Source organism: Flavobacterium anhuiense (genome assembly GCF_004151235.1).
Lineage (GTDB): Bacteria > Bacteroidota > Bacteroidia > Flavobacteriales > Flavobacteriaceae > Flavobacterium > Flavobacterium anhuiense_A.
Window position 1 is genome coordinate 461372 of sequence record NZ_JUIV01000001.1, and the last position, 57671, is coordinate 519042.

Annotated in this window: 56 protein-coding genes (2 of these 56 running past the window's edge); 7 read left to right on the plus strand and 49 right to left on the minus strand. The window is 33.6% G+C overall.

What is annotated here, in order from left to right; all coding sequences use genetic code 11:
* From NU08_RS01930 to NU08_RS01960, 7 genes are all read right to left on the minus strand, one after another.
* On the minus strand, window positions 1-1957 hold the 5' end (the start) of the coding sequence (locus NU08_RS01930; protein ID WP_129745606.1) for a PAS domain S-box protein. 2102 nt of this gene lie to the left of the window's left edge; only the first 1957 of its 4059 coding nucleotides appear in the window; its start codon is at window positions 1955-1957; the stop codon falls past the left edge of the window.
* 90 nt (window positions 1958-2047) lie between these two features.
* Complete coding sequence (locus NU08_RS01935) at window positions 2048-2845, minus strand: hypothetical protein (RefSeq protein WP_129745607.1); 798 nt, start codon at window positions 2843-2845, stop codon at window positions 2048-2050.
* Between the two features lie 121 nt (window positions 2846-2966).
* The gene (locus tag NU08_RS01940) at window positions 2967-4295 is read right to left on the minus strand and encodes an aldehyde dehydrogenase (protein ID WP_129745608.1); all 1329 of its coding nucleotides are present in this window, start codon (window positions 4293-4295) and stop codon (window positions 2967-2969) included.
* A gap of 75 nt (window positions 4296-4370) precedes the next feature.
* Complete coding sequence (locus tag NU08_RS01945) at window positions 4371-5060, minus strand: RluA family pseudouridine synthase (protein ID WP_129745609.1); 690 nt, start codon at window positions 5058-5060, stop codon at window positions 4371-4373.
* A 187-nt stretch (window positions 5061-5247) separates the two neighbouring features.
* On the minus strand, window positions 5248-6066 hold the full coding sequence (gene panB, locus NU08_RS01950; RefSeq protein WP_066033997.1) for a 3-methyl-2-oxobutanoate hydroxymethyltransferase: 819 nt from the start codon (window positions 6064-6066) through the stop codon (window positions 5248-5250).
* Between the two features lie 50 nt (window positions 6067-6116).
* Window positions 6117-7310, minus strand: coding sequence for an SH3 domain-containing protein (locus NU08_RS01955; protein ID WP_129745610.1), 1194 nt, complete (start codon window positions 7308-7310; stop codon window positions 6117-6119).
* A 176-nt stretch (window positions 7311-7486) separates the two neighbouring features.
* On the minus strand, window positions 7487-8914 hold the full coding sequence (locus NU08_RS01960; protein WP_091133206.1) for an L-serine ammonia-lyase: 1428 nt from the start codon (window positions 8912-8914) through the stop codon (window positions 7487-7489).
* A gap of 296 nt (window positions 8915-9210) precedes the next feature.
* On the opposite strand from NU08_RS01960, the gene NU08_RS01965 reads away from it, so the two are divergent.
* Genes NU08_RS01965 through NU08_RS01975 form a run of 3 tightly spaced genes read left to right on the plus strand, consistent with a single transcriptional unit; the run spans window position 9211 to window position 12179 of the window.
* A complete protein-coding gene (locus NU08_RS01965; protein ID WP_129745611.1) occupies window positions 9211-11358 on the plus strand; it encodes a cation:proton antiporter in 2148 nt (715 codons plus the stop codon).
* 15 nt (window positions 11359-11373) lie between these two features.
* On the plus strand, window positions 11374-11805 hold the full coding sequence (locus NU08_RS01970; protein WP_129745612.1) for an SMI1/KNR4 family protein: 432 nt from the start codon (window positions 11374-11376) through the stop codon (window positions 11803-11805).
* A gap of 11 nt (window positions 11806-11816) precedes the next feature.
* Window positions 11817-12179: a glyoxalase gene (locus NU08_RS01975; RefSeq protein WP_129745613.1), complete on the plus strand. Its 363-nt coding sequence runs from the start codon at window positions 11817-11819 to the stop codon at window positions 12177-12179.
* 107 nt (window positions 12180-12286) lie between these two features.
* Here the strand turns inward: NU08_RS01975 and NU08_RS01980 are convergent, their stop codons facing one another.
* The 33 genes from NU08_RS01980 to truA all read right to left on the minus strand — a co-directional run bounded on the left by NU08_RS01980 (window position 12287) and on the right by truA (window position 43218).
* Entirely contained in the window at window positions 12287-12970 is a 684-nt protein-coding gene (locus NU08_RS01980; protein WP_129745614.1) for a 2'-5' RNA ligase family protein, read from the minus strand.
* A gap of 9 nt (window positions 12971-12979) precedes the next feature.
* Window positions 12980-13879 carry a TlpA family protein disulfide reductase gene (locus tag NU08_RS01985; RefSeq protein WP_129745615.1) on the minus strand — a complete coding sequence of 300 codons (900 nt, stop codon included), beginning with the start codon at window positions 13877-13879 and terminating at the stop codon, window positions 12980-12982.
* 42 nt (window positions 13880-13921) lie between these two features.
* Window positions 13922-14290 (minus strand): iron chaperone, encoded by a 369-nt coding sequence (locus NU08_RS01990; protein ID WP_129745616.1) that lies wholly within the window; start codon window positions 14288-14290, stop codon window positions 13922-13924.
* Window positions 14291-14554: 264 nt separating this feature from the next.
* A complete protein-coding gene (locus NU08_RS01995) occupies window positions 14555-15022 on the minus strand; it encodes an SRPBCC family protein (protein ID WP_091133198.1) in 468 nt (155 codons plus the stop codon).
* Window positions 15023-15146: 124 nt separating this feature from the next.
* A complete protein-coding gene (locus tag NU08_RS02000) occupies window positions 15147-15728 on the minus strand; it encodes a TIGR00730 family Rossman fold protein (RefSeq protein WP_129745617.1) in 582 nt (193 codons plus the stop codon).
* Window positions 15729-15817: 89 nt separating this feature from the next.
* Window positions 15818-16345: a GNAT family N-acetyltransferase gene (locus NU08_RS02005; protein WP_129745618.1), complete on the minus strand. Its 528-nt coding sequence runs from the start codon at window positions 16343-16345 to the stop codon at window positions 15818-15820.
* A 105-nt stretch (window positions 16346-16450) separates the two neighbouring features.
* On the minus strand, window positions 16451-17575 hold the full coding sequence (locus NU08_RS02010) for a lactonase family protein (protein ID WP_129745619.1): 1125 nt from the start codon (window positions 17573-17575) through the stop codon (window positions 16451-16453).
* A 148-nt stretch (window positions 17576-17723) separates the two neighbouring features.
* Window positions 17724-18827, minus strand: coding sequence for an MBL fold metallo-hydrolase (locus tag NU08_RS02015; RefSeq protein ID WP_129745620.1), 1104 nt, complete (start codon window positions 18825-18827; stop codon window positions 17724-17726).
* A 1-nt stretch (window position 18828) separates the two neighbouring features.
* Complete coding sequence (locus tag NU08_RS02020; protein WP_129745621.1) at window positions 18829-19251, minus strand: DUF1801 domain-containing protein; 423 nt, start codon at window positions 19249-19251, stop codon at window positions 18829-18831.
* Window positions 19238-20290: a serine hydrolase domain-containing protein gene (locus tag NU08_RS02025; RefSeq protein WP_129745622.1), complete on the minus strand. Its 1053-nt coding sequence runs from the start codon at window positions 20288-20290 to the stop codon at window positions 19238-19240. The genes NU08_RS02020 and NU08_RS02025 overlap by 14 nt, the downstream gene beginning before the upstream one ends.
* Window positions 20291-20406: 116 nt before the next feature.
* Window positions 20407-20775 (minus strand): nuclear transport factor 2 family protein, encoded by a 369-nt coding sequence (locus NU08_RS02030; protein WP_129745623.1) that lies wholly within the window; start codon window positions 20773-20775, stop codon window positions 20407-20409.
* A gap of 79 nt (window positions 20776-20854) precedes the next feature.
* Window positions 20855-21067 (minus strand): ArsR family transcriptional regulator, encoded by a 213-nt coding sequence (locus NU08_RS02035; protein WP_129745624.1) that lies wholly within the window; start codon window positions 21065-21067, stop codon window positions 20855-20857.
* Between the two features lie 7 nt (window positions 21068-21074).
* Complete coding sequence (locus tag NU08_RS02040) at window positions 21075-21491, minus strand: hypothetical protein (RefSeq protein WP_129745625.1); 417 nt, start codon at window positions 21489-21491, stop codon at window positions 21075-21077.
* 35 nt (window positions 21492-21526) lie between these two features.
* Entirely contained in the window at window positions 21527-22015 is a 489-nt protein-coding gene (locus NU08_RS02045) for an SRPBCC family protein (RefSeq protein ID WP_129745626.1), read from the minus strand.
* Between the two features lie 101 nt (window positions 22016-22116).
* Window positions 22117-22560, minus strand: coding sequence for a hypothetical protein (locus NU08_RS02050; protein ID WP_129745627.1), 444 nt, complete (start codon window positions 22558-22560; stop codon window positions 22117-22119).
* 23 nt (window positions 22561-22583) lie between these two features.
* Window positions 22584-23177 (minus strand): NAD(P)H-dependent oxidoreductase, encoded by a 594-nt coding sequence (locus NU08_RS02055; RefSeq protein ID WP_129745628.1) that lies wholly within the window; start codon window positions 23175-23177, stop codon window positions 22584-22586.
* 78 nt (window positions 23178-23255) lie between these two features.
* Entirely contained in the window at window positions 23256-23462 is a 207-nt protein-coding gene (locus NU08_RS02060) for a helix-turn-helix domain-containing protein (RefSeq protein WP_008468622.1), read from the minus strand.
* Between the two features lie 10 nt (window positions 23463-23472).
* Window positions 23473-24015, minus strand: coding sequence for a DUF2975 domain-containing protein (locus NU08_RS02065; protein WP_129745629.1), 543 nt, complete (start codon window positions 24013-24015; stop codon window positions 23473-23475).
* A 204-nt stretch (window positions 24016-24219) separates the two neighbouring features.
* Window positions 24220-24603 (minus strand): YdeI/OmpD-associated family protein, encoded by a 384-nt coding sequence (locus tag NU08_RS02070; protein WP_129745630.1) that lies wholly within the window; start codon window positions 24601-24603, stop codon window positions 24220-24222.
* A gap of 109 nt (window positions 24604-24712) precedes the next feature.
* Window positions 24713-25444 (minus strand): DUF2625 domain-containing protein, encoded by a 732-nt coding sequence (locus NU08_RS02075; RefSeq protein WP_207214053.1) that lies wholly within the window; start codon window positions 25442-25444, stop codon window positions 24713-24715.
* Between the two features lie 12 nt (window positions 25445-25456).
* The gene (locus NU08_RS02080) at window positions 25457-25855 is read right to left on the minus strand and encodes a DUF1801 domain-containing protein (RefSeq protein WP_129745632.1); all 399 of its coding nucleotides are present in this window, start codon (window positions 25853-25855) and stop codon (window positions 25457-25459) included.
* A gap of 17 nt (window positions 25856-25872) precedes the next feature.
* Window positions 25873-26307 carry a GNAT family N-acetyltransferase gene (locus NU08_RS02085; RefSeq protein ID WP_129745633.1) on the minus strand — a complete coding sequence of 145 codons (435 nt, stop codon included), beginning with the start codon at window positions 26305-26307 and terminating at the stop codon, window positions 25873-25875.
* 94 nt (window positions 26308-26401) lie between these two features.
* Window positions 26402-26908, minus strand: coding sequence for a TPM domain-containing protein (locus tag NU08_RS02090; RefSeq protein WP_129745634.1), 507 nt, complete (start codon window positions 26906-26908; stop codon window positions 26402-26404).
* Between the two features lie 152 nt (window positions 26909-27060).
* Window positions 27061-27810 carry a DUF2314 domain-containing protein gene (locus NU08_RS02095; protein ID WP_129745635.1) on the minus strand — a complete coding sequence of 250 codons (750 nt, stop codon included), beginning with the start codon at window positions 27808-27810 and terminating at the stop codon, window positions 27061-27063.
* A gap of 164 nt (window positions 27811-27974) precedes the next feature.
* Window positions 27975-29363: a dihydrolipoyl dehydrogenase gene (gene lpdA, locus NU08_RS02100; RefSeq protein WP_129745636.1), complete on the minus strand. Its 1389-nt coding sequence runs from the start codon at window positions 29361-29363 to the stop codon at window positions 27975-27977.
* 536 nt (window positions 29364-29899) lie between these two features.
* Entirely contained in the window at window positions 29900-30484 is a 585-nt protein-coding gene (locus NU08_RS02105) for an NUMOD4 domain-containing protein (RefSeq protein ID WP_129745637.1), read from the minus strand.
* 225 nt (window positions 30485-30709) lie between these two features.
* Window positions 30710-31474: a LytR/AlgR family response regulator transcription factor gene (locus NU08_RS02110; RefSeq protein WP_129745638.1), complete on the minus strand. Its 765-nt coding sequence runs from the start codon at window positions 31472-31474 to the stop codon at window positions 30710-30712.
* Between the two features lie 138 nt (window positions 31475-31612).
* Window positions 31613-32932 carry a RagB/SusD family nutrient uptake outer membrane protein gene (locus NU08_RS02115; protein ID WP_129745639.1) on the minus strand — a complete coding sequence of 440 codons (1320 nt, stop codon included), beginning with the start codon at window positions 32930-32932 and terminating at the stop codon, window positions 31613-31615.
* Window positions 32933-32943: 11 nt separating this feature from the next.
* Window positions 32944-36282, minus strand: a complete 3339-nt coding sequence (locus NU08_RS02120; RefSeq protein WP_129745640.1) for a SusC/RagA family TonB-linked outer membrane protein — start codon at window positions 36280-36282, stop codon at window positions 32944-32946.
* A gap of 16 nt (window positions 36283-36298) precedes the next feature.
* Window positions 36299-38896: a zinc-dependent metalloprotease gene (locus tag NU08_RS02125; protein WP_129745641.1), complete on the minus strand. Its 2598-nt coding sequence runs from the start codon at window positions 38894-38896 to the stop codon at window positions 36299-36301.
* Between the two features lie 86 nt (window positions 38897-38982).
* Window positions 38983-40560, minus strand: coding sequence for a histidine kinase (locus NU08_RS02130; RefSeq protein WP_129745642.1), 1578 nt, complete (start codon window positions 40558-40560; stop codon window positions 38983-38985).
* A gap of 16 nt (window positions 40561-40576) precedes the next feature.
* On the minus strand, window positions 40577-42331 hold the full coding sequence (locus NU08_RS02135) for an ABC transporter ATP-binding protein (protein ID WP_129745643.1): 1755 nt from the start codon (window positions 42329-42331) through the stop codon (window positions 40577-40579).
* A gap of 152 nt (window positions 42332-42483) precedes the next feature.
* Window positions 42484-43218, minus strand: coding sequence for a tRNA pseudouridine(38-40) synthase TruA (gene truA / locus NU08_RS02140; RefSeq protein WP_129745644.1), 735 nt, complete (start codon window positions 43216-43218; stop codon window positions 42484-42486).
* A 502-nt stretch (window positions 43219-43720) separates the two neighbouring features.
* Between truA and NU08_RS02145 the strand changes: the two genes are divergently transcribed.
* Both NU08_RS02145 and NU08_RS02150 read left to right on the plus strand, forming a co-directional pair.
* A complete protein-coding gene (locus tag NU08_RS02145; protein ID WP_129745645.1) occupies window positions 43721-45640 on the plus strand; it encodes an SPFH domain-containing protein in 1920 nt (639 codons plus the stop codon).
* 254 nt (window positions 45641-45894) lie between these two features.
* Window positions 45895-46389, plus strand: a complete 495-nt coding sequence (locus tag NU08_RS02150) for a metallophosphoesterase family protein (RefSeq protein ID WP_129745646.1) — start codon at window positions 45895-45897, stop codon at window positions 46387-46389.
* Here NU08_RS02150 and NU08_RS02155 read toward each other — a convergent pair whose 3' ends face one another.
* The 3 genes from NU08_RS02155 to NU08_RS02165 all read right to left on the minus strand — a co-directional run bounded on the left by NU08_RS02155 (window position 46390) and on the right by NU08_RS02165 (window position 48537).
* A complete protein-coding gene (locus tag NU08_RS02155; RefSeq protein ID WP_129745647.1) occupies window positions 46390-47304 on the minus strand; it encodes a sensor histidine kinase in 915 nt (304 codons plus the stop codon).
* An 11-nt stretch (window positions 47305-47315) separates the two neighbouring features.
* Window positions 47316-47975 carry a response regulator transcription factor gene (locus tag NU08_RS02160; protein WP_129745648.1) on the minus strand — a complete coding sequence of 220 codons (660 nt, stop codon included), beginning with the start codon at window positions 47973-47975 and terminating at the stop codon, window positions 47316-47318.
* A gap of 151 nt (window positions 47976-48126) precedes the next feature.
* Window positions 48127-48537 carry a DUF4293 domain-containing protein gene (locus tag NU08_RS02165; protein WP_129745649.1) on the minus strand — a complete coding sequence of 137 codons (411 nt, stop codon included), beginning with the start codon at window positions 48535-48537 and terminating at the stop codon, window positions 48127-48129.
* 181 nt (window positions 48538-48718) lie between these two features.
* On the opposite strand from NU08_RS02165, the gene rho reads away from it, so the two are divergent.
* Entirely contained in the window at window positions 48719-50560 is a 1842-nt protein-coding gene (rho, locus tag NU08_RS02170) for a transcription termination factor Rho (RefSeq protein ID WP_129745650.1), read from the plus strand.
* A gap of 172 nt (window positions 50561-50732) precedes the next feature.
* Here rho and NU08_RS02175 read toward each other — a convergent pair whose 3' ends face one another.
* The 4 genes from NU08_RS02175 to NU08_RS02190 form a co-directional block, all read right to left on the minus strand.
* Window positions 50733-51749, minus strand: a complete 1017-nt coding sequence (locus NU08_RS02175) for a M28 family peptidase (protein WP_129745651.1) — start codon at window positions 51747-51749, stop codon at window positions 50733-50735.
* A gap of 9 nt (window positions 51750-51758) precedes the next feature.
* Window positions 51759-52733, minus strand: a complete 975-nt coding sequence (locus NU08_RS02180; protein WP_129745652.1) for a DUF3667 domain-containing protein — start codon at window positions 52731-52733, stop codon at window positions 51759-51761.
* Between the two features lie 49 nt (window positions 52734-52782).
* Window positions 52783-53556 (minus strand): dienelactone hydrolase family protein, encoded by a 774-nt coding sequence (locus NU08_RS02185; protein WP_129745653.1) that lies wholly within the window; start codon window positions 53554-53556, stop codon window positions 52783-52785.
* A 109-nt stretch (window positions 53557-53665) separates the two neighbouring features.
* The gene (locus NU08_RS02190) at window positions 53666-54118 is read right to left on the minus strand and encodes an Lrp/AsnC family transcriptional regulator (protein ID WP_129745654.1); all 453 of its coding nucleotides are present in this window, start codon (window positions 54116-54118) and stop codon (window positions 53666-53668) included.
* Window positions 54119-54343: 225 nt separating this feature from the next.
* On the opposite strand from NU08_RS02190, the gene rocD reads away from it, so the two are divergent.
* Window positions 54344-55594, plus strand: a complete 1251-nt coding sequence (gene rocD / locus NU08_RS02195) for an ornithine--oxo-acid transaminase (RefSeq protein ID WP_129745655.1) — start codon at window positions 54344-54346, stop codon at window positions 55592-55594.
* 190 nt (window positions 55595-55784) lie between these two features.
* Here the strand turns inward: rocD and NU08_RS02200 are convergent, their stop codons facing one another.
* Both NU08_RS02200 and NU08_RS02205 read right to left on the minus strand, forming a co-directional pair.
* The gene (locus tag NU08_RS02200) at window positions 55785-57044 is read right to left on the minus strand and encodes a YeiH family protein (protein ID WP_129745656.1); all 1260 of its coding nucleotides are present in this window, start codon (window positions 57042-57044) and stop codon (window positions 55785-55787) included.
* A 209-nt stretch (window positions 57045-57253) separates the two neighbouring features.
* Window positions 57254-57671: the 3' end of a sulfatase-like hydrolase/transferase gene (locus NU08_RS02205; protein WP_129745657.1), read on the minus strand. The gene runs 1202 nt beyond the window's last position; only the last 418 of its 1620 coding nucleotides appear in the window; its start codon lies beyond the right edge, outside the window — the gene reads right to left on this strand; its stop codon occupies window positions 57254-57256.

Genomic DNA, 57671 nt, shown 5'->3' on the forward strand with positions numbered 1-57671 from the left:
CGGCCTCTAAACGCATTTGAGATGAAATGGCAAGCGAAATGACATCTGAAATCGTTCTTGCATAATTAATGTCTTCATTATCCCATTCTCGTTTCTGTTCGGTGCTTTCAAAACAAGCTACACCTTCTAATTGCCCTGTTAAAAAAATAGGCACATCTAGCATTGACTTAATGTTGTTTTTTGTAAAGTAGATCTTTTGAAATTCAGATGTTTCCAGTTTATTGAATACGTCTGGAGCATTAATAATTGCTTTGTTGTTTAATGTTTCAAAATAGATAGGATACGACTCTTTGTTTAAAATGTTTTTATCGTTTAAGCTTTGATTGTCAAGACTATAAAGGTTTTTGCAGGTGATTAAATCATTGTCGTATTTCCAAAAACTTACTCTATTTACTTCGCTTATAGAAGCCGCTTCTTTTAGTATTAAATCAATAACTGTATTTAAATCGTCATATTTGCTAAAGTCTGTCGTAGATAATTTTTTGGTTGAGGTATTATAGGCTTCAATTTTTTTAAGACGTCTTTTTTTCTCGTTTTCGATGTTCTTTTTTTCGGTAATATCTCTTGCAATTCCAGAAAAACCAATTGTTAAACCTGAATCATTTTTGCGAACGATAATTTTTTGCGAAATCCATATTTCATCGCCATTTTTCTTTAGAATTGGAATTTCGATAATTGGATAATTGTTTTCATTAATCACTAGATTTTCGTAGAAATCTACGGCACTAGTGATGTAATGTTCATGAATGAAATTGGAATAATGTTTTTTAATGATTTCATTTTCGGTATAGCCAAGAGTAGCAAATCCAAATTCATTTATAAAAGTAAAATAACCTTCGGCATCAATTTCAAAAATGATGTCGGTTGCAGTCTGAATTAAGTTTTTGTATTGATCCTGAACGATAACCTGTTCTGTAACATCCTGCCCGATACTGATGATTAAATTGTCTGAGAACTTTTTATCTTTCCATTGAATGTATTTATATTCACCATTTCCGGCTTTTAATTTTCTAATGTAAAGCTTGTTATCTGGATTTTCAGCAGGATTTAATTTTCTAAAAAAATCGGAATCTTCAGTTAGTTCCCAAAATTTTAATCCCATTACCTCGTCAGGCAGATATCCTAAAATAGGGGTTATGGTTTCGCTGCAAAAAAGAATTTCTCCTTTTTGATTGGATGCGATCGTAAGGGAATTTCCCTTATGTACAATTTCATTTGCAAATCTAAAATTGTCTCGATTGTTTAATAAAACAGCATATTTTACTTGATTAATAATGAAAATCAAAATGCAGAAATTAAGCAGTAAAATAGAAGATTTTATTGGAATAAGATGAAATGCTAAGGTGGCAATTAAGAAGCTAAATGTTAAACCAACAAAAAGCCAGTAGATTTTTATGGGTTTAAGGATGTTGTAAGAAAAGAAAAAAGAAATCAGGAAGACAATGATTGGTACAACATCATTTGTTAAAGTGACAATATTGTAAGCGACATAACTGATATAAATGAAAAAACAAGAAATAAAAATCTGCTGGATTTTATCTCTCATCCATTTGATTTTGTCTATTATCATGTAAATAACTAGAACAAAAACACCAATTAGGACATTTACAAGCAATAGGCTTTTTGGCCTAATCTTGAATATTTCATTTATGATTTCGATAAGAATTACTGCAATACCAAAAAATAGAATATAAAGCTGGTACTCTTTACTAACCGTATCTTGCTCTTTCTTCTTTTCGATGAAATATCCAATTTTTGCTTTGATTCTGAAAAACTGATAAATGAGAAGCGAAAGAAAGGCAAAAAGCGATAATCCTAAAACAGCAAGTTTATGATTATTGTAGTAAATGATATCGGAATTGAATACATACCATCCAGTCATAATTGATTCGAAGGCGCTTCCGGTAGCGGAAATTCCTGAAATAACCGAATTGAAAAAACTACAGTTTGCGGCCATAGAATTTGGGGTATGTTGGTTAAGTAAATAGCGTTTTGAAAATTCTTAAAAAGAAGTGGTTAGGTTCTCTGCAATTAAGAATTTTCTATTTTAATCTACATTGTATTTTCCAATTGAATCAATTGAATCATCTTCTTCAGATTGTGTTCCAAAAATCGCAAAATAGGTTGCATAAATCATAGAGCTGTTAAAAACAACTGTAAAAATGATTCCGACACAACAGCCGATAAAACCAACCATTGAACCAATAAAACCTATGATAAAAAAGGCAAATATGTTTAGCGGATTTTTAGTAACGATAATAATGCTAGATTTTATAGCGTCAATTGCACTAAGATTTCCAAAAACAATTAATGGAATTGATAAGTACATGAAGTAGGAAACGGTAAATGAAATTATGTTTCCAACAAATAAAACTCCTGAACTTTCCACTAAATTAGCAAGAGCTGTTCCTAGCAAGGCAGGAATAAAAGCAGCCACAAAAATTTGTCCAAAGTACGGGGTTTTATAATAAGTAAAAATAGTTGAAACATTAAATTCTACATCTTTATCTGCTGAATCTGCCATTTTAAGAAAACCTGCGCCAAAAGGAGCTGTAATTCCTGCAACTACAGAGACAGCAACGGTTTGTATAACAAGTTCGATAGCAGTGAATTGTTGATTTTCTAGGTTCTCGATGAAATCTCTTGATATGGCTTGTGCTCCAAAATAAGCAATCATTATACCCATAAAAGCCATAGCGGCAATAATCGAAAATACTAAGATGATAAGCCCTGAGTACAGTGCTATTTTTTTATAGTTTTCGAAAGCGTGATTAAAAACTGTAGCAAAATCAAGGGAATAGCCATTTTTCTTAATGTCCTCAATTTGGTTAAGTGTAGATTTCATTTTTATGTAAAATTGTTTTATAGACTTGTAATATTTGAAAGGTATCTTGACGTAAATATAATATTTTTAATCAATTCCGTATAAAAATCTACAAAACATTCCGAAATGTTTTTAACTGAATTTATAGCCAGTCTAAAATACGTTTTATGGAAGCCAATTTATCTTTGTAAGGCGCGTAGCGCATAGGAAGATCGAGCCAATTTCCTTTTTTGACAATTGCTTTATGATGAGAGAATGTATCGAAGCTTCGTTTACCATGATAAGCGCCGATCCCGCTATGGCCAACACCGCCAAAAGGCAGTCTGTTATTAGAAAAATGAACAACAGTATCGTTGATGCATCCGCCTCCAAAGGAGTATTTCGAAATTAATTTCTTTGTAAACGAATTATTTTCGCTAAAAATATAAAATGAAAGAGGTTTCTCATAACGGCTAACGATCTTATGAATGTCGCTTTCATTTTCGTAAACCAAAATAGGCAAAATAGGACCAAAAATTTCTTCTTTCATAACTGGGCTGTCCAAATCCGGTTCTTCAAGAAGTGTTGGTGAAATATAGAGTTTGTTGGCGTCACTTTCTCCTCCAAACAAAACATGCTCATCCTGAATCATACTGGTTAATCTGTACCAGTTTTTTGTGTTTATAATTCGAGCAAAGTCAGGAGATTTATCAATTTTCTTTCCGTAAGCTTTAATGATTTCTTCAATTAAATAAGAAATAAAATTGACCTTCATGTTTTTCTGAATCAGAATGTAATCGGGCGCAATGCAAGTCTGCCCAGCATTAATAAATTTTCCCCAGACTATTCGTTTTGCAGCTAGTTTTAAATTGGCAGTTTCATCAACAATGCAAGGATTTTTTCCTCCCAATTCGAGAGTCACGGGAGTTAAATTTTCCGCAGCAGCTTTCGCAACAATTTTTCCGACAGCAACACTTCCTGTAAAAAAGATATAATCCCAGCGTTGTGCCAGCAGTTTGTTAGAAACTTCAATACCGCCTTCGTAAACTTCAACATGATTCACATGAAATGTTTTTTCTATAATTTTAGCAATTATAGCTGAGGTGTGTGGTGTAAGTTCCGATGGTTTTAAAACCACCCTGTTTCCGGCAGCAACTGCAGCAATAAGAGGGCATAAAGCAAGCTGAAAAGGATAATTCCAAGGAGCAATGATCAATACCTCTCCATATGGTTCTTTATAAATGTAATCGCTAGAAGGGAAGTTGAGAAGTGATGGAAAAACGCGTTCAGGTTTTGCCCATTTATTAATGTTTTTGATAACATCTTTCAGTTCTGAAATGACATAATTGGTTTCGGTCAAAACAGCCTCGAACTCTGGTTTTTTAAAGTCGTCGTATAAAGATTTTACGATTAAATCTTCACTTTTCTGAATATTATACAATAACTTTTTTAGAGTTTCCTTTCGATATCCGATGTTACTTTTATAATCCATTTTCCGATTAACTTGAATTTTCTCTCTGCAAGTTAATTTATAAAATTTAAAATTTTAACAAATAAATCATAAAAATCATACAGCGTTCCAAATAGGATCGTCAGGAGTAGGGGCGATAATGGTAATATTTTCTTTAGAAACAGGATGTACAAAAGTTAGTTTTCTAGCATGAAGATGAATTCCTCCATCAGGATTGCTTCGGTCTGCGCCATATTTTAAATCTCCTTTTATGGGCGAACCAATGGCACTCAACTGAGCACGAATCTGATGATGACGACCTGTATGCAAATTGATTTCCAGCGCCGTATAATTTTGAAGTTCTTTAATTATGGTATAATCTAAACTAGCTAATTTGCTATCAGGAACTTCTTTTGAATGCGCTTTTGAAGTGTTATTTTTTTCGTTTCTTTTTAAATAATGAACCAATTTTGCTTTCGCTTCTTTTGGTTTATTTTTGACAACCGCCCAATATGTTTTTTTAGTCTCTCGATTGCTAAACAATTCATTCATTCGAGACAAAGCTTTGCTAGTTCGAGCAAAAACCACAATTCCGGTTGTAGGACGGTCCAAACGGTGAATTACACCCAAGAAAACATCTCCAGGTTTGTTGTATTTTTCTTTAATATATTCCCTCACAACATCAGACAAAGGTTTGTCGCCCGTTTTATCGCCTTGCACAATATCGCCTACACGCTTATTAACCACAATGATGTGATTGTCTTCGTGTAAAATTTGCAAATTGTCTTTGGTAGAAATAATTTTCATTTTGACCTACAATTTAAATTGAAAAAAGTTTGGCTAAAGCCTAATGGGACTTTAAAAATAAACCTCCAGTTAAAACTGGAGGCTATTTAGTTTTATTTTTTTGAAAACCCTTGAACCTTTGTCACTTTGCTTCTTTGCACCTAAAAACTCAGTTTCTTAGAATCTTAGCAACTTAGAACCTCAAAAATTAATATTGTTCACTAGCATTCGGAAAATCACTAGACTTAACATCTGCAGCATATTGGCTGATTGCTTTTGTCATTTCTTCGTAAAGATTTAAGTAACGACGCAAGAAACGCGGACTGAATTCATTATTCATTCCTAACATATCATGAATTACCAAAACTTGACCGTCGACACCGCCTCCAGCACCAATCCCGATAACAGGAATAGAAATACTGTCTGCTACTTTTTTAGCAAGAGCTGCTGGGATTTTTTCCAAAACGACAGCAAAACATCCTACTTTTTCAAGCATTTGAGCATCTTCAATTAATTTCTCAGCTTCTTCTTCTTCTTTAGCGCGAACAGTATAAGTCCCGAATTTATAGATAGATTGAGGAGTTAATCCCAAATGTCCCATAACTGGAATTCCGGCATTTAATATTTTTTTGATAGACTCTTTAATTTCTTTTCCGCCTTCCAATTTCACAGCATGCGCACCACTTTCTTTCATGATTCTGATAGAAGAACGTAAAGCTTCTTTTGAATCTGACTGATAACTTCCGAAAGGCAAGTCAACTACAACCAAACCTCTTTCTACAGCGCGAACTACAGAAGAAGCATGATAAATCATCTGATCTAAAGTAATAGGCAGAGTAGTTTCGTGACCAGCCATTACGTTTGATGCCGAATCACCAACTAAAATTACGTCGACACCAGCGGTATCAACAATTTTCGCCATTGTATAATCATACGCAGTCAGCATAGAGATTTTTTCTCCATTGCTTTTCATTTCAATTAATGACTTTGTTGTGATTCTTTTATAATCTTTTTTTGCTACTGACATTTTATTGTTTTTTGATAATGTAAAAGTATTGAATAATTGTAAAATGGGAATCAGCAATAATAGAATATTTCGACAGAAAGTAGTTTTCCGTCTTTAAATTCTAATCGGAATTGACTGTCTTCCATTATGATACTGTAAATATGTGGCGATTTTAGAGAAGCTTCAATATAAGTTCCATATTTTTCAATGAAAGCTTTTTCAGACAGCGTATGATCTAAAATAGCGTTTTGATTTATAATAAATTTGTTGTTTTCGTTGATAAAAACTTTAATGATTTCTCCTTGATTTTGTTTTTCATCAACAGAAACTTCCAAATCTGGATAGTAATAGAATAAGTCACTTAAGTAAATGCCACATTCGTCTGAAATCTGAGCTTTTTTAGTTGGATTTCCCATGGTTTTAATCAAATCAGTTTTAGAAATAGTAACCGATTTTGTTTTAAAACCTTTTAAAGAATAATGAGATTTTTGAGTAAATGCGATAATCTGTTCTGATAATTTATGATTCGCTAGGGCTTTGGCTAAAGCCATATTTAATTCCGTTTCTGCTAATAATTTTGGGTCGTTGATTTGCTTTACAACTTCGTAATATCGCTGATATGCCGGAATTAATTTATCGTAGTCGCTGTTCCAAGCCAGTTCGACAATTCTTTCACTAAGAGTTTTACGATCGTTCAGAGCATTTACGTCCAGTTTATCTAAATCTTTCAATAAAGCATCAAAGTTTGGTCTAGGGCCAAGAAATTTTCTCAGTGTATATTTAGAATATTCTTCGTTAAAGCTTCCGCTGATATTTACCCATTCATCAGGATTTACCGGAAGATAATTTACTGCAACAGGATCTCCTGTAAATAAAATTTCTCTGATTTTTGAACTTTTATCGGGCAAAGCTCTTGCTTTCAGTCCAGCGGCAAGAACAAAAAGATGATTGCCACCGTAGTAAGCATCACCTCCTTCCAAAATAGGGTTTTTAGGATCTTTAATTTTTACATCTTTTGCATTCAGGCTTTTTGCTATATATTTTTCTTGCATATAACCTTCGTTCAAATTATCGGCTTGTATTCTGTACCAGCCATTTTGATTTTCAGATAATAAGCGAACTTCAGCTCCATATTTAAAATACCCTAAAAAATCGGCAGATGCATTCGGAGAAATAAATAATCTTGTATCAGAATTTAAAAAATAACGTTCTTGCGAATGAAGTAAAATAGAACAGAAAAAAAGTAAGAAGTAAAGTTTTTTCATAAAGTTGATTTTGTTTTTTGCCACAGATTAAAAGGATTAAAATGATTTTTTCACGCAGATTTAGCAGATTCTAGCAGATTGAAATAAAAAATCTGCGAATATCTGCTTAAATCTTTTTAAATCTGCGTGAAATAATAAATCTGTGCGAATCCTTTAATCTGTGGCAAACAAATATTTTAGCAATCAGCCATATTTACGGCAACTGCAAGACCTCCTTCAGAAGTTTCTTTGTATTTTGAATTCATATCTTTTGCTGTTTCCCACATCGTGTTAATCACTTTGTCTAATGGAACTTTAGCATTTTTTGAATCCGTTTCCAAGGCCAATTCAGCAGCATTTATCGCTTTAATTGCACCCATTGTATTTCTTTCGATGCAAGGAATCTGAACCAAACCGCCAATAGGATCGCAGGTTAAACCTAAATGATGTTCCATTGCGATTTCGGCTGCCATAAGAACCTGAGCAGGAGTTCCGCCCATCAATTCGCATAAAGCTCCCGCTGCCATTGCAGAAGAAACGCCAATTTCAGCCTGGCATCCGCCCATTGCAGCAGAAATAGTAGATCCTTTTTTGAAGATACTTCCGATTTCGCCAGCAACCATCAAAAATTGTTTGATTTCTTTTTCGCCAGCACTATGGTTTTCGATCACCATATAATACATTAAAACGGCCGGAATTACTCCAGAACTTCCGTTGGTAGGCGCTGTAACAACACGTCCAAGAGAAGCGTTTACTTCATTCACGGCAAGTGCAAAACAGCTAACCCATTTTAAAATCTGGCGAAATTTAACCTCAGTTTTTCTAATTTCTTCCAACCAGCTTTGCGGGTCGGTATAATTAGACAATCCGATTAGGTTTTGGTGCATGTCAAAAGCTCTCCTGCGCACATGAAGTCCGCCAGGAAGAATACCTTCTGAGTGGCAGCCAATGTACATGCATTCCAGCATTGTATTCCAGATACGCATTAATTCAGAATGCACTTCTGCTTCTGGACGCATCGAAATTTCATTTTGATATACAATTTCAGAAATTGATTTATTTTCAGTAATCGTATAATTCAACAATTCAGCTGCGTTTTGAATCGGGTAAGGAAACGCACATTTTATAGCTTTTTTTTCTTTAGCATTGGTACGTTCTTCTTTTACAACGAATCCGCCTCCGATAGAATAAAAAGTAGATTCATATTCAGAATCATCAGATTTGTAAGCTGTAAATTTCAAACCATTGGCATGAAACGGAAGAAAATCTTTGTTGAAAACAATGTCTTGAAGAAAAAAGAACGGAATCACTTTTTGGTTGCCCAAATTGATTTCGTTTGTAGTTTCGATTTTTTTAATAATTCCCGCAATATCTTCAACAGGAATATATTCAGGATCTTGTCCGCTCAATCCGAGCATTACAGCAAGATCTGTTGCGTGGCCTTTTCCAGTTAAAGAAAGAGAGCCATATAAGTCGACTTTTACTCTTGTAATGTCGTCTAAAATTGCTTCGTCTTTGAGCTCTTCAAGAAAACGTTCGGCAGCGCGCCAAGGACCTAAAGTATGTGAGCTTGAAGGGCCAACGCCAATTTTAAGCATATCAAAAACAGAGATACATTCTTCCATTGTTCAATTTTTGTTAAGACAAAGATAATCGAATAATGCAATGATGATTAATTTTTGATTGTTAATCTTGCGTATTTGTTAAAAAAAATATTAAAATTTAATAATTCGGCAACGAAATAAATTTAAAACCTTAATATGCGCTTTAAGTAAAAAGTTCACTATTTTTAGGTATTTTTGTAAAAGAACGAGTGCTAAAAAATACTCGATTCTTCAATATTAATACTTCATGGATTTTGTTTGAATTCTGAAAATGTCTTTTTACAAATTATAATGCCACAAGAAGATAAAGTTACCATATGATAGAATTTTTCAGACATCTATTACAAGAATTCGAATTACCTTTAAGCAACCCCGTATTGATCTTTTCGTTAATACTTTTTATTATTCTGCTTTCGCCGATTTTGCTTAAAAAGATTAATATTCCGGGAATTATTGGACTAATTATTTCTGGAGTTATTATCGGTCCGCACGGTTTAAATATTCTGGCAAAAAGCTCTGCAGTCGATCTATTTTCGACGATTGGACTTCTTTACATTATGTTTATCGCAGGATTAGAATTGGATATGAATGAGTTTAAAGCCAATCGAAATAAGAGTTTGCTCTTTGGTTTTTTTACCTTCATTCTGCCGCTTTCAATTGGTTTTCCAGTTTGTTTTTATTTGCTTCAATACGATTTTAATGCCAGTTTTTTAACTGCGAGCATGTTTGCGACACATACTTTGGTTGCGTATCCGATTGTGAGTAAATTGGGAATTGCCAAAAATCAAGCAGTTGCCATTACTGTGGGAGGAACAATTTTGACTGATACAGCTGTTTTGATTATTTTGGCCGTAATTATGGGAAGTGCTCAAGGAAGCTTAAATCAGGCTTTCTGGATCAAATTGACTATTTCGCTGGCTATTTTTTCAGCCATAATGTTTTTGCTTATTCCAAGAATTGCTAAATGGTTTTTCAAAAAATTAGAGAGTGAAAAACATGCGCATTACATCTTTGTGCTTTCTGTGGTTTTCTTTGCAGCCTTTTTGGCCGAAGTAGCAGGAGTAGAGCCGATTATTGGAGCGTTCGTGGCTGGTTTGGCATTAAATCCTTTAATTCCGCATTCTTCGGCATTAATGAATAGAATTGAGTTTATTGGAAATTCATTATTCATTCCGTTTTTTCTGATTTCGGTTGGAATGTTGGTTGATGTAAGCGTTATCTTAAGTGGACCAACAGCTTTAATCGTAGCTGGAACTTTGAGTGTTGTGGCGATATTTGGAAAATGGATTGCTGCATTTTTTACTCAAATTGTCTTTAAATATACCAGAACTGAAAGACAGCTTATTTTTGGGTTGAGCAGTGCGCACGCGGCAGCAACTTTAGCCGTGATTTTGGTGGGTTATAAAGCTAAAATTTTAGACGAAAATATCTTAAACGGAACCATTATTCTAATCCTGATTACTTGTATTGTGGCTTCGTTTGCAACTGAAAAAGCCGCTAAGAAAATTGCAATCTGCGAAGAAGAGTTTTCTCATGAAGATGCTGGAAGGGATCAAATTTTAGACGAGCATATTCTGATTCCGCTGGCTAAGACTTCTGCTGCAGCAAGTTTATTGGATTTTGCTCTTTTGATAAAAGATAAAAAATCGTCTAATCCGATTACTTTATTAACGATTGTTCCTAATAATAATCAGGCAGAAAAAAATATTTTAAAGTACAGAAAAGCGGCCGATAAATTTGTTATTCAAGGTTCAGCTTCAGAAGTTAAAATCAATACCATTGCGAGAATTGACCACAATCCTGCGAGCGGAATTGCGAGAACTTCAAAAGAAATTATGTCAGATATTGTAATTGTCGGATGGCCGAGAAAAACAGGATTTATCGATAAAATTTTTGGAGAAAATGTAGATTCAATCATCAATAATGTTGATAAGAGTCTGTTTATCTGTAGATTTCAAAAGAATTTTATCGAAGAAAAAAGATTGGTTTTTATTTGTCCGCCATTTTCTGAAAGAGGCGTCGGTTTTCATTTACTGCTTCAGAAAATATGCCGTTTATCACAGGAATTGAGTATTCCGATTGTGCTTTATGCTGAATATAAAACTCACGAAACCATTCAGCAGATTGCTAATAATTTGAAATTAAATGCCAAATTAGGATTTAAGAATGTTTCTGATTGGGAAGATTTTGAAAGTATTTCAGACGAAATAAAACTAACCGATTTAGTCGTTTTCAATCTTTCTAGAAAAGGTTCTGTTTCATATCAGTCTATTTTTGATAAACTGCCGCAGAAATTTGAAAAATATTTCAACGACAACAATGTGATTTTAGTTTATCCGCAAGACGATAGAAAAGAAAGTTCAATGGATGCTTATGAAGATTTTACATCATCGCCTTTAGCAAAAGGAATTGAAGCCATAGAACAGATCGGACGTGGCATTGGAAGTATTTTGAAGAAAGGATAACTCATTTATGGTTTTATGACAGAAGAATTAGAAGAGATTTTTAGGAAGTATGTTTTTCCAAGACGGAATGAAAATTCTTTGGTAGCAATTGAAGATATTCAGGAGCATTTAAAATTTGATCTTCCAGAAGACTATGTTTATTATGTTGAGAACTACTTAGGAATAGATCAGTTTATTGGAGTTGAGTTTATAAAACTTTGGAGTCTAGAAGAAATTATCGATGCAAATTTAGAATATCATATTTTTGAAAAACTGCCCCAAACAATCGCTATTGGCACAAATGGAAGTGGTGAGTTTATTGGAATTGAATTTGACGATGATAATTCTGTAAAAATTATTCTTTCTCCTTTTATTGATTTGAATTCTAAGTATCACGTCGAAATTGGAAAATCATTTACAGATTTTCTTGTTCGACTAGATAAGGGAATTGAATGGTTTCAAGATTAAAAACAAATGCTATGAATCACAAAATAAAATCAATAAGACCTTTTATTGGAGCTAAAAATTTCGAAATTTCAAGAAGCTTTTACTGCGACTTAGGATTTGAAGAAACGGTTTTAGAATCTAATTTTTCGGTTTTTAAATCTGGAGAAATCGCTTTTTATCTTCAAGATTATTACGATAAAAGCTGGATTGAAAACACTATGGTTTTTGTAGAAGTTGATGATGTTGAGCGTTATTATCAAGAACTTTTGGTTCTAAATCTTCCTGAAAAATACGAAGGAGCAAAATTAACTCCGATAAAATATTTAGATTGGGGAAGCGAATGTTTTCTGCACGATCCAGCTGGAGTTTTATGGCATTTTGGGAAGTTCAAATAGGCAATATTTTTTGCCACGAATTGCACGAATTTCCACCAATTAGTATTCAAAATTATAGAGTAGATAAATTCGCGTAAATTTGTGAAATTAGTGGCAAGCAAAAAAAATCATCTCAATCCAAAATCACCCAAAACACGCGTTGAGCTTTTTCTTTGATACCAGTCATTATAAACCAATTCTAAATTTTTAACTTCAAATTCTCCAAAATCATAATCGCGGAAATTTTCTGCAATTTCAATCAGCTTTTTCGGATTTTGAAGTTTTTCTTGAAAACGCATTATAGTAGAATGTGCTGTTGAAATTTCATATCTGCTGTCTATAGATTGCTGTAATCCTGAATTTTTGAAATTTTCACGAAGTCTATTTCTAAGATTATTCAACGTTTCGTCACTTGGGAACCCCTGAATCATAATTGCCGATGGAGAAGCGGTTATGCCTTTGTAATGGATTCTGATTTTATCCACTTCAACAAGACTTCTGCAGATGATTTCAATATATTCGTTGGGAGAAATCTGATTCAAACTAAAGTTTTCTGAACAAGAAATAATAGACATTACAGTAATATGGATATCTGAATCTGGATAAAAATACTGCTCTGGTTCAGCTTTTTTAAGTTCGTTGATAAAAGTCTCTATATTGGCTTTAATTTCGTCATTTGGACGAATAAGCAACGTGATTCCAAAACGAGAATCGGATTCGTTTTTAAGTTCAGAATCGATAGAGTACTTTCCTGCCGAAATGATTTCAGAAGATGTTTTATAAAGCTGATTGTAGTGTTCGGTTAAATTCATTTATGTAGGTTATTCTGCTTCAAAAATAGATTTTAAAAGCTTTTGTAAATCATGTTTATTGTTTTCTCCGCCACCTTTCCATTTTCCGATAATAATACCATTTTTATCAATAAGAACCTTGTGAGGGATTCCGCTAACGAAATAATCGGTATCTATAGAACTGTTATTTTCTAAAATTGAAATGTGTTTCCAAGATTCGATTTTATCTTTTATAATGGCCTTTTTCCAAGCATCTGATTTTTCATCTTTTGTAATGCTTATAATTTCAAGACCTAGTGAATTATATTTTTTGTATAACTCTCTAATATACGGTAATTCTTCGCGGCAAGGAGCACACCAGCTCGCCCAGAAATCAATTAAAACATATCGTTTGTTTTTAAAATCGGCAAGCGAAATGGTTTTATTATCAATGTCTTTCAGATTAAAGTAGGGAGCAGGGCTTCCAACTTTGCTTTGTTTAAAATATTTTAGTTTCTCGGACATTTCTTGCCCTTTTTCAGAATTCCTTATTTCGGGCGTAAAATTTTCAAAAACTTCTACGAAAGTGTCATAAAAATTCATTCCAATAAAACGACTAACATGAATTCGTATAAGTTGTAAAGCACGGTATGAATTAGGATGATTTTTAGCAAAAGCAAAATCAAGTTTTAATTCTTCAATATCATTTTGATCCTTTGCATTTTCCAATTCATCTAAACGAAGGCTTAATTGATTTTTAATAATAGAGTCTTTTTCAATTTCAAATTTTGAATAAAGACCTTTTTGTAGTGTTACGATTGAATCGCGAACTTTTTTTGTGGGCTTGTGAAGTTCTAAGATTTCTTTTTCAATTGCAGCTTCGTCTTGAGCAAAACCCAAATAGCTTATAAAAAAGCTAAATAGTAAAAAAAGAATGTTTATTTTTTTCATTAAATAAGGCTTTGTAAATGATAAGAAAATAGAATCTAATAATTATTTCTCTTTTGCTTTTTCAAGATTTTCTTTTACCCTAAACTTAACAATTTTGGTAATTAAATCGTAAGGCATTGGATCTTTCAAAGGAAATTGAACAGAGCCTTTCCCTGATTTATATTTTGAAAGTTCTGTAGCAAAAGCTTCATGTCCGCTTGGCAAAGCATAAAGTCCGATATGATTTTTAAAAGCTGCAAAATAAACTACAATTCCGTTCTGCTCAAAAGCAGGCATCGAATAACTGATTTTCTCTTTAGCGTCAGGCGCCGCTTTCTGAATCGTCATACGAACTTTTTCTAGAACTTCCTGAACATCATTCGGAAATCCGCCAATGTATTCGTCTATATTTTCGGGTTTCTTTACTTCCATAGTTTTTTTGTTTGCTTCGCCAATTCGGCTAAAGCCTCGTGTCAGGTTTCACGTTTCAAGTTGACTTTCTTTGCGGTTAAATTTTTACCGCGAAGACTAAGCAAAATCTATATTTTAAGTTCGTAAAGCATAGTCTATAAAAACTTTGTCAAGACAAAGCTTTGTGAACTTTTTCATTTTAAATGACTCTCAAAAAAACTTAGCGTTCTTTACGTAAATCTTTGCGTGCTTTGTGGTAAAAAAAGACTTTGCGGTTCAATAAGATTAAGCAAGTCCTTTCGGAAAACGATCCAAAACCAGATTCAATCTTAAATTATGTTCTAAATAAGCTTTTGCTCCAGCTAAAACCAAAGTAAAGCCTTCAGTTGAGTTGCGAACCTGATCGATTATTTTATCTGTATCACCATGAAAACCAGAATTAGTAATACTAACAAAAGTTTCATTTTCGTTTAACGGACTAAAAACCCATTCGACCAATGTAATTTCGTCAGGATTTCCCCATTCGATTACAATTTTTTTATTTTCTTGAATGACAAGTGTCGTAACAGAAAGAGAGAAACCATACATTTCCCAAGTCCATTCGGTTTTTTGGTTTTCTTCTAATTTTCCTGATCCTTTTGTAAACCAAAATTTACTTGTGATCTGCGGATCAATAAAAGCCTGAAAAACTTCTGAAACAGGTTTTCTAATCAGCATTTCGGCCTTTGCATATTTGTTGTTTTCTGTTTTCATTTTTTTTGAGGTTAGAAGTTGTTTGTTAAAGTTAGAAGGAAATGTAAATATAACTCTAAATTTTTTACTTCTAACTCTTCATTTTCAATTCATAACGAATGATTTTGAATTTATAATTCAGAATTTACAACTCTTCTTTATTAATCCATTTTACAACAGTTGGCGCGATATAGTTTTTCATTTTATACAGAAGATCTTCAATAGTTTCACCAACGATTAACATTTGTTGGTATTCACTTTTTAAGAAACCTTTTTCAACCATAATTTTAGTTAGTTGGATTAAAGAATCGTAAAAGCCGTTTATGTTAAGAATTGCAATAGGTTTCTTATGTAGACCCAATTGTTCCCAAGTCAGCATTTCAAAAAGTTCTTCTAAAGTTCCAAAACTTCCTGGTAACGCAATTACGCCATCACATAATTCATTCATTTTAGTTTTTCTTTCGTGCATACTTTCTACCAAAATCAATTCGGTTAAACCTAAATGCGCAATTTCTTTTGATCTCAGAAAGTTTGGAAGAACGCCAATTACTTTTCCTCCAGCATTTAAAGCTCCGTCTGCAACAGCGCCCATTAAACCTACATTTGCACCGCCGTAAACTAATTCTATATTTTGCTCAGCTAAAGTTTTTCCAACTAGACCCGCTTGTTCTTCGTAAATTTTTTCCGTACCAAAACTTGAAGCACAGAATACTGTTATTCTTTTCATTGTTTTATTTTTTTAAGAAGGGAAAGATGAAAGAAGCAAGACGATGTATTAAATTCAATATCTTTTCTCTTGCCTCTTTCTTCTTTCATTTATTCTTTTTTCTTCAACTCATATTCAAAATAAGGCACTTCTGCACCATTAATAATAAATGTCAGTTCATTGATTTTTTCTGCTCCAAGTTTTAAAACGGCTTTTTGAGAACGAAAGTTTTCTGCTCCGATGTGAAAAAGTACCGAATCAACATACTGAAATGCATAATCGATCATTAATTTTTTGTTTGATTTATTGTATGGGCCGCCCCAATATTTTCTTGTAATAAAAGTGTAACCAATTCCCACATTCGATTTTTCGGGATTGTAATCGTAAAAACTCGTTGTTCCCATAATTTCGCCAGTTTGTTTATCGAGAATTAAGAACGGACTTTTTGTAATTATAATATCAAAAAAAGTTTTAAAACCTTCTTTTGTGTATCGATCCTTAGCTGGATTTTGTTCCCAAATCAAAGGGTCGGAAGCGACTTCAAATAATGCTTCAAAATGTTTTTCTTCTAGCGGAATTAACTTTGTAATTTCGTTTTCTAAGAAATCGGGCTGTAAATTGAAGTTTGATATTTGCATTTTATGGTTTGCTTTTTTAGGATGATTAATTCTGTTTATGTTGCAAAAGTAAGAATAGTATTGTTATTTAATAGTGTGTTTGCCTAAAAAATTCTTAGACAAATATCAAATACACTTAATATGTACACAAGAGACATTTTCCATTTTAACCTGTTTTCCTACTTTTTTAAGTAATCCAGTTTTAAAATCTCTTTTAAAAACCACAACATTCCCAGTTTGTACATTTGATGCAACTAAAAATTTCCCGCTTTCGTCAATGGCAAAAATTCGTGGATGTTTTCCTAAAGTTGACTGATAACCAATGTTTTTCAAGAGCCCTTTTTCATCAATAGAGAAAATGGCAATATTGTTTTCTTTGCCGCGATTTGTTGCATAAAGAAATTTACCGTCAGGAGAAATGTGGATGTCAGAACTTTCAAAACCTTCTTTTATTTTTTCTGGATGTGTGGCAATGCGCTGAATTTTGTTTAAAATGCCATTTTCATAATTATAAACGCTTATCTGTCCGGCCATTTCTTCAATGCAATATCCCCATTTTTGATTGGGATGAAAGGTAAAATGTCTTGGTCCAGCTTCTAAATCGGTTTTTGTAAATGGATTTTTAGTTTCCACTAAAGGCTTTTTCTGATTTTCATCAAAAGCATAACAGCGAATTTTATCGGCACCTAAATCGGGCAAAAACAAATAATCGCACTTTGGAGAAAATACAGCTGAGTGTACGTGAGATCTAGTTTGTCTATCTTTATTTACGCTTCCATCCATATATTGAAAATTCTGTGCAATCGAATCGATTTTACCGTTTTCCAGAAGTGGATATACCGAAACGCTGCCTTCTGTATAATTGGCGTTAGCAAGCCATTTCCCGTTTTTATGAACGCTGACATATACGGGATTTTCACCACCGCTTCTTTGGCTGTTTAAAAAAGTTAAAGTTTTTGCTGACGGATTAAATTCAAAACTGCTTACGCTTCCTGCATTTGGAGTTTTGGTATCAGTACAGGCATAAATATATTTTCCGTTTGGAGAAATGGTTAAATAAGACGGATTTACAATGTTTTTGACCGAAGTAAATCTGGTTAGTTTTCCACTCAATGTGTCCAATTGGTAAACCTGAATTGCTTCTGCCGATTTATCACGATTATAAGAGCCTAAAAAGACATAGGTATTTTGAGAAAAAATGTTGGTTGTTACGAGAAATAAAAGTGCTAAAAAAAATGTTTTGCTTTTCACGGTTTTTAAGTTTGTTTCAAGTTTCAGGTTTCAAGTTTTGCCTACATTGTCAGGCTGAGCGAAGTCGAAGTCTTAGTACTAATTGGACGCCCTTCGACTCCGCTCAGGGTGACATAGCAATTAACAATTAACAATTAACAATTCATAATTAATTAACCCCTTTCCACCATTGTTTAAATTCCTGTTTGTCATTTTTTAATTCAACTTCTTCGCCTATCATTGGGGTAATTAACGGAATCGGGTTTTCAGATAGATTATTTAATTCAGTTACTTTTATTAAAGGCTCATCCCATGAATGAAGCGATAATGAAAACTTAGAAGAATGCACTGGAAAAACTCTTTTGGCTTTTAGGTCTTTCATGGCTTTTATTACATCTTCTGGCATGTTGTGGATGTATTTCCATTTTTCATTATACTGGCCATTATCAAGTAATGCAATATCAAAAGGGCCGTATTTTTCTCCTATTTCTGCAAAATGAGAATCGTAGCCACTGTCTCCACCCAAGTACATATTAAAATCTTTGGTTTCCAGAATAAACGAAGTCCAAAGCGTATTGCATCTTTTAAAGCTTCTGCCCGAAAAATGTCTTGATGGCGCGGTATGAATCGTCAGATTTTCATCTAATTCGATTTTAGAATACCAATCTTTTTCAATGATAATTTCAGGAGCAAATCCCCAGAATTCTAAATGGGAACCAACGCCAAGAGCCGTGATTATTTTTTTAGTTTTAGGTTTTAATTTTAAAATCGTGTCGTAATCCAAATGGTCATAATGATCGTGCGTAATCAATAAATAATCAATTTCTGGAAGATCGTCGGCCGTATAAATATCAGATCCTTTAAATGATTTTGTTGTACCAGGAATAGGAGAGGCGTTTCCGCTAAAAACAGGATCAATTAAAAAACGTTTTCCTTCCAGCTGAATAAAATAGGAAGAATGACCAAACCAAACTAAAATATCCTGATCTGAAGAAAGTTCCAATAAATTGGTTTTTATAGATGGAATCAAATCTGTTGGAATTTTTCTTTCTACCTTTTTAAAGAAAAATTCAAACAAAACTCCAGCCATACTTGCTCCTTCAGCTAAATCTGGTGTAAAGCTCTGATTTTCGAATTTCCCGTTTTTATACTGTGGTGAATTTTGAATTTGAATCAATCTTTCGCCAGAAGGCGCTTTTCCAAATTTTGGATGCTGAAGAAAATTATAGATGATAATGGCAATTAATGCTATAATGATTAAGAATGTAGTCATTTTATTTTGAGGGATATAATTTCTTAGTGTATTGTAATGAAAGTAAAATTATTTCTTTTAAGGTTTCGATGTCAATATCAGCCAATTTCTTAATATAAATACAAGCTTTAGAAGAAGTGTGTTTTCCAAGTTTAGATAAAAGAGGTTCTCTTTCTTTTTCGGGTAAATAGAAATAAACCGTCATAGCTGTTTTTCTTGGCGAAAAACCGGCAAGCGGCGCATCTCCTTCATGTCCGCTTTCATATTTATAATGATAACTTCCAAAACCTATAATGCTAGGTCCCCACATTTTGGGCTCAAAACCTGTTATTTCGTGCATTATTTTTATAAGTTCAAAAGCGTCATTTCTTTTGACATCATTTTCAACAGCGTTAATAAAATCAGTAACGCTATTTTGAGTTTCTGTAGTTTTATTTTTTGCCATTATTTTTCTTTATTAAATCGCTTTTGAGCAAAAAGTTTTTGATTTTGAATTCGGTTATGTAAAACAAATCAGCATCTTCTGGCATCTGGTTTTCCATAGCAACGAAACTGATATCACTTTCAGGAAAATACAAATTTACAGAAGAAAAACCATCACCTAAGCCAGTGTGTCCCAGATATTTTATGTTTTCTTCTTCAATAATTCTAATTCCGTAACCATAGGGTTCTTTTTCTTTTCCAAAGAAATTGTGCTGCGAAAGAATTGTATTTTTAGTCAATAGCTGATAAGATGCTGGTTTCAGAATTTTTCCTTTATGAAGATTGTTGTTCCAAATCGCAAGATCTGAAACGGTAGAAATAATGCCATCTGCACCAAGGCTTTCGTCAGTAATTTGTCTGGTTGTAATAGGCTCCAGCTGATTTTTTGCATTAAAATAACCAGTAGCAAGATTTTGAGTTTTATCTGGAGAATAACAAAAAGTCTGATTCATTTTTAATTTCTTAAAAAGCGATTCGGCAACTTCTCTATAACTTTTTTTAGAGCTGAATGCTACAATTTTGGCAACCAAATTGAAACTTAAATTTCCATATTTATATTGCGTTCCAGGTTTAAAAACCAATGGTTTTTGTAAATCGACAATTCCGTGTGAATGGTTTAAAAGCTGATGGACCGTAACAGAATCTGCCCAAGTTTGCGTGAGTTCTGGCAGATACTTTTTAATTGGAGCATTCAAATCTATTTTTCCTTTTTCAACTTCCAATAAAAGCAAGGTCGCAGCAATTAATTTGCTGTTTGACATAATTTCAAACTTAGTGTCCATTTGTAAAGGCTTTTTTGTCTCGAAGTTTGAAAGACCTTCAACTTTGGAATACAATGTTTTTCCGTTTTGTGAAATTAAAACTGCACCATTAAATTTAGGATTAGAGTTTTGAAGTATACTATCAATACTTTTTTTATAATCCTCTTTTTTTTGAGCCGATGAATTGCATGAAGTAAAGATTAAAACTAATAGTAAGGAGATCTTAGTTATGAAGTTCATTTGTTTTTAATGGTGAATTGTTAATTGTAAATGGTGAAATGTAGTGAATGCGTTTAGTTGTTATTTATAGATTTAGTTTTTGAATTAATAATTTACCATTAATAATTCACAATTAACTAAAACATTCCATTTTGATTAATAGAATCTTTTGGTACAGGTTGTCCTAAATCCCAAAGTTCGATGATTTTATCTGAATCGAATTTGAGAATATGCACAACAGCAAACCCGATATCTGAAGGTGTCTGTTTGAGATGCGAATGCACGGCAACCAAATTTCCGTCTTCTAAAATATGATGGATTTTAAAAACTTTATTTGGGTTTGTTCTGGCAGACTCTTCCATAGCAAGCATCAATGTTTCTGCGTCACCTTTGAAGTAGGCGTTATGATGTTTGAAATTCTCTCCGACATATAATCGAAAACCTTCATGAGAATGTCCTTTAGCTGCCAGTTTCAGGAAGTTTTTAGCGATTTCTTTCTTAGTCATGATTCAGGATTTAAAAGTAAACTAAGATATGAAATTAAGCGCTACAAATTTTGCAGAAAAGAATCTAAAAATTATAAAATTAAATGTCTTCCGATTTTATTTTACTAAGGTCTATGCCTAGTTTGGCAAACTCTTTTTCTCCCAATTCGGTAATATAAAAATGTTTGTCTGAAACATCATTTTTGGCAATCCATTTTTTGTCTGCGAATGTTTCGAAAAGCAATTCGCCTAGTTTGCCGCCAATATGACTGTAGCATTTTTTGGCTGGTTTTATAGTATTCTTGGTTTCCATTTTTCCTTTATATTTTCTTTTTTACAGCAATTTTAGAAGCCAGATAAGCAATTGGAAGGTAAGCAAAAACTAAATCGACAATGCTGAACCAAATTGGGGATGGAAGTGTAAAAACCATTGTGATGCCGCCAAATAAAAAGAAAGCTCCAATGACAAAAGCTAATTTTGTTTTGTGAGAAGCAGCAGATAATGCAGTTGTAAGTGCTCCAGCAAAAGTTCCGATGGCGTGGGCCAAAAATGGAAATAGAAAATGCTTTGGCTCAAATAAATGCATTGTAGCCTGTAGACCTTCTGTAGTGGTAACATCGGCACCATTTGGAGGCGGAATTATAGAACCGCTTATTAAAATGATACTCATGTTGACAATGCTTCCGATGACAAGACCTGCAATTACGGCCAAAGTATTTATAAAAATTGGGTTCATAATTTTCGTTTTTTATTGTAACGAATTTAAGAAATTTATTCTTTTGATGATAAAGCCCTTTCTGTTTCTATTTGAGGTTTTCCAGTTGCATTGGGCTGCCCTTTTCCAGTTTCTATAAGTTTTTTTAAACTATTCTCAATATAGTTGCTCCAGCCAGCTTTGCAGACATCAAAACATTCATATTCTGGAACCAGACCAACATGTGTAAAAGTGAGTTTTGTTTTATTATTTTCTTTCGAAATTTCAAAAACAGCTTTAGTATTGGTCCATTCTGTGTCGTCTTTCGTAAAACTAAAATAGTTTTCCTCAATTAGCCAGACAATTTTCTGATTCTGAATGACTTCTGTCAATTTTATTTTACAGCGATGAACATCTTCGTAATGATATTTGAATTCGTCGCCTTGGTTTGCTGTTTTTCCTTCAATTTCTTCTGACCACCAGCCTTTAACGTTTTGTATGGCTTTAAAAACTTCTTCGGGTGATTGATTGACAATTATTGTTGTGGTAAAATCTTGAGCGCTCATAATTGATTGGATTTTAAATTAGTAAGGTAAAATTACAATCTAAAAATCAATTGATTAAGGTGCTTAAAAGACAATTTTGAGGTGTATTTCGGACAGAAAAATTATCCAGCATTTTCGGTTAATAAGATAATGCTCATTATGATCCCGAAAAAAACAATAATGCTTAATAAACCAATCAAGGTAACTCGCCATCCGCCGAAAGTTTCACCTCCATTTTGAATATGTTTCTGAATGTCCTGTTCCTGAAATTTTTTCAAGAAATAAGAAGCAACAACTGAATAAAGAACTGGAAAAAGAATGCTTGGAAAGTTTTCGGGAATAATAAAAATAAGCCCAATAATTGCAATCATTGACAGGGCTGTAATAATCCATGTGTTTTTTGCTTTTTCAAAGTCGTTAAACGCTTTAAAATTTTCCGCTATGCAATAACCAGCAACTAGCGGACCAGCAAAAAATGTTCCTATTCTTATTGCTTTTTCTGAGTATATTTTTTCGGTTGGAATTTCTTCAAAAACTGATTTTTCTAAATTGCTTTCTGGTGTCATTTTTATTAGTAAATATTTGAAAATTATTGTGTTAGTTTGATTTTTTCTGGAATTTTATTAATCAGCTCAAAATGATGTGCCATTACATTTTCGAGTTCTAAAGTTCCTCCCAAAATAATCATTTCTTTATTTGTGAAACGTTTTCCAAGTCTGTCATCCAGCATAATTTTCTCCATGCTTTGTGCGATTTCTATTTCTTGTAAAAAGTCATTCGGATGACCCGCAGTACAGATTACAAGTCCATACGGAATGGTTTTCATTTTTCTTGAAGTTTCATTTTGGCCGTATGCATATCCAACAGAATAAACACGGTCAAACCAGCCTTTCAGCTTTGCAGGACAATCGCTCCACCAAACTGGATAAAGGAAAATAATGCAATCTGCTTTTTCTATTTTTTCCTGTTCTGCTAAAACATCTGCTGGAATCGGAAGCTGTGTTTTGGCAAACCCTTCACGCTCGTATTCTGCTTCAGACATATCGCTAATGAAATTTGATGCGTATAAATCTGAGATTTCTACATTCCAATTTTCACTGCCTAAAGCTATTTTTAACCTTTCCAAGACCTGAAAAGTGTACGATTTTTTGCTCGGATGCGCGTAAACGATTAGAATATTCATTTTAGATTTTTTTAGATTTTCAACTATTTAAAAATCATATCTTATTTGTACGAAAATACAAATTAAATCAAAACAAAATTAATCTTCGGAGAATTCTAAAATATCGCCAGGCTGACAATCCAAAACTTTACAGATTGCTTCGAGTGTGCTGAAACGGATTGCTTTTGCTTTGCCCGTTTTTAAGATGGAAAGGTTTGATAATGTTAAGTCTACTTTTTCTGAAAGCTCATTTAATGACATTTTTCTCTTTGCCATCATGACGTCTAAATTTACTATAATGGGCATAATTTTTTGTTTAAATGGTTAAGTCTATTTCAGATTGAATTTCGATTCCTCTTTTAAAAATCTGTCCGACAACAAACATTACAATTGCCATAAAGATCCAAATGCTATGTCCTTCGAGATTAAGAGATTCTAAAGAAGGAAGTTTAACACCTTTTAGAATTAGCCAATTATTGAATTTGAAAGCCCAAAAAGAAAACAATCCAATTCCGAAGGCAAGATAAGAAAGATAAGATATAAAGCGCCCTGTTTCTGGAGTAAAAGGCTGTTCTATATTTAATTTTTTGTCATGAAGCATTTTTACAATCAGATAAAACATAATCGCTTTTAATATGGCTACAATACTGATAAAGCACATTTCTTGAATGTAAAAACTAGGACTGCTTTTGTACAAATCGAGTAAATCAAGGAAGCGGGCATTATAGGAATTTATAGTCATAGTGTAAATTCCATTAAAAAGATACATACCAGCTTCTACACATAAGCCAACAAAAATAATCCATGATAAGATGTTCAGGATTTTTAGAATCTGTGGTGTTCCAATTTTAATTTCCATGTTATTCAAGATTAAAAGTTATGCTGCTAAAATAATAAAAATTTATTGATAAACAATAAATAAATGGTTTTTATCAAAAAAAAGCTCCAACATTAAATATGCTGGAGCTGTGTTTTCTTCTTTTATAATCTTTGTAAGGAAGCATTTTCCTTTCGCCTCTTAAAATGTTTTTATATTTAGAATACATGCCTTTTTCAAAACAGTCTATTCTGAATCGTCAATAATCCATTTTCCTTTTTCTTTTGCAATATCGATTAATTTCTGACCATGTTCAGTCATTAAATTTTGCTGAATCATACGTTCTGCTCTTTCGATATTAGGTTTGCTCCATTTGCTCGTTTTGGGATTTCGGTGAGAGAAAGTAAGGTAATAGCTTTCGCCGTCTCGTTTTTTGCAGAGGCTGTCAATCCATCCAAAACAAAGCGCTTCTTCGGTAGCTTCGATTAGATTTACACTTTGCGTTTTACTTTTTTTATGATACAAGATTAGCCAAACCGATTTTTCTGTTTGGCTATTTGCTTCAAGCCAGTTGCGCCAATCCTGTCTCGTTGGAGCATAAACAGCCAATTTCCCGTCTTTAGTTTCCATCTTTTTTATTTTTATTTTATAAAAGTAAAATGCGGTTATGACAACAGTATGTCAGTAATAAAATTAAAAATAAAGTTTTGAAAAATAATACGTTATGTGTTTTAGTTTATTATTGGAGCTGTTTTCTTAAATCTAAATTGAGATTGTATTGCTCTTCAACAGGGATAATTTTTCTTTGTACTTTATTGATATCACTTCCTTCTTCTGACCATAGAAATGGATAAAAATTGAAAACCTGATCGCCTTGTAAAGCAATCACTTCTTTTTTCCAATCTTCCCATCGGCTGCCTTCGTAATATTTGTCGAGATTATTATTAAAACAGAATTCTAAAAATTGCGAATAAGTAATATCTAGTGGTTCATATTCTAAATTATCTGGAGCAAAATAATATATTTTTCCTAGATCTGTTCCAAATGCACCTCCGTTTAGCAAATAAAAACCACCTAGGGCATCGTCGGCAATTAAAAGATAGGAAGGCGTTTCTCCAAATTCTTTAAAAGATTTTCCTTTGTTCCAATCGGGAAGACTGCGATTTAATTTTGCGTTTCCAGAACCTAAAATTCTAATCCAGCCGTTGTCGATTAAAATTCCTCCAGTTTTATACACTATAGCGCCCATTGGCGAAGCGGTTGTTACTTGCGTGTGATACAAAGCGTCTTTTGCTTTTTGCGGATCTGCGGGAAGAATTTCAACTTTATTTTTAGCAGAAGCGGTCCATTCTTTTATTAATTTCCATCCAGAATCATTTTGATCGATAAGTTCGTTTACAGGTCGCATTTTTGTTTGTGAAAAGGTTAATGAGGTTAAAAAAGTCAAGGCGAATAGAGGGAAAAATTTCATTTGGTTTTTATATTAATAGGGTTTGGTTAATAGTCGAATTAGAACTCCTTTGCGTTTTACAATGTTTTTGTAATCCCATTGAATTTCTTTGCTTTTTTGTAGCCAGCGTTTTAGGTCTTCTTCATTTATCTGGCTGGCGTTTGTATAGCGCATTTCGGCTGCTTTAAACGAACCTTCGTTTTGGAGTTTTTCTTCTTCAAAAGATTGTCCGCTCCAGAATAGCAGTCTTATGGAATCTTTTAATTTGCTGTAACCTACAATTGGGTTTCCGTCTAGAAACCAAACAGGATGGGCATGCCAGATTTTGTTTTCGGCTTCAGCTAAGTTTTTATGTATAATTCTATAAAGAAGATCGCAGATTTCTTTGTTTTCTGCCGTTTGAGAATCGTTGTAATCCTGAATCTGGTTCATATCTTTAGCATTTTAGGTTATTCTATCTCTTTTGTTAGTTCAAATAAAATATAAGTTCCGTTGCTTGAATGCCCTCTCGATTTTTCTGTAAATCCTTTTTTGATGTAAAATTCAATGGCTTTGCTATTGCTTATAAGGCATTTTAAAGTAATTGGAAACACTGTCTTCTTTATGCAAGCTTTTAATAATTCTGTGCCAATGTTTTTTCCCTGATGTTTAGTGTCAACGTAAAGATGATGGATAAAATTGTTAGGCATCCAGATCGAGATAAATCCAACAGGAATATCATCAATAAGAGCGGCCAGAATATATTCACCTTGAGTTTGCTTGTCAAAATCTTCTAATCTAAATTCTGATAAGTTTTGTTCTGTAAATGTTCTTTTTCTTTCATCTAGAAATAATTGTCTTAAATGCTGCAAATCGATATTTCTAGATTCTATTATAGTTGCCATTTATAATTTAAAATTAACCAGAATAAGACATTTATTAAGGTGAGACAAGATAAATAAAAAAATCCGACTTGCTTATGCAAATCGGATGTTGATTTTATGGTTGAAGCTTTTTCATAAATTCATTTGATGCCAGTTCCAAAGCTTTATAATAGTTTCCTTTTTTAAGTTCGGGAACAGAATAGGTACCAATTATGTTTTGTGTATCTTCAGTGCTTAACTTGTATTTTATAAAATCGACACTTATCACTTGAATTTGCCTTAATTTTTTACTTAAGATGATTAAAAGAGTAGGGTCTAACCGAGGATCTTTTGACAGAAATTTATCCAATTCCAATGTATATTCTTCCAGCGACTGAAATGGTGCGTAAGAAGGAGTTGTGATAACAACAATTTTATAAAGATATTTCTTTTCGAAACCATTTAATGTAGTATTCAAAGACTGAAGTTCGGCTGGTGCCAATATTTTTTCGAAGTCATTAACACAGTCTGTAGATCCTGAGAAAGAGTTTTTTAATTGAGAAGCAAAATCAGTATCATTTTTTGTTTGGGCAGATAGTAGGACTGAAGATAACAGTACCAGCGTAAAGAATAATTTTTTCATTCTATGGCAGTTTAGATTTGGTGCAGCAAAAGTAGCATATTCTTTATTTTAAACAGATGAAAAATAGAATAGTTTTGGTTTTGAAATGAAAAATATTAGGTTTTCTAAAAATAAGAATCCGATTTGTGAAAACAGATCGGATTTTATTTTTTTTATTGTAATATAGGCAATAAATGATCCCATTTTAATTCCTTGGCAAAATCAAAAGCAGTTTTGCCAGTTTGGGTTTTTGCATTTTTGTCTGCTCCAGATTCGAGTAAGACTTCTACAGAAGTCTGGTTTCCTGCAATTGTTTCACGATGCAGAAAAGTATATCCTAATTCGTCTTGGCTGGATATTTCTTCAGGATTATTGGCAACGAATTCAATAAGACTTTCTTTCATGTTTTTGCTCATTGGGTGTTCGATAAGATTTTCAGGTTTTTCTTTTTGCTCATTTACAATCAGAATATCATTAAAATCGCCAAAATCTAATCCCCAAGCTTCATCGTGAGATTCTCTTTCTTCTTCGTTCATTTCAGAACGCATAGCCTGTATTGTAAATGCGCCATAAGTGTGTCCATTAATGGCAAATAACCAGTCACTGATTTGATTTATCGGAATAGCAATTTCGTCTCCGTTATTTACATCCGTTAATTCGTTCGGATCGTTTACTAAAATTCCGTATATAGTTTCGCCGTCAAAGTTTACGTCGTTAATCCACATGTGTTCTACGATAGTTTCGTTGTCTATTTCTTGTGTAAAAGCTAGTTTTACGCATGCAACGTCCAATCCTGGAATTATTCTTCTGTATTCCCAAGAAAGTTCTCTCCAGAAGTATTTAAACGTTTCTTGAGCTCTTTTGTAAGCTTCAATCATTTTAGGGTTTTCCCCGTCGGCGTAGAATATTTTTGTTTCTTCCATAAAAATGAACATTTAAAAATGATTGATAAAAGTAATCTTTTTATTACTTTAAAAGAAGTGATATTTAATGATTTTTATATTCAATAATAAAAAAAATCCGATCTGTTTTCACAAATCGGATTTTATAAATTGAGAATTATATATAACCGTAAAACGGTATATTTTTACAAGTGAATTACTTCGCCGTAAGCATCAGCTACAGCTTCCATAACAGCCTCGCTCATTGTTGGGTGAGGGTGGATAGATTTAAGGATTTCGTGACCTGTAGTTTCTAGTTTACGAGCTACAACTGCTTCAGCAATCATGTCTGTCACACCAGCACCAATCATGTGGCATCCTAACCATTCTCCGTATTTAGCATCGAAAATTACTTTTACGAATCCGTCAGCATTTCCGGCAGCTTTTGCTTTTCCAGAAGCTGAGAATGGGAATTTACCAATTTTTAATTCGTAACCTTTTTCTTTTGCTTGTTTTTCTGTTAAACCAACGGAAGCGATTTCTGGAGTTGCGTAAGTACAACCAGGAACGTTTCCGTAATCGATTGGGTCTACGTGTAAACCTTTAATTTTTTCCACACAGTTGATTCCTTCAGCAGAAGCTACGTGAGCTAAAGCCTGACCTGGAGTAACGTCTCCAATTGCGTAATATCCTGGAATATTAGTTTCGTTGTAAGCGTTTACTAAGATTTTATCTCTGTCAACAGCAATACCAACTTCTTCTAATCCGATGTTTTCAATGTTTGTTTTGATTCCAACTGCAGAAAGTACGATATCAGCTTCAAGAACTTCTTCTCCTTTTGCTGTTTTAACGAATGCTTTAACTCCAGCTCCAGTTGTATCGATACGCTCAACAGAAGAGTTCGTCATTACTTTAATTCCTGATTTTTTCAAAGAACGCTCAAATTGTTTTGAAATATCTTCGTCTTCTACAGGAACAACGTTTGGCATAAATTCTACGATAGTTACATCTGTTCCCATTGAGTTGTAGAAGTGAGCGAACTCAACTCCGATTGCTCCAGAACCAACAATAATCATAGATTTTGGTTGAGTTGGCAATGTCATTGCCTGACGGTATCCAATTACTTTTACACCATCTTGAGGTAAGTTTGGCAACTCGCGAGAGCGAGCACCAGTTGCGATGATAATGTGATCAGCGCTATATTCTGTAACTTTATTGTCTTTATCAGTAACGTCAAGTTTTTTTCCTGGTTTTAGTTTTCCAAAACCTTCAATAACGTCAATTTTGTTTTTTTTCATTAAGAATTGAACTCCTTTGCTCATTCCTTCAGCAACACCACGGCTGCGTTGAATAACAGCAGGGAAATCTTTATCAAATTCAGAAACTTTCAATCCGTAGTCAGAAGCGTGCTTAAGGTAAGCAAAAACTTGAGCAGATTTTAAAAGCGCTTTTGTTGGGATACATCCCCAGTTAAGGCAAACTCCTCCAAGATTTTCTTTTTCTACTACAGCTGTTTTAAAGCCTAATTGTGAAGCTCTAATCGCTGTTACATATCCTCCAGGACCACTTCCTAAAACAATAACGTCGTATTTCATTTTTTTTGCTTTTAGTATTAACTATCGAAAATGAAGTTTATATTTCCGAAACTCATCTTTCGATTTCTTCTTTTGTTATTTGTGATTGCGAATTTAAGGATTTATTTTATATGAACACCTGAAATTTTGTTTTTAAAGGCAGAGATTTTGGTCTTTTCACAGAAACCGAATGAATTGTGAATTGTAAATTGTGAATTATGAAGTGTTTTTTGTGATTTTGACGATAAATCTGAAAAATTTACATGATTATTGAGTGTTACTCTCAACGAGCCAAAAAGCTTTGTTTGTAGGCTTCGACTCCGCTCAGCCTGACAGTGTTTTGTTTTTGCACATAATAAATAAGCCACAGATTATTAGGATTAAAATGATTTTTTTTTAAATCTGTGTTAATCTGTGTAATCTGTGGCTTTTATAATTTTTTATTCAGATGGAAAGACTTCGCGTGGGCTTCGACTCCGCTCAGCCTGACAATCGTAGATACAATTAAAAATTAGAACTAAGTTGACATTTTTCATTTTACAACTCATAATTCATAATTAAATTTTCACGTGTCCCCAGTTTTCTCCGCTGGCAATTCTTCTGATCTGCATTTCGCTTACGCCAAATTGTTTTGCGATCATTTTAAGACGTGTTTTTTGTTCAGGTCTTGCAAGGATTTTTTTGATTAACATCACTTTTGTTGTGGTTAATTTTCTTCCGTCTGCTTTGAGATTGTGTTCTATTAAGTTCTTTTTTGCCTGAATAACGCGAGGGCTTTTACGACTATGCGCCATCATCTCTTGTTTGGTTGCCCAACGCAGATTGCTTATATCATCGTTTGCTCTGTTGTAATCTAAATGCAGAACGTACGTTTGATCTTCGGATTCTTTAGGGATAAAATATTGAGCGACTAGTTTGTATAAAAATAGGTATTTATTAACGATTTTATCGTCTTTTTTTACCTTAAAACGGAAAGTTGGATATCCGTCGCTTAAGCCGCCTTTTAAGATGCGTCCGTTTTCAATATTGTCGGTAAAACTTATTAATCTTCCTCTGTTAGAAATGGCGTATCTTAATTGTAATGAGGCATTTATTTCTATTTCTTTGAATTTTTCATCAGGATAAAATCTATTTTGTGGCATTGTCTTTTACATTTGATTTCTATATTCTCAAAGATAAATAATAAACCAAAAATTTCAGCTATCTTGCTGATTGTGAAAGGGCAATTTTATGATTTCTATAACGGTAATTTAACGTTTTGACGTCTTTTTGATAGTTTTTAGTCGGATTTTAAATCACAATTTATCAAAAATGCAGTTTTCTTGCTTTTTGATTTTACATGATTTTATAGCTAAATAATTGTTAAATTACTGATCTAGCCAGTTTTTGAAATTATTAATTTCCTTTTTACTAATGAAAATTGCATCAGAATCGGCTGCTGGAACATTTAAAATCAATTCAACTTTCTGATTGGAGTGTTTTACAACTTCTTTTATACTGTTTCGCGTCACAATATATTTTCGGTTTATTTTAAAGAAATGAAACGGATCAAGACTGTTTATAATTTCTGTTAAGGTACTATTGTACAAATAGCTGTTTCCTGATTTTACATGAATAAAAAGATGCTTTCCAGTCGCAGTAAAGTAAGTGATTTCACTTTCGTTAATAGAAATCAGCTTATAACCGTGATTTACCAAAAAATGGCGCTGGATTTTATTGGTTTCAGGATTTTCTATTGCCACTAAAGATTGAAGCGTAGAATCACTGTTAAAGCTATCTTTTATTTTTTTGAATTTCTGAAGTGCTTCCAATAATTCTTCTTCTTCAAATGGTTTTAAAAGATAGTCGATTGTAAAATGTTTGAAAACCGAAATGGCATAAGAATCGTAAGCGGTTACAAAAATAACAGGGCAGGAGATATCTGCTTTTTCAAAAATTTCTAGACTTTTTCCGTCACCCAAATGAATGTCCATAAAAGCAAGATCGACTTTGTTTTCGCTAAAAAATGCTACGGCTTCTTTTACCGATTTTAAAATGCTGATTGTTGCAATCGATAAGACGTCCTGCTGTTCTAAAATAGATTTTAGATAGCTAGAAGCAAGGTGTTCGTCTTCGACAATAGCAATTTTCATTTTGCAGATATTTATAGTGCAAAGATAAAATCAGGAATTCTTATACGCAATAAAGAGTACGTTTTGTTGCATTGATTTTATAAAAAAAAGGCCTAGCTGTAAAAACTAGACCTCTTTAAAAAAAACAATTAGGTAAAATTATAGATTGGGATTGTTCAATCTCGCGTTTGCTGGGTAAATAAGAGTATAACGCGGATCATTTTGGATTAAAGTATAATTTACTCCTTTTAGGGTATGAACAATCTCTTTTTGAGTTGTTCTTCTTAAATCAAACCAACGCTGACCTTCAACAACAAATTCACGTTGTCTTTCTGCTAGAATAAAGTTTGCTAAATCTGCTGCATTCATTGCATTTACTTCACTTTCAAGCTGTGTGTATCCTGTTGCAGAGTATCTGTTTTTTACAAAACTTAAAACAGTTTTTTTAGCATCTGCAATATTGTTCAGTTTTACAGATGTTTCCGCTTTTGTCAAATACAATTCAGAAGTTCTGATTGTACATTTGTTTTCATCGAACCTTCCTTTTTCAATTATGTAATGACTTCCACTAGTTGAAAAGTAAAGAGGAAAACGTAAATCTGTTGCTTTGCTATAAGCATTAATCAACTCTGGTGATGCAAAAGAAGATTCCATGATGTCGGTAGTATATCCTGGCTCTATAGCTAAAATAGATTCTGCAGTATCAAACTTTGTTGGAATAATAGGAGTAGAGTTTAGATTAACCAGATTGCTGTTTATTGCAAGTGCTTTGTTGGCAGCATCTAAAGATTTTTGCCATTCTTGTCTATAAAGATAAATTCGGCTTTCTAAGCTGTACAAAGCCACTTTAGAAAAGCGGTAGTTAATGCCTTTAGTTTGAGAACTTACATTGATTAATTTTTCGGCTTCATTTGTGTCTGAAAGAATCTGATTGTAGATAACTTCAACAGTTTGCGGAACAAAAGCTTGCTCTAAGTCGATTTCTAAAGCTAACGGAACTGCTTTGTCGGAAGCAGCTGTTGCCGCATTGTATGGTTTTCCAAAAAGATTTACCAAGTCAAAATAAGCTAAAGCTCTAAGTGCATAAGCTTCTCCAATTAATTGATTTTTTTCAGGAGAAGCATCCAGTTTTTTCGAAGCTTCATTGATTACTACATTCGTATAGAAAATCGTAGTGTATAGTTCATCATATGGAAAAAATTTGGTAAACTGATCTGGGTTTCCATCCTTCCAGATATGAATGTCTCTGTAAGAAACAGTTCTGTCACTATCTTCATTTAAAACCAATTCGTCTGTACGCATCGACGTCAATGCTTTATGTTCTGGATATATGGAATAGCCTGTCGTTAAAACAGCTCGAAATTGTGGTAAAGTTTCTGGAATCACTTTTCCGATAGGAGTAACATCCAGATATTCATCGCAACTGCTTACAGCAATTGAAGCGACAAAAAGAAATATATATTTTGAGATTTTTTTCATCTTTAATTGTATTAGAAAGTTACATTAAGTCCCATGGTAAATGATCTAGGAACTGGCTGCGCATAAATGTTTCCGTATGTTTCAGGGTCAAAGTATCCTTTAAAATCTGAACCTACTACAAATAGGTTTCTCGCTTCAACATTTAATCTGATGCTTTGAATGTTAATTTGATCTGTGAAGGCTTTAGGGAATGTATAACCTAAACGCACACTGCTTAATCTCATGTAGCTCATTTCGCTAACCCATGTATCCAAATAGTTGTATGTAGGCACTTGATTTGCTCCTGCGAACCATAAATAAGCTAAATAAGAATCTCCTGTTCCAGAATCTTTACTTGTAATTCCTGGCAAATTAGATGATGTATTTGTTGGCGACCAAGCATTTAAGATATCTGTAGTATAGTTTTGCCCTCTGTCAACTTGTGTTCCGTTGTAAGGAGGCGTTTTAACTACAGTTTGTTTTAAATTGAAAGCTGCCGCAACTGTTAAATCAATATTGCTTATTTTGAATGTGTTGGTAATACCTCCAGTAAATTTCGGGTCTTTGTCTCCTAAATAAACAAATAAGTCTCTGAATTCTGCTGGTGTTAAACTTGATTGAGCAAATTCTCCAGGGAAAAAGTCAGCATAAGGATCAAATAAACCAAAGAAAGTTTGTGCGTTTACAGTTTCTCCTTTTTTGTTTACAAATAATGGATAACCGTTTTCATCAATTCCGTTTGTTTTAAATCCGAAAACAGCATTTACAGCATGACCTTCTTGGTTTGGTGTATAAGTGTTGTCGCGAATTTCTAAACGGTCAACATTACTCTTGTTGTGTGCAAAGTTTATGTTTGTTGTCCATTTAAAATTTGGGCGATCAATGTTTTTTGTCGCAATAGCGATTTCATAACCTTTGTTGCTTACTTGCGCCCAGTTCATATTGGTAAACTCAAAACCATTTTCTAATGGCAAAGATCTCATACCAATTAAGTCGGTACTTTTTCTTCCGTAAGCATCTGTAACAATGCTGATACGGTTATTAAATAATCCTAAATCTAAACCAAAGTTGGTATTTTGTGTTTTTTCCCAACGCAATTTATCGTTTGGCGGGCTTGTAACAACGATTGTTGGTTCTGTTGTTCCAGGTAAAATAGTGGTTATTTTGTTGTTCCCCATTACGTATGGCGAAGTTCCTTTATCAATATTACCTTGTAAACCGTAAGAAGAACGAAGTCTTAAATTAGAAATCACTTTACTGTCTTTAAGGAAGTTTTCTTGAGAAACTAACCAAGATCCAGAAACAGACCAAAGCGGCAAATATTTGTACTTAGGATCTACACCAAATAAGTCAGAACCATCGTATCTAACACTTCCAAAGAAACTATATTTTCTGTCATACGTATAAGAACCAGTTGCATAAAATGAAGCAAAAGCGTTTTCGTTCTGGCTTTTTACGTATGTTCTATACTCAGGACTGTTTGCAAAGTCTGAATTTGGAAAAATAATCTGCTGTGTTGTCAAGGTATTTTCGTCAAAACCAAAACCTTTTGTAGCAATACTTGTAGTGTAAGTTCTTCTCAACTCATTACCTACCATTGCTTCAATTTCGTGTTTTTCACCTAAGGTTTTGCTATAGTTAACCATTGTTTTTAGGTTATACTGAAAGAAATCGGTGTTTGAATTTTGAATAATACCGCCATTCGGAAGGAAATAATTGAATTTTCCGTCTTTGTAATAACGTGTTTGTTCTTTTGTTCTTCTTGTAAAATAAGTGTCTGCAGAAGCAAATTTTTCGCTTGAGCTATTGTCTAACTGCAAACCTAATTGGCTAGTTACTCTTAAATCTTTTGTAATTTTATATTCAGCATCTAATAAAGCCTTAACTGCTCTAGTTTTTAAATCGTACGAAGTATTGTTTCTTTCTTCGATGATATTGAAAGGAACATAACGATCAGAATAACCAGCGATGTCCGGGTCGTATTTATAACTTCCATCAGGATTATAAGGAGTCAAGTACGGATTTACGTTTCTTGAATAATTGGCTGGATTAGTAAAACCACTTGTATCTGAGATGTAAGAAGTAGTTTTGTTTTCAGAACCAAAAATACCAACACCTACTTTAAATTTATCAGTAATGTCGTAGTTGTTTTTTAACGTCAAATTGTAACGTTTAAGTCCCGTTCCAATTGTTGTTCCTTTTTCGTCATAATATCCTAAAGAGAAATAGTAATCAGATCTTTCTCCACCTCCAGATAAACTTAATCCGTGTTGAGTATTGATAGCAGTTTGGTATAATAAATCACCCCAATTTGTATTGATGCCTCTTAAGTTATTGATTGACTGCTGTGTTTGTGGAGTTAAAGAAGAGAATCCACCGGCTCTGTATGCGTCTAATTCATTCGCTCCATTCAGGATACGAGCAACATCACCACCGGTGTCTCTGTATGTCAAATCTGCACGACTAGCCAAACCAAGTTCAAAATCAACTTTTTGATTAGAATTCATCAAGTTTAATTTCGACATTTCTGGTTTTAGCGTAATAAAAGTATTTGTGTTGAAGTTAATCGACATTTTACCGCTTTTTCCTTTTTTGGTAGTAACAACGATTACTCCGTTTGCAGCACGTGCACCATAAATAGCTGTAGCTGCAGCATCTTTTAAGATCGTAATATCTTTAATATCGTCTGGATTTAAACCAGCGATAGAGTAGTTGTTTAATACGTCGATATTATCTTTATCATAATTTTTAGGAACATCATTGTTCTCTAACGGAAGTCCGTCTAATACCCATAAAGGATCTTGTGATCCGTTTAGAGAAGCCGTACCTCTAATTCTGATTTTTGCAGCAGCTCCTGGCGCTCCTGATGGAGTAGTAACCGCAACTCCGGCAACTTGTCCAACTAATAATTGGTCGATACTAGAAACCCCAGCTTGCTGAATCGAGGCCATATCTACTTTTGTAATAGCAGATGTCAGCTTTCTCTTTTCAATTTTTTGGTATCCCGTAACTACAATTTCCTGAAGTTTTGCGACCTCAGATTTTAAGTTAATTGTATATTCTTTTTGAGCAGATAATTCAAGGGTATAAGGCTGATATCCCATGAAAGTGATTCTCAAAGTTGTAACTTTTTTTCCTATTTTTAATTGAAATTTACCGTCAAAATCTGTAGTAGTTCCAATGCTTTCACTTTGAATAATTCCCGATTGTGATGTTTTGCTTCCAATAGAATTGTTTTCAACAAAAATTGAAGCTCCAGGAATAGGCTGATGATCATTTTCATCTAGAATAATTCCCGAGATGGTTCGGGTTTCCTGCGAGTATCCTGCGATGGCCAGGAACAGCAGTAAGGCTTGTAAAATTTTCTTCATGTTTTTGGGTTGTGTATTAAAAGGTTGTATTATTTAGAGCTTTTTCGATTCGTTGGATCAAATCGCGGTAATGGTTTTGGGTAGATTGGTCTCCTGTACTTTTTTTAGTTTTTAATAATTGAAGGATTTTATTTAGTTCTCCTTTTTTATCAGAAGTCACCTCTGTAACTCTTTTTAAAGAAGATTGATTAATATTTCTTACCATGTGAGCATCGTCTAAATAGGTGCACAAATGAGGCATATTTAAAGTCTGCTGAATGTCTACTAATTTTTTTGCATCTGTTTTTTCAAACAATTTGTTAGTCGAAACAACCAAAACATCTACATAATTCTTTTGCGTCATACGTTCCAGAATAGATAATGATTTATTAGCAATTGTTCCAGCAAAAACACTTTGATGCATTTTTTTTAACAAATCATTTACGGTAAAAACCAGATCTTTGGTTTTGTTGCGCTGATATAATTCGTTTTCAGTCATTCTAAGCAAACGATCATCGCTGAATAAATCATACATAATACTGTATTGCAATTCTCTAGAAAGTGTATACGGAGTATATTCGTATGGACCAAGCGGAGAATCTTTCAGCGGGTTTGTTTTGTTCAAAATGTCATTAAAGAATAGCCATTGCGGAATGGTAATCACATTTTTAGCCAGATAATCTGCTGCTCTTTTTTGCATCGCTGCAGGAACAGGAATGTAGCTTTGTTTGTTGTCGCCGTGAACGGTTGTATTCAAATAAACACCGCCAATATTGTTCATTACATGTCGGTTGTACATTTGCCATTGACCGATGGTTCCAATGTATAATTTTCCAGTTTCATAATACGACTGATCTTTATCGTAAGTCCAGTTTAAAATATTATCTACAACACGTTTTAAGTTTTTCAAACCGTATTCGCTTGCTTTAACAGCATCATTTCCTAAATCTTCAGATTGTGAACGCGGGTCAATTATATTTTCCTGCTGCTCTCCATAAAAATAAATGGGGTCATCTTGATGTTTTGTAATTAAGGCGTTTAGTTTTGTTGTTTCGTTGTCGTTAGGCGAGTACCATCTGTAACCCCATTCAATAGCATACTTATCATATTCTCCAATTTTCGGAGTAATAACCGTTACGTTGTCTTCTGGTTGTGCTACATAATTGTAACGAGCATAATCCATAATTGATGGTGCAGTTCCGCCCATTTTTGCTGTGAAATCTTTAGAACGCAATGATTCTACATCATAAGCAAAAGAAGAACCCATATTATGTTTTAAACCAAAAGTATGACCTACTTCGTGAGACGAAACAAAACGAATTGCCTCTCCCATATGTTCGTCACTAAATTTATTTCCTCTAGCTTTCGGGTCAATTGGCCCAGTCTGAATACGCATCCAGCTTTGAAGCGAAGTCATTACATTATGCCACCAGATAATATCGGCTTCAATAATTTCACCGCTTCTTGGGTCAACTACAGAAGGTCCCATAGCGTTTGATTTTGGAGATGCAGCATAGGTAATTACAGAATAACGTACATCATCAATATCAAAATCCAAATCTTTATCAGTAGGTTCTTTTGCGATAATAGCGTTTTTGAAACCCGCTTTTTCAAAAGCTGCCTGCCAATCGTGTACTCCATCAATAATGTATTTTCTCCATTGTTTTGGAGTTGAAGGATCGATGTAATAAACGATTGGTTTTTTCGGCTCTACTAATTCACCTTTTAAATATCTTTCTTCGTCTTCTTTTTTTGGTTCTAATCTCCAACGAGTAATAAGTTCTTTTTCAACCATTGCCTGTTGCGCATCTGTGAAATACCAATGTTTTTCAGAAAAGAATCCAATTCTATTATCAGAAAAACGAGGTTTCATTGGCACTTTATCCAATAACACAATATTGCTTGTTACGCCAAGCGTTACTGATAATGCTGGTCCGCCTTCACTTACAGAAGTAGTCAGTTGCGACTTTACAACAATATTTTTTGGAAAAGATTTTACACCTTCTATATAAGAAAGATCAGATTTTACAGAACCGCCAAACCCAATATTGCTCAAAACATCATTGAAGCTTTTTTGTTTTCCGTCAAAAATCTTATTTACTTTAATCACAACAGAAGTCGAATCGTTGTTTTTGGTCTCAATATCAAAAACTTCAATAATAGATTCTGCAAAATTATTTTGAACCGACTGTGTAATCGCATCTTCTTTTGGTGAAGAAACCTTAGGGACATACGATTTTACCCAAACTTTCTTTGCAATTGTATCTTTATAAAAACTAATGACTTTGTTTTCATAATTCATTCCTTTGTTTAAACCGGCTTCATTTACTTGAAAAGGAACTTGAGATAATTTGTTTACAACTAAAAATTCTCTTTGGAACAAACTGTCTTGAATTTCAAAATAAACATCGGTTTTAACTTGAATAACATTAAACAGTCCTTTTTTGACAGAACCTTTTTTGATAAGGTCATCGTATTTTTTACCTTTTTTAGAATCGGTAGAATCTTTTTTAATTTCAGTTGCAGCCTCTTTTTTGTCTTTCTTCTTTTTTTGAGAATGAACAGTAAGTGACGATAATAGTAATAAGGATATGCAAAATAATATCAAATTATGCAGGAATGATTTTTCCTTCATCAGATGTTAAGTTTAGGTTAATTTTCGATCCGAAACTATTTTATTTTAGTTCAGAAAAAAAACAAAAAGGAGTGAGTGGCTTTTTTTTAGGAGTGAATGGATATTAATGGAAGAATACAAACAAAATAGCCATCTTTTTCTGATGTCTTAAATTCTGTTTTTAGATAATAATTGTAAATACTCTTTAGGTAATTTAACCCAAATTTAGTGCTTGGTTCAGCAGTCAATTTCTTTTGAAGCGTATTGCTGATAATTACCTGATCTTCTTTAATCAGGATTTTTGTAGTAAGTGGACTTTCCTGAGTGGCTCTGTTATGCTTAATAGCATTTTCGACCACAATCTGAAAAGCAAGATAGGGGATGTGTTTGTTTAATGCAGCTTCGTTTTCAATTTCGATAGAAAAGAATAATTCTTCCTTAAAACGGGTCTGCTGTAAAAAGATATATTTTTGGATAAATAATAATTCGTCCTTCAAAAGAACAATGTTCTTTTCTGGCGGATCAATTAAATAACGATAAATGCGAGATAGGTTTAAAGTAAATTTCTGCGCAACTTTAATATCGCTTCCAATTAACATATAAAGCGAATTGAGCGAATTAAATAGAAAGTGCGGATTTATCTGCTCTTTCAGTTGCTGTAGCTGAATAAGAGCTTTTTCTTTGATGATTTTTTCATTCTCAACCAAGAGTTTATTTTTCTCTTTTATGACAATTCCTTTTTCTCTGTAAGCACGTCTGTTGGCATAAGAGAAAAGATAAAAAATCAAAAGAAGCATTATTGTGGTAATCGAATAGATCGAAGTTGAATATCTTTTAACCAAAGCTACATTTTCATCTGCAACCATTTTTGGAACATTAACACAGACAAACCAGTTTGAGTTTTTGATATCTAGTTTTTTGGTAAAACGAATAACATCCAATTGCAGGAATTCAGATAGAGTTGTTCTTTTTGCAAAATCTTGTTTCTTGCTATAAATGGTGTCAGATGGGTTGAAAGACGAAATCTTAAAAATATTTTTTCCCAGAAAAGCAATTTCCGGATGGTAAATGCAGGTTCCTTTTTTATCAAAAACAAAGGCGTAATTAGTGGCCGTTTTGGTTTTGTCTATTTTAGAAATATAACTATGAAGCAATCTAAGATTAATATCATAACCATATTTTACAACGGTTTTATTTTCTGAAACCAATTTGAAATAAATACGCCAAACCCATTCGTTTCCTTGCGGAAGAATTACGCTGAGATGTTTGATGTTTTTGTTTTGAAGAAGAAAAGCCTGGACATTATTTTTAATTTCGCTCGAAACGGAAGGATTTCCATATTGAATAGCATTATCATTAATCTGAAACCAATTGTTTGCAATCAGTTTATTATTGGTCTGAAGTGCCGAAAGAAGCTGTAAATTATTGTCAAGGTTTCTTGGATTGCTTATTTTTAAAACCTGCTCAATTTTTTTTTCCTGTTCCAAGAACTTCGAAAACTCTTCGGACATGAATTCCTGTTTTTTAAAGAAGTTACGTGTCGCTACATCATCATTCGATTTTTCGGTTAAATCTGTAATCAAATTGCTCAGGATATAAACCGACGAAACCGTAATCAGAATCGAAACAATAACGTATATTAAAAAAGCACGTCTAGAAGTAATATTTTTTAATCTAAATTTCAAAAAGCGACATCATGACTTAGTTTGCCACAGCAAATTGCGAGTCATATAAATTTTTATAGTAACCATCGGCTTTAAGTAATAATTCCTGATGAGTTCCTTGTTCAACAATCAATCCCTTATCCATCACCACAATTTTATCTGCATTTACAATTGTTGCTAATCTATGCGCAATAATAATAGAAGTTCTTCCTTTTGTAATCGTTTCCGTTGCACGCTGAATCATTTCTTCAGAATACGTATCGATCGAAGAAGTGGCTTCATCCAAAATTAAAATACTTGGATTACTCACATAAGAACGTAAAAAAGCAATAAGCTGGCGCTGACCTGAAGAAAGCATAACGCCTCGCTCTTTTACATCAAAATCATAATTGTCTGGAAGATTCATAATAAAATCATGAACACCAATTTTCTTTGCGGCATCAATTACCTTATCTCTTGTAATTGCTGGATTATGCAAAGTGATATTATTGTAAATCGTATCGGCAAACAAAAACACATCTTGTAAAACAACAGCGATTTGTTTTCTTAAAGAAGCCAAAGTGTAGTTTTCGATATTTTCTCCATCAATGCAGATTGTTCCGCTATTGATTTCGTAAAAACGATTTAATAGGTTAATAATCGTTGATTTTCCTGCTCCTGTAGAACCCACAATGGCAACAGTTTGCCCAGCTGAAACCGACAAATCAATTCCTTTTATAACTTCTTCTTCGGGAATATAGCTGAAACGAACATCCTTAAATTCGATGCTTCCGTTAAAAACAGGCGCTTCAATTGTTCCTGTATCTTGAATATGATCTTGCGTATCGATAATATCAAAAACACGATTGGCAGCAATCATTCCCAATTGCATCTCATTAAATTTATCCGCAATTTGCCTTAACGGATTAAAAAGCATTCCGATAAACATGGTATACGAAAACAAATCTCCAAAAGTCGTAAAATGATCACCGTTCAAAATTCTGAAACCGCCATAAACCACAACCAAACCTAAAGTAATAGACGAAATAATATCGGCGATAGGGAAGAAGATAGAGTTGTACAAAATCGTCTTAATCCAAGCAACTCTATGTTTGTTATTGATTTCTTTAAAGTTTTCTGCTTCGATTTTTTCGCGGTTAAAAAGCTGAACGATTTTCATTCCCGTTACGCGTTCCTGAACAAAAGAGTTCATGTTGGCAATCTGAGTTCGCACTTCCTCGAAAGCCACCTGCATTTTGCGTTGGAAAATTCTCGTAACATAAACCAAAATTGGCATAGCAATTACCACAATCCAAGTCAGTTTCCAGTTCATGTAAAACATAAAAATCAAAACCACAACCATTTTCATCAAATCGCTTATAATCATAAACAGACCCTGACTGAAAATACGAGCAATCGATTCAATATCCGAAACGGCACGCGTAACCAGTTGCCCAACCGGAACCAAATCAAAATACTTCATTCTAAAACTCAGAATATGCTGAAAAAGTTTGGTTCTAATATCTTTTACAATGTCTTGACCGAGCCAGTTGGCCCAATACACAAAGTAAAACTGAGAAAAGACCTCCATAAGTAAAACCACTCCCATCAAAATGATGTACAGCAGCAATCCCATTTTATCATGAGTTTTAATGTAACCGTCAACCGTTTCTTTAAGTAAATAGGGACGAAGCGCGGCAAAAATAGACAGCGAAATGGCAAAAATAATTACGCCGTAATAACGCCATTTATAAGGGCGGGTATATTTTAAAATTCGTTTGAATAATCCTGTGTCGAATGCTTTTGCTTTCATTTATTTTTAGGAGCTGTTTCCTGCTTTCCGTTACAAGTTTTTTTCAAAAATATGTTTTTGTTTTAATTTTTATAAAGCTTCCGTTGGTCGCTCCATAAAAATTACAAAAACTATATTTTTTTCAAAAAAGCTTTTCACTGCAATCAGGGCTATTAAATGTAATCGTAATAAATATTGGTTAAATATAAACCATGTGCTGGGACAGAAAACCCTGCTTTTTCTCTGTTTTTGCTGGCAATAATATTTTCAAAATCTGCCAGCGTGATTTTGTGCAATCCTATATTAATCAAAGTTCCCACAATGGAACGAACCATATTTCTTAAAAACCGATTTGCCGAAATGGTAAAAATCAGTTTTCCGTTTTCTTGTTTCCAGAACGCTTCAAAAATCGTGCAATCAAATGTGCTGACATCAGTATTCACTTTTGAAAAACACTGAAAATCGGTATGCTTCAATAATAATTGTGCCGCATCATTCATTAAACCTACATCAAGTTTCTGTGTCACATACCAGCTCAGTTCCTGTAAAAACGGATTTTTAACGGTATTGATATGATATTCATAAGTTCGTTTTGTTGCGTCAAATCGGCAATGTGCATCATCGTGAACTGGTAAAATATCAAAAATCGCAATGTCTTTTGGCAAATACGAATTCAGTTTATAAACCAAAACCGGAATGTCTAAAGTCTTTTCTGTATCAAAATGTCCGTACATTTCGCTCGCATGAACACCAGTATCTGTTCTTCCAGCACCCATAATGCTGATAGTTTCATTTAATAAAACCGAAAAAGCCTTATTTAAAGTTTCCTGAACTGAAGAAGCATTTGGCTGAATTTGCCAGCCATGATAGTGTGTTCCGTTGTAAGCGAATTGAATAAAATATCTCACTGTTGAGGTTCAAAGGTTCAAAGGCACAAAGGTACAAAGGTTTTTTTAAACGATGCTAAGATTCTGAGGTACTAAGGTTCTAAGTTTTTTCTTTTTTAGGAACAAAGGTTCAAAGTTGCAAAGAGGCAAAGGTTTTTTTAAAGATACTAAGATTCTGAGATGCTAAGGATCGTCAGATTGGAAAATTGTACTTATATATAGGTATGCTACTTTCGGTATATTTTTAAACTAATAAACACCTATTTTGATAAAATCTAAAAACAAAAACTTAGTCCCGTAGCATCTTAGCGTCTCAGAACCTTTGTTAAAATCCTTTGAAAACCAAAATGCAAATCACAGTTTGTTCTGCTAAAAATCGTGTCGGAAATTGAGAATTCCAACGATTTAATTAAAAACATTTTTTAACATTTTTAGTCAGAAATTTCTAAATGTTAAATTTTGAAATTTTTCATTTTAACATTTCATATTTCTCCTATGTTTGTATCACTAAAAAACAAAAACTATGAATGAAATTACCTCTTATTGGTGGATACTTTTAATTGTATTTGCCATTCTTTTTTACAAATTTATTTTGCGCGTTTTCTTCGGAATGGTAATCGTTCCTGAAGATAAAATTGGTTTGGTAACCAAAAAGTTTGTTTTGTTTGGCGCAGACAAATCATTACCCGATGGTCGAATTATCGCAACAAAAGGCGAAGCGGGCTATCAAGCCAAAACACTTGCTCCAGGATTATATTGGGGAATGTGGATTTGGCAGTATTCAATTGATATGACTAGTTTCACGTTAATTCCGGAAGGAAAAATTGGACTAGTTCTTAGTAAAGATGGAAAAGAAATTCCAACGGGAAGAATCTTAGCCAGAAGAGTAGAAAGTGACAACTTTCAAGATGCAACGGCATTTTTAGACAACGGCGGACAAAAAGGGCGTCAGACCGCTTTTATTACAACAGGATCGTATCGTATCAATACGTTTTTGTTTGAGATCATAATTACAGATCAAATCAAGATCTACGAAAACATGATTGGGATTGTTACAGCGCTAGATGGTGAACCAATTCCGCAAGGGCAAATTGCTGGTAAATTTGTTGATAATCACAACAATTTTCAGGATTTTGATAAATTTCTTGAACATGGCGGAAACCGTGGTTTACAGCCTCAGGTGATGTTAGCGGGTTCTTACTACATCAATACATGGGGAATTTTAATTGAGCAAAACCCAATGACAGACGTGCCAATTGGTTACGTTGGTGTTGTGATTTCTTATATTGGAGAAGATGGACAAGACGTTACGGGTGACACTTTTAAACACGGAAATATTGTTTCAAAAGGGCAGCGCGGTGTTTGGATGGAGCCTTTCGGACCAGGAAAGTATGCTTTGAATAAGTACACAACTAAACTAGAACCTGTTCCAACAACAAATTTGGTTTTAAACTGGGCCAATGCAAGAAGTGAATCGCATGATTTAGATAAAAACCTTTCTACAATTACAGTTCGTTCAAAAGACGGTTTCCCATTCAATCTTGATGTTGCGCAAATTATTCACGTTCCAGCAGCCGAAGCGCCAAAAGTAATTGCACGTTTTGGTAGTATGAACAACTTGGTTTCTCAGGTTTTAGAGCCAACAATTGGTAACTATTTCAGGAATTCAGCTCAAGACAGTGATGTGATTTCATTTTTGACTACAAGAAAAGAACGTCAAGAATCGGCTAAAAACCATATTAAATTAGTTCTTGATGAATATAACGTAAATGCAGTAGATACCTTAATTGGAGATATTGTTCCGCCAGATTCGTTAATGAAAACTTTGACAGACAGAAAATTGGCAGAAGAAGAGCAGAAAACATATCAAACCCAAAAATTGGCGCAAGAACAGCGTCAGGGAATGGAAAAAGAAACCGCAATTGCAGATATGCAGAAAGAAATTGTACGAGCTTCGCAAAGTGTTGAAATCGCACAGCGTACCGCAGATGCAACGGTTAAGAAAGCAGAAGGAGATGCAACAAGTTTAAAACTGAATGTAAATGCAGAAGCAGAAGCTACAAAAATGCGTGCAAATGCTGAAGCCGAAGCTACAAAAGCAAGAGCAGGAGCCCAAGCCGAAGCAACAAGATTGAACGCTAGCGCAGAAGCTGAAAAAATCTCAAAAACTGGTTTGGCTGAAGCGGAGAAAATCATGGCGATTGGTAAATCTACTGCAGAAGCATACCAATTGCAAGTTAGTGCAATGGGTGGAGATAACTTTACCCGTTATAAAGTAACCGAAGAAATTGGTAAAGGAAATATCAAAGTAATTCCAGATGTCTTAATTTCAGGAAACGGTGGCTCTGATGGTTCAATCAGTGGTTTATTAGGATTGAAATTGATGGAAATGATGGATACCAAAGATTTAAAAGAAGGAAAAAATCAAAATACTAAGAAATAATAAAGTTCCCAAAATACCTGACAGGTTTTTAAAACCTGTCAGGTATAATAGTATACAAAATCCGATCTGTTTTCCAGATTGGATTTTTATGTTCGTAAAGAAAATAAATTTTATGAAAGACACTCTGCAATGCGTCTAATGTACGTTAGAAAGTAACTAAATTAAAGATAAGACGAAAGATACACAGCAGTTCGTCTCTATAAAAAACCTTTGTACCTTTACTGCTTTAAACCTTTGCGCATTTTTCGAAAAAAATGAAAAAAATCCTTCTCCTTTCCGATACTCACAGTCACATCGATGATACAATTTTAAAATATGTTGTTCAAGCCGATGAAGTCTGGCATGCTGGAGATATTGGAGATCTGAGTGTTACGGATACCATAAAAAAGTTAAAACCGCTAAGAGCAGTTTATGGAAATATTGACGATGCAAAAGCAAGGTTAGAATTTCCGCTAAATAACCGTTTTTCGTGCGAAAATGTATCGGTTTGGATTACGCACATCGGTGGTTATCCTGGGAAATACAATCAGAATGTTAGAGAGGAATTGGCTTTGAATCCGCCGAAATTATTTATTTGCGGACATTCGCATATTCTGAAAGTCATGTTTGATAAAAAGCATAATTTACTGCATATGAATCCTGGCGCGGCTGGAAAAAGCGGTTTTCATAAAGTGAGAACCATGCTTCGATTTGTAATTGACGATGATAAAATAAAAGATTTGGAGATTATTGAGATAGGAGCCAAATAATTAATGAGGCAACGGAATCTGAATTTTTATTTTAGTTCCCTGATTTTCTTTTGAAACAATTGATAATGAACCTTTGTATTTTTTAATTCTGGCTCTAATTCTATTTAAACCAAAACCTTCAGCATCTTTTAGTTTTTGAGTTTTAAAACCAATTCCGTCATCATAGATACGCAAGACCAATTGGTTATCTTTTTCCGTGAGAGAAAGTTTTGCTTTTTTGGCGTTGCTATGTTTTGTGATGTTGCTGAACAATTCGCTGACAATAAAATAGATTTTCATTTCAAATTTTTCGGCATATCTTCTGCTGGTCGGAATAAAGCTTGAAAACTCAAATTCAATAGCCGAATTGGAGTTTTTTTCGCATAAATCTTCTAAAGAATATATTAACCCAAAACGCACCAAAAGCGACGGAACAAGATCGTGAGACATATCTCTTAAAAGTTCGTGAGCTTCAGATAAAATAGCTTTTGCTTTCTGTATTTCGTCCGATTTTATATTGTTTTGTGCTGTAAATGTATTTAAATGTAATCCCGCTGATGATAATAGCGAATTGATATTGTCGTGCAGAAAAGAAGCAATTTTTTTGTGCTCTGCTTCTTGAGAATCAATGCCAGAATTGATGATATCGAGAAGGATTTTCTGTTTGGTATCTTTTCGTTTTATTTTTTGCTTAAGCTTATTGTTTTGATATAAAAAATATAGCAAAAGAAAAATGATAACTGTAAGTATAATAGATAAGCTGACGATTTTCTTATTTCGTAACTGTTCCGATTTGCTAATAGGTTTAATAGTTGTTTTATTATCAACTTGAGTTTGAAGAGCTTTTGTGTTTACAGTGTCTTTCGGCTGTGCAAGACTAGTTGCTTTAACAGCAAAAAATAATAGCAAAGAGATAAAAAAACGAAAAACAGACATAAAAGCAATTGTTATGGATTAATCAGATTGTTTTTAAGAGCATATTTTACCAAGCCGATTGTACTTTTGATATTCAGCTTTTTCATGATGTTTTTACGATGCGTTTCAACAGTATGCGAACTAATAAAAAGCTTTTCACTGATTTCTTTTCCGCTGTATTCCAAAGCAATCAGAATAATGATTTCAATTTCTCGAGGACTTAAAATTGGATTTTCTATAATCACATTGTGATTCAGTTTCGGACTGTCCATAAAGGAGTTGAAGATTTTTTCTCTGACCGCGTCGCTAAAATATTCCTGGCCTTGATATACAGCTTCAATCGCTTCAATAATATTTTCTCCAGCACAATTTTTTGTAAGATAGCCTTTTGCTCCCAGTTTCATTACTTCTTTAATGATTTTTAAATCATCATAACTAGATAAAATGATGACTTTACAAAGCAGTTGTTTTTTATTAAATTCTTTAAGGGTTTCAATACCATCTTTTTTAGGCATGCTGATGTCTAAAATTAAAACATCGGCTCGGTCTTTCACAACATCATCATAGACAGTTGTGCCGTCTAGTGAAGTTCCTGCCACTTCAAAGTTTGAAACGGTTTGAAGTAAGTTGGATAATCCATCAATTAAGACCTGATGATCGTCTGCAAGATGAATTCTTATTTTTTGTACCATGATTATTTGAATTCGAAAAAAAAAACAAAATTATCATGTAAATTATATTTTATTATGCTCTTTAGGTTTGATTTATAACATAATAGGGTAAAAAAAAACCCGAATAAAAATTCGGGTTCTTCTTCGCACAAAATAAACTAAGTTTATAGGTTTACCTCAAACGATCAACAGATTTTACAAGATCTTCGTCCTTTTTGATGGCCTTATTAGCTAATACTAATAACACGATAGCAACAATCGGCATGAACATCCCAATACCTTTCTCAGAGACCTCAGCCCCTCCAGATAAATTTAGTGATCGATATACAAATAATCCTAATAAAATTAAATTTAATATTATATTAAGTCTGTTTAACACAAACTGATTTTGTCTCTTTTTAAATGAAATAATACTGATAATACTGAGCATAGTGGTCAAACCTAATAAAACAGTATAAAGCTGATCCTGCATAAAAAAGAATGGCTTTCCTGCACTAGTTGTCCAAAGCGGAACAAAAAGCATTAAAATGCCAGTTGCAGCAAAAGCTAGAAATAAGTATACAGTCTGAATTCTTTGTATCATGGTATAAAAATGTTTTACAAAAATATATTTTCTTTTTTTAAAATACTATTGTATGATAAAATTTTATTCGTATTATTGCATCATAATACCGTAAGCACTTCATACTGCGGTCAATTCAAATTAATTATCTACCTATTCTTTTTACAGTATTCCTTAAAATAATTAAATTCATAGAACATTCATGTTTGATATTTCTGCATTAAAAGAAATGAAGCTTTCTGAGCTTCAAGAAATAGCTAAGTTAGCTAAAACAATAAAGATTACTGGTGTCAAAAAAGAGACTTTAATTAGTCAGATTTTAGCACACCAAGAGGCATCTCTTGCGCCAACAGAAACTCCAAAAACTGAAGCAGCAGAAACTAAAGAAGAGAAACCAAAACGAGCTAGAATTGCACCAGTCAAAGCAAAAGCAGAAAATACCAAAAATGCACCTGTTTTAGAATTTGATAAAGTAGAGGAAACTGTTCAGAATACAGAAACTGCAGAAAAAGTAGAGCCAATTGCAGAAACGGTGACAGAAGCAGTACAAGAGAACAAGCCTGCAGCGGCAAAAAAAGAGCCTAAAGCGGTAAAATTCAATAAACAGGCATACGAGAAAAAAGTAGCTCTTAAAAAAGAGAAAGAGGCAGTAAAAGAAGTTGGAGCTACTGAAGAAGTTGCAGATTCAACTCCATCAGAATCAATTATTTCTGAGCCGACAGCAGAAACAGCTGAAAAAACTACACAAACTCCTGCAAAAAAGGTTAATCCGAATCAGAATAAAAATCAGAACCAGAACCAAAATCAAAACCCGAATCAGAACCAAAATCAAAACGGGAATGGCAATGGAAACGGAAACCACAGTAACCAAAATCCTAATCATAAGAATAAAAAAAATAACAATAATTTCAGAGATTCTGATTTTGAATTTGATGGAATTATCGAAAGTGAAGGCGTTTTAGAAATGATGCCAGACGGTTACGGATTTTTACGTTCTTCTGATTATAATTATTTAGCTTCTCCAGATGATATTTATTTATCAACTTCGCAAATTAGATTATTTGGTTTAAAAACTGGAGATACTGTAAAAGGAGTGGTTCGCCCGCCAAAAGAGGGAGAGAAGTTTTTTCCTTTGGTTCGTGTATTAAAAATCAATGGTCACGATCCGCAAGTTGTTCGCGATAGAGTTTCTTTCGAACACTTGACACCGGTTTTCCCTTCAGAAAAATTCAAACTTGCCGAAAAAGGCAGTTCTATTTCAACAAGAATCATAGATTTGTTTTCGCCAATAGGTAAAGGTCAGCGTGGTATGATCGTTGCTCAGCCTAAAACTGGTAAAACAATGCTTCTTAAAGATATTGCAAACGCTATTGCAGCCAACCATCCAGAGGTTTATTTAATTGTTCTTCTTATCGACGAGCGTCCTGAGGAGGTTACTGATATGCAAAGAAGTGTGCGTGGTGAAGTTATTGCTTCAACTTTTGATAGAGAGCCACAAGAGCACGTAAAAATCGCTAACATCGTATTGGAAAAAGCAAAACGTTTAGTGGAATGCGGTCACGATGTTGTGATTCTTTTAGATTCGATTACGCGTTTAGCAAGAGCTTACAATACTGTTCAGCCAGCATCTGGAAAAGTATTAAGTGGAGGTGTTGATGCTAATGCATTACAAAAACCAAAACGTTTCTTTGGAGCGGCTAGAAATGTAGAAAACGGAGGTTCTTTAAGTATCATCGCAACTGCATTAACAGAAACTGGTTCTAAAATGGATGAGGTTATCTTCGAAGAATTTAAAGGAACGGGTAACATGGAATTACAATTAGATCGTAAGATAGCCAATAAACGTATTTTCCCAGCAATCGATCTTACTTCATCTAGTACACGTCGTGATGACTTGTTATTAGATGAAAAAACATTGCAAAGAATGTGGATCATGCGTAAATATCTATCAGATATGAACCCAGTAGAATCAATGGATTTCGTAAACGATCGTTTCAAGAAAACGAAGAATAATGAGGAGTTTTTGATTTCGATGAATGACTAGTTTATAGGGACAAAGGTTCAAAGTTACAAAGGTTCTGAGGTTTTCCTTTTGGAATCTATAATATAAAAAAGGGATGAATTTTTAAATTCATCCCTTTTTGTTTTTTATAATTTTTGCAGTATCGGTTCTTGTAGAGTAATCTTTGAGTCTTTGTAGCCCTGAACCTTTACAACTATTTTTTATCCACCACTGGTCTATTTTCTCTATTAGCTAAATCCCAGGCTAAAACGAAAGCAAGTTTTGTTCTTTTAGTTAAAGCATCGTATTCGATTTTTTCCGGAGTATCGTCTTTTCCGTGGTAGTCTTCGTGAACGCCGTTGAAGAAGAAGATAGACGGAATACCGTGTTTAGCGAAATTATAGTGGTCAGAACGCTCGTAGAAATGGTTTGGATCTTTAGGGTCATTAAATTTAAAATCCAAGTCCATTTTGATGTATTTTTCGTTTTGAGCAACAACAGCATTGTGTAAATCAGAAGATAATCTGTCAGCACCAATTACATAAACGTAGTTGTTTGTATTTGAATGCTCAACATCACGACGTCCGATCATATCGATGTTGATATCGGCAATTGTATTTTCGATTGGAAATAATGGATTTTCAGAATAATAACGTGATCCATGTAAACCATGTTCTTCTCCAGTTACATGAAGAAACAAAATAGAACGTTTTGGTCCGTGGCCTTGTTTTTTAGCTTTAGCAAAAGCTTTAGCCATTTCAATAACCGCTACAGTTCCAGAACCATCATCGTCAGCGCCATTGTAAACTTCACCATCTTTAATGCCCACGTGATCGTAGTGTGCAGAAATTACCAAAACTTCATTTGGCTTTTCTGTTCCTTCAATGTAAGCCCAGATATTTTCAGAATCAGGAAGGTTTTGGTTGCGTCTTGCGTTCATAAAGGTTGCAGGAACTGGTTGGTAGTAATCTGAAGCTCCTTTAGGGAAAGATATGCCACTTTTCTTGTATTGCTCAATCATGTAAAGGCCTGCTTTTTTCTGTCCTTTAGAACCAGTTTCGCGACCTTCCATTTCATCAGAAGCAACAGTATAAAGCATTTTCTTTAAGTCTTTTTCGCTAATTGCTTTTACATATTTGGTAGGGTCCGAATTGTCATTGGATACAGTTGCCTGTGCGGTTTTACATGAATACGTAGAGACAATTAAGAATAAAATGAGTAATTTTTTCATTTCTTATGGTTAGTGTAAATTAATAAATGTGTAAAGAACGTATAAAGTCAGTAAAAATAGGATAAATAGTGAGTTTATTATAAACAAGAAAAAACTTTTGATAAAAGATACTATTCTTGACTCACCGTAAAAACGATGATGCGCTGGATAGAAATAATAGCACATCCAAATTGTTCCTACAAATGTCGTGATTGATGATATGAAAGACAAAGGACTATCTTCTCCAAAAAGGCCAATAAATCTATCTATAATAAACATGATTAGGAAAATTAGCAGTAGGAAAGAAAAATAGTGGAGTGTAAAAATTCCATGATCAAAGTAATACCATCTTTTTTTGTTGTGGAAAAGCCACAAGAAAAAAGCAAAAAACGGCATAATTATAAATAGTATTTTAGGAAGATTATGAAAGAACGATTCAACAAATTTTTCATAAATCTCTTTTTTGGTATATTTTTCCGTTACGTGTATTGCTTTTTCAGAAAACCAATAGGAGGAAGCATTTAACTTCTCATTTTCTTTTCCATATTTCTGAATCGAATCAATTTCTTTCATCGTTTTAAAATGGAAATATCTTTTGTCATTCTTTCTGCTTATATTTAGGCTGTCAGTAGCCTTAGAGAGTTCTTTGTTAAGTGCTTCTTCACTTTTATCAATTTTTTCGCCTACATTGTTTGGAAACATTGCAATTAATAAAAATGTAATAAAACTTATAAAAATGTAAAGTCGAACTGGTGCAAGATAAGATAAACGTTTTCCTGAAAGGTATTCTTTTGTAAGCGTAGACGGTTTGAACAGCAGATTTTTTATTGTTTTCCAAAAAGCATTTTCGTAATGCGTTAAATCTTCAAAGAAATGAACAAATAAATGATGAAAAGTTTTTCGGCTATCGCTGTTTTCTTGCCCGCAGTTTGGACAATATTTTTGTTCTACAACATGCCTGCAGTTTAGACAAGTTTTGTCTTCTCTAATTTTATTATGTGACATTGGTTTGTATGAATTGGTTTGTTCTGGTAGTCTTTATTTTTTTTTGAAATTATTTTTTCAGGACTTCGTTTAAGAAAAGCTGTAAATGGTCAAAAGATCTTTTTGCAGCAACAGCATTATACGCAGCACCTTTAGAATTATCACTTCCAGCTTCAGGATTTGTAAAAGAGTGAACAGCATTTGCGTAATAAATCATTTCCCAATCTGCTTTAGCATCGCGCATTTCCTGCTGAAAAGCGGCAATTTCGTCTTTAGGAACAAAAGGATCGTCGGCTCCATGGCAGATAAGAACTTTAGCAGAAATTAGTTCCGTTTTTCTACTCGCATCTTTTCCTAAACCTCCATGAAACGAAGCAATACCTTTTACATTCAGATGCCCGCGAGCAGCTTCAAGAACTCCAGTTCCTCCAAAACAATAGCCAATTGCGACAATGTTGTCTTTGTTTGCGCCAGATTTAACTAATTCCTTCAAAGCAGCATCAATACGTTTTTGATAAGCCTCATAATTCGTTTTATAGTAACCTGCCTGTTTTCCGGCTTCACCTGTGTTTTTAGGATAATTTCCTTCACCATAGATATCGGCGATGAAAACATGATAACCTAATTTGGACAATTCTTCTGCAATTCCTTTAGAAGCGTTATCAATTCCTAGCCAGGCTGGCAAAAGTAAGATTCCTGGATTGTTAGCGCTTTTTTTAGCAGATTTTATAAATAGACCATTCAGCTGCTGGCTTCCTTCTGAATATTTTACTGGTTTTAACTGCGCATTCATAAGATTAGAAAATAAGATTGCACTGAATAAAATGATTATGGAGTTTTTCATAATTTCTTCAATTTTTAACAAATATCAGAAATATTATGTTACAAAAAAACCTCACAAGTAAATTCTTGTGAGGTTTGTAACCAATATTATAAAAGAATATTTTTCCTTTTTATAATGATATGTTTCGTTTAAAAGCGCAGCCTAATTCTACAATAGAATCGGTTTTGTCGATACCTGGAATTCCATCAATTTTTTCATAAAGAATACGGCGCATGTGCTCATGATTTTTCGCAATGATTTTTATATAAAGCGTAAAGGAACCCGTTACATAATAACATTCGGTAATCTCAGGAATTTCTTTAAGCGCTTCAATAATTCGTTCAGAATCAGAATCTTTGTTTAGTGTGAGTCCAGTAAAAGAAGCCCAGTCGTAACCTATTTTCTTTTCTTGAATAATGGGTTTTATTCCTCCAATTACACCTTGTTCAATCATTCTGTTAATACGCTGGTGCACCATTGTATTTGATATTTTAAGATTAGTGGCGATGGCAGAAAAGGCCATTCTTCCGTCTTTTTCTAATTCTTTAAGAATACTAATATCAAATTCGTCTAATAATTCCATTCAGTAAAAATCGTTTTAAAATTGAGTCTTTTGCGATTCATAAAAGTAATTCTTTTTTTTAATAAACAGACATCGAATCATATTTCTCGAAAAAATAAATATGTCTTTTTTGCAGTGCTTAAATTTAAGTTTTGACTTTTATTTTGTTGTATTTAAGTCAAAATATCGTTTTTTAGATTGTTATTTGTTTAATTTTAATATTTTTGTAGAAATAAAAAGCATATTATGATAAGTACAGAAAAAACACTTTCATCAAAATCAGAAGTTTTGATTGAAAAAGAAAACAAATATGGCGCTCATAATTACCATCCGCTTCCTGTAGTTTTAGAACGAGGAGAAGGTGTATACGTATGGGATGTTGACGGAAAAAGATATTTTGATTTTTTATCTGCTTATTCTGCAGTTAATCAAGGTCATTGTCATCCTAAAATTGTAAATGCAATGGTGGAGCAAGCTCAAAAATTGACTTTGACTTCTCGTGCTTTTTACAATGATAAATTAGGAAATTACGAAGAGTATATAACGAAGTATTTTGGTTTTGATAAAGTTCTTCCAATGAATACAGGTGCTGAAGCAGTTGAAACAGCTCTAAAAATTTCTAGAAAATGGGCCTATGAAGTAAAAGGAATTCCAGAAAACCAAGCACAGATTATTGTGTGCGAGAATAACTTTCACGGAAGAACTACAACTATTATTTCATTTTCTAATGATGAAACGGCGCGCAAAAACTTCGGACCTTTTACAGACGGTTTCATTAAAATAGAATATGATAATCTTGAAGCGCTTGAAAACGCTTTAAATTCATCAAAAAACATTGCAGGATTTTTAGTAGAACCAATTCAGGGTGAAGCGGGAGTTTATGTTCCGTCTGAAGGTTATTTAGCGAAAGCGAAAGCACTTTGCGAAAAACACAACGTACTTTTTATTGCCGATGAGGTACAAACAGGAATTGCCCGTACAGGAAAATTATTGGCAGTTCATCACGAAAATGTACAGCCGGATGTTTTAATTCTTGGAAAAGCAATTTCTGGAGGAGTTTATCCAGTTTCGGCTGTTTTATGTAATGACGAAATCATGAATGTGATTAAACCAGGTCAGCACGGATCTACTTTTGGTGGAAATCCTGTTGCAGCAGCTGTTGCGATCGCTGCTCTTGAAGTAATTAAGGATGAAAAATTGGCTGAAAATGCAGAACGTCTAGGAGTGATTTTAAGAGATGGATTAAATAAAATTGCTGCTAAAAATGATTTAATTACACTAGTTCGCGGAAAAGGTTTATTGAATGCTATTGTGATCAACATAGATGAAGAATCTGATTTGGCTTGGGAAATCTGCTTGAAATTTAGAGATAATGGATTATTGGCTAAACCAACTCACGGAAATAAAATCAGACTGGCTCCGCCTTTGGTAATGACTGAAGAGCAAATTAAAGAATGTCTTGACATTATCGAGAAATCCTTGAATGAGTTTAAATAATCCTCCTTTGAGATTAAAAATAGAAAAAGCAGCAAGTATACTTGCTGCTTTTTTTGTAGAGACCATTTTTTGTTTTAAAAAGCGACTGTTTTATAAAGAAACGCATCTCTACCCATTCCTTTAGGAACGTCAGCTCGATAAAATTGGATTAAATTGGTTTATATATTCCGCAGGAATGTGTGTTTTGTTTTTAAGGTTTAAAAAGCAAAAAAGCTATAATCAATGTAATAATAACATTAAAAAACTGTGCAGTCAAAAATGCGATCAAAGGTTTTCTGCTATTATGCTGTAATAGATCTTTAAAATTGGTTTCTAAACCAATGCTAGTAAAAGCTAAAGCAAACCAAAGCCCTTGCAGATTTTTTAAACTTTCCTTTAATTCATCACGAGTTTCTGGCGCAACAAAAAAAGAGAAAACAATGGAAGCCACAATAAAGCCAATTACAAACTTTGGAAAACGTTTCCAAATAACGCGAAGTGTTGGCTTGGATTCTCGAACTTCTGAAGACTGATTGTGAGTGTAAGTCCAATAAACAGAAATGGCAAAAGCGGCTATTCCCAATAAAACATTTTGAGAAAATTTGACAATCGTACTTATTTTTAAAGCTGTTTCGCCAACTAAAGTTCCAGATGCCACAACAGCTCCTGAAGTATCAATGCTTCCGCCGAGCCAAGCGCCTGTAACTTCTTCGGGAAAATTAAAATGACTTGCAATGATCGGCATAAAAATCATCATAGGAATCGCTGTGACCAAAACCATAGAAATCACGTAAGACAATTTTTTAGAATCGCCTTTTATCGCACCAGAAGTGGCAATTGCCGCCGAAACACCGCAAATTGAAACCGCACTCGAAATCATCATTGTCAATTCGTCATCGACTTTTAGTTTTCTGCAAAGCCAAAAAGCAAAATACCAAACGGATAAAACCACGACCAAAGCCTGAATTAAACCTAACGATCCCGCTTTTAGAATATCCGAAAAAATAACACTCGTTCCCAATAAAACCAATCCGATTTTGACAAAAAGTTCGGTTGACAAAGCAGAACGAAACCATTCTGGAAGCTTGAAAAAATTTCCGATAATCAATCCAATTGCTAAACTGAAAATGACAGCTTCGAGATTGAGTGCTTTTATTTCAGTATTTCCGGCTAATATTAATGCAAGTATTGTGAGAAGATAAACTATTGGAAATCCGAAAATGAAATTTTTAATCGATTTTCCAACTAAAAAAGTGCCGATTATTCCAATGACAATAAAATAAAAAAACTGAAAACCAATTATTTTAATGTTTTTAATTTCGAAAACATTATTTATTAAGTCTGTTCCGTTCGTCCATTTAAAAAAGGGAACTTCGGGAAGAAAAATAAAAAGAGACATTCCGATAATGAGAAAACCGAGAATTACGACGGTCCAGTCTTCGTGAATAGTAAATTTTGTTGAGGTTGACATTGTATTCTTAATTAATTTGTTATCCTAACAGTTTTTTTTAAACCTGTTAGGTATTATTTGTAGGATTAAAATAATAGCTGCTATGTAATTGATTTTGAATCTTCTAGATTTCCTGTTTGCTTTGGACTGATTTAAAAGTAAATACCTAACAGGTTTAAAAAAAACTGTTAGGATATTGGAATTATTTCGTCTGTAATGTTTTAGATAGTTTACAAATCGACAAAGTATTTTTGTTTGCCAAAGTCAAATTCATAATAAGTTAAATTAGGCCATAGCGGTTTAATTAAACCTTTTTCCCAAGTTTGCAGTGCAGTTTGCAATTCTTTTACTTTTTCGGGATTTTTTTGTGAGAGGTCTGTTGTTTCAGATTTATCTGAGGTAAGATTGTACAACCATTTTTCATGTGTTCTTCCGCTAATGACTAGTTTCCAATCACCACTTCTAATCGCTTTTGCATCACCCGAACGCCAGTATAAATCTTTGTGGGCGACTTTATTTTCGTTTACAGTTTGAATCAAATCTACGCCATCATAAATTCTGTCTTTTGGCAAATCAGAACCAATTGCCGATGCAATGGTTGTAAAAATATCCAAAGTGCTTACAGGATTTTTATAAACAGTGTTTGGT

What these genes read in the sequence shown, in the direction of transcription:
- NU08_RS01935 (WP_129745607.1), bottom strand. Translation starts at nt 2,845, where the DNA reads ATGAAATCTACACTTAACCAAATTGAGGACATTAAGAAAAATGGCTAT.
- NU08_RS01940 (WP_129745608.1), bottom strand. Translation starts at nt 4,295, where the DNA reads ATGGATTATAAAAGTAACATCGGATATCGAAAGGAAACTCTAAAAAAG.
- NU08_RS01945 (WP_129745609.1), bottom strand. Translation starts at nt 5,060, where the DNA reads ATGAAAATTATTTCTACCAAAGACAATTTGCAAATTTTACACGAAGAC.
- panB (WP_066033997.1), bottom strand. Translation starts at nt 6,066, where the DNA reads ATGTCAGTAGCAAAAAAAGATTATAAAAGAATCACAACAAAGTCATTA.
- NU08_RS01955 (WP_129745610.1), bottom strand. Translation starts at nt 7,310, where the DNA reads ATGAAAAAACTTTACTTCTTACTTTTTTTCTGTTCTATTTTACTTCAT.
- NU08_RS01960 (WP_091133206.1), bottom strand. Translation starts at nt 8,914, where the DNA reads ATGGAAGAATGTATCTCTGTTTTTGATATGCTTAAAATTGGCGTTGGC.
- NU08_RS01965 (WP_129745611.1), top strand. Translation starts at nt 9,211, where the DNA reads ATGATAGAATTTTTCAGACATCTATTACAAGAATTCGAATTACCTTTA.
- NU08_RS01970 (WP_129745612.1), top strand. Translation starts at nt 11,374, where the DNA reads ATGACAGAAGAATTAGAAGAGATTTTTAGGAAGTATGTTTTTCCAAGA.
- NU08_RS01975 (WP_129745613.1), top strand. Translation starts at nt 11,817, where the DNA reads ATGAATCACAAAATAAAATCAATAAGACCTTTTATTGGAGCTAAAAAT.
- NU08_RS01980 (WP_129745614.1), bottom strand. Translation starts at nt 12,970, where the DNA reads ATGAATTTAACCGAACACTACAATCAGCTTTATAAAACATCTTCTGAA.
- NU08_RS01985 (WP_129745615.1), bottom strand. Translation starts at nt 13,879, where the DNA reads ATGAAAAAAATAAACATTCTTTTTTTACTATTTAGCTTTTTTATAAGC.
- NU08_RS01990 (WP_129745616.1), bottom strand. Translation starts at nt 14,290, where the DNA reads ATGGAAGTAAAGAAACCCGAAAATATAGACGAATACATTGGCGGATTT.
- NU08_RS01995 (WP_091133198.1), bottom strand. Translation starts at nt 15,022, where the DNA reads ATGAAAACAGAAAACAACAAATATGCAAAGGCCGAAATGCTGATTAGA.
- NU08_RS02000 (WP_129745617.1), bottom strand. Translation starts at nt 15,728, where the DNA reads ATGAAAAGAATAACAGTATTCTGTGCTTCAAGTTTTGGTACGGAAAAA.
- NU08_RS02005 (WP_129745618.1), bottom strand. Translation starts at nt 16,345, where the DNA reads ATGCAAATATCAAACTTCAATTTACAGCCCGATTTCTTAGAAAACGAA.
- NU08_RS02015 (WP_129745620.1), bottom strand. Translation starts at nt 18,827, where the DNA reads ATGACTACATTCTTAATCATTATAGCATTAATTGCCATTATCATCTAT.
- NU08_RS02020 (WP_129745621.1), bottom strand. Translation starts at nt 19,251, where the DNA reads ATGGCAAAAAATAAAACTACAGAAACTCAAAATAGCGTTACTGATTTT.
- NU08_RS02025 (WP_129745622.1), bottom strand. Translation starts at nt 20,290, where the DNA reads ATGAACTTCATAACTAAGATCTCCTTACTATTAGTTTTAATCTTTACT.
- NU08_RS02030 (WP_129745623.1), bottom strand. Translation starts at nt 20,775, where the DNA reads ATGACTAAGAAAGAAATCGCTAAAAACTTCCTGAAACTGGCAGCTAAA.
- NU08_RS02035 (WP_129745624.1), bottom strand. Translation starts at nt 21,067, where the DNA reads ATGGAAACCAAGAATACTATAAAACCAGCCAAAAAATGCTACAGTCAT.
- NU08_RS02040 (WP_129745625.1), bottom strand. Translation starts at nt 21,491, where the DNA reads ATGAACCCAATTTTTATAAATACTTTGGCCGTAATTGCAGGTCTTGTC.
- NU08_RS02045 (WP_129745626.1), bottom strand. Translation starts at nt 22,015, where the DNA reads ATGAGCGCTCAAGATTTTACCACAACAATAATTGTCAATCAATCACCC.
- NU08_RS02050 (WP_129745627.1), bottom strand. Translation starts at nt 22,560, where the DNA reads ATGACACCAGAAAGCAATTTAGAAAAATCAGTTTTTGAAGAAATTCCA.
- NU08_RS02055 (WP_129745628.1), bottom strand. Translation starts at nt 23,177, where the DNA reads ATGAATATTCTAATCGTTTACGCGCATCCGAGCAAAAAATCGTACACT.
- NU08_RS02060 (WP_008468622.1), bottom strand. Translation starts at nt 23,462, where the DNA reads ATGCCCATTATAGTAAATTTAGACGTCATGATGGCAAAGAGAAAAATG.
- NU08_RS02065 (WP_129745629.1), bottom strand. Translation starts at nt 24,015, where the DNA reads ATGGAAATTAAAATTGGAACACCACAGATTCTAAAAATCCTGAACATC.
- NU08_RS02070 (WP_129745630.1), bottom strand. Translation starts at nt 24,603, where the DNA reads ATGGAAACTAAAGACGGGAAATTGGCTGTTTATGCTCCAACGAGACAG.
- NU08_RS02075 (WP_207214053.1), bottom strand. Translation starts at nt 25,444, where the DNA reads ATGAAATTTTTCCCTCTATTCGCCTTGACTTTTTTAACCTCATTAACC.
- NU08_RS02080 (WP_129745632.1), bottom strand. Translation starts at nt 25,855, where the DNA reads ATGAACCAGATTCAGGATTACAACGATTCTCAAACGGCAGAAAACAAA.
- NU08_RS02085 (WP_129745633.1), bottom strand. Translation starts at nt 26,307, where the DNA reads ATGGCAACTATAATAGAATCTAGAAATATCGATTTGCAGCATTTAAGA.
- NU08_RS02090 (WP_129745634.1), bottom strand. Translation starts at nt 26,908, where the DNA reads ATGAAAAAATTATTCTTTACGCTGGTACTGTTATCTTCAGTCCTACTA.
- NU08_RS02095 (WP_129745635.1), bottom strand. Translation starts at nt 27,810, where the DNA reads ATGGAAGAAACAAAAATATTCTACGCCGACGGGGAAAACCCTAAAATG.
- lpdA (WP_129745636.1), bottom strand. Translation starts at nt 29,363, where the DNA reads ATGAAATACGACGTTATTGTTTTAGGAAGTGGTCCTGGAGGATATGTA.
- NU08_RS02105 (WP_129745637.1), bottom strand. Translation starts at nt 30,484, where the DNA reads ATGCCACAAAATAGATTTTATCCTGATGAAAAATTCAAAGAAATAGAA.
- NU08_RS02110 (WP_129745638.1), bottom strand. Translation starts at nt 31,474, where the DNA reads ATGAAAATTGCTATTGTCGAAGACGAACACCTTGCTTCTAGCTATCTA.
- NU08_RS02115 (WP_129745639.1), bottom strand. Translation starts at nt 32,932, where the DNA reads ATGAAAAAAATCTCAAAATATATATTTCTTTTTGTCGCTTCAATTGCT.
- NU08_RS02120 (WP_129745640.1), bottom strand. Translation starts at nt 36,282, where the DNA reads ATGAAGAAAATTTTACAAGCCTTACTGCTGTTCCTGGCCATCGCAGGA.
- NU08_RS02125 (WP_129745641.1), bottom strand. Translation starts at nt 38,896, where the DNA reads ATGAAGGAAAAATCATTCCTGCATAATTTGATATTATTTTGCATATCC.
- NU08_RS02135 (WP_129745643.1), bottom strand. Translation starts at nt 42,331, where the DNA reads ATGAAAGCAAAAGCATTCGACACAGGATTATTCAAACGAATTTTAAAA.
- NU08_RS02145 (WP_129745645.1), top strand. Translation starts at nt 43,721, where the DNA reads ATGAATGAAATTACCTCTTATTGGTGGATACTTTTAATTGTATTTGCC.
- NU08_RS02150 (WP_129745646.1), top strand. Translation starts at nt 45,895, where the DNA reads ATGAAAAAAATCCTTCTCCTTTCCGATACTCACAGTCACATCGATGAT.
- NU08_RS02155 (WP_129745647.1), bottom strand. Translation starts at nt 47,304, where the DNA reads ATGTCTGTTTTTCGTTTTTTTATCTCTTTGCTATTATTTTTTGCTGTT.
- NU08_RS02160 (WP_129745648.1), bottom strand. Translation starts at nt 47,975, where the DNA reads ATGGTACAAAAAATAAGAATTCATCTTGCAGACGATCATCAGGTCTTA.
- NU08_RS02165 (WP_129745649.1), bottom strand. Translation starts at nt 48,537, where the DNA reads ATGATACAAAGAATTCAGACTGTATACTTATTTCTAGCTTTTGCTGCA.
- rho (WP_129745650.1), top strand. Translation starts at nt 48,719, where the DNA reads ATGTTTGATATTTCTGCATTAAAAGAAATGAAGCTTTCTGAGCTTCAA.
- NU08_RS02175 (WP_129745651.1), bottom strand. Translation starts at nt 51,749, where the DNA reads ATGAAAAAATTACTCATTTTATTCTTAATTGTCTCTACGTATTCATGT.
- NU08_RS02180 (WP_129745652.1), bottom strand. Translation starts at nt 52,733, where the DNA reads ATGTCACATAATAAAATTAGAGAAGACAAAACTTGTCTAAACTGCAGG.
- NU08_RS02185 (WP_129745653.1), bottom strand. Translation starts at nt 53,556, where the DNA reads ATGAAAAACTCCATAATCATTTTATTCAGTGCAATCTTATTTTCTAAT.
- NU08_RS02190 (WP_129745654.1), bottom strand. Translation starts at nt 54,118, where the DNA reads ATGGAATTATTAGACGAATTTGATATTAGTATTCTTAAAGAATTAGAA.
- rocD (WP_129745655.1), top strand. Translation starts at nt 54,344, where the DNA reads ATGATAAGTACAGAAAAAACACTTTCATCAAAATCAGAAGTTTTGATT.
- NU08_RS02200 (WP_129745656.1), bottom strand. Translation starts at nt 57,044, where the DNA reads ATGTCAACCTCAACAAAATTTACTATTCACGAAGACTGGACCGTCGTA.